Annotated in this window: 43 protein-coding genes, 3 tRNA genes and 4 pseudogenes (1 of these 50 cut by a window edge); 25 read left to right on the top strand and 25 right to left on the bottom strand. The window is 70.6% G+C overall.

Going from position 1 to position 57,671, the window contains the following annotated elements:
- The 4 genes from PBV52_RS14255 to PBV52_RS14240 all read right to left on the bottom strand — a co-directional run.
- Window positions 1–242 carry the 5' end (the start) of an ABC transporter ATP-binding protein gene (locus PBV52_RS14255; protein ID WP_274238719.1) on the bottom strand. It extends 1,687 nt beyond the left edge of the window, so 242 of the gene's 1,929 nt are visible here — the first part of the coding sequence; it begins with the start codon at window positions 240–242; the stop codon falls past the left edge of the window.
- Window positions 242–1,975, bottom strand: a complete 1,734-nt coding sequence (locus PBV52_RS14250; protein ID WP_274238718.1) for an ABC transporter ATP-binding protein — start codon at window positions 1,973–1,975, stop codon at window positions 242–244. The genes PBV52_RS14255 and PBV52_RS14250 overlap by 1 nt, the downstream gene beginning before the upstream one ends.
- Before the next feature lie 161 nt (window positions 1,976–2,136).
- Complete coding sequence (locus PBV52_RS14245) at window positions 2,137–3,594, bottom strand: FGGY-family carbohydrate kinase (RefSeq protein WP_274238717.1); 1,458 nt, start codon at window positions 3,592–3,594, stop codon at window positions 2,137–2,139.
- A gap of 176 nt (window positions 3,595–3,770) precedes the next feature.
- Window positions 3,771–4,079, bottom strand: a complete 309-nt coding sequence (locus tag PBV52_RS14240; protein WP_274238716.1) for a YtxH domain-containing protein — start codon at window positions 4,077–4,079, stop codon at window positions 3,771–3,773.
- Window positions 4,080–4,239: 160 nt separating this feature from the next.
- Here PBV52_RS14240 and PBV52_RS14235 point away from each other — a divergent pair.
- The 5 genes from PBV52_RS14235 (at window position 4,240) to PBV52_RS14215 (ending at window position 7,109) form a co-directional block, all read left to right on the top strand.
- Window positions 4,240–4,312, top strand: a tRNA-Asn gene (locus PBV52_RS14235).
- 5 nt (window positions 4,313–4,317) lie between these two features.
- Window positions 4,318–4,390: transfer RNA gene (locus tag PBV52_RS14230), tRNA-Asn, on the top strand.
- Between the two features lie 179 nt (window positions 4,391–4,569).
- Window positions 4,570–4,646, top strand: a tRNA-Ile gene (locus tag PBV52_RS14225).
- A gap of 949 nt (window positions 4,647–5,595) precedes the next feature.
- The gene (locus PBV52_RS14220) at window positions 5,596–6,219 is read left to right on the top strand and encodes an ISL3 family transposase (RefSeq protein ID WP_306801489.1); all 624 of its coding nucleotides are present in this window, start codon (window positions 5,596–5,598) and stop codon (window positions 6,217–6,219) included.
- A 521-nt stretch (window positions 6,220–6,740) separates the two neighbouring features.
- Window positions 6,741–7,109 (top strand): transposase, encoded by a 369-nt coding sequence (locus PBV52_RS14215; protein ID WP_274238715.1) that lies wholly within the window; start codon window positions 6,741–6,743, stop codon window positions 7,107–7,109.
- A gap of 14 nt (window positions 7,110–7,123) precedes the next feature.
- Here the strand turns inward: PBV52_RS14215 and PBV52_RS14210 are convergent, their stop codons facing one another.
- The 3 genes and pseudogenes from PBV52_RS14210 to PBV52_RS14200 all read right to left on the bottom strand — a co-directional run.
- A complete protein-coding gene (locus tag PBV52_RS14210) occupies window positions 7,124–7,618 on the bottom strand; it encodes an NUDIX hydrolase (protein ID WP_274238714.1) in 495 nt (164 codons plus the stop codon).
- Between the two features lie 608 nt (window positions 7,619–8,226).
- The gene (locus tag PBV52_RS14205) at window positions 8,227–8,727 is read right to left on the bottom strand and encodes a hypothetical protein (protein ID WP_274238713.1); all 501 of its coding nucleotides are present in this window, start codon (window positions 8,725–8,727) and stop codon (window positions 8,227–8,229) included.
- 88 nt (window positions 8,728–8,815) lie between these two features.
- Window positions 8,816–9,544 (bottom strand): annotated as a pseudogene (locus PBV52_RS14200) (adenylosuccinate synthetase); the annotation flags it as partial.
- A 22-nt stretch (window positions 9,545–9,566) separates the two neighbouring features.
- Here PBV52_RS14200 and PBV52_RS14195 point away from each other — a divergent pair.
- From PBV52_RS14195 to cas2e, 3 genes and pseudogenes are all read left to right on the top strand, one after another.
- A complete protein-coding gene (locus tag PBV52_RS14195; RefSeq protein ID WP_274238712.1) occupies window positions 9,567–10,820 on the top strand; it encodes a hypothetical protein in 1,254 nt (417 codons plus the stop codon).
- A gap of 252 nt (window positions 10,821–11,072) precedes the next feature.
- Window positions 11,073–11,351, top strand: a pseudogene (locus PBV52_RS14190) (type I-E CRISPR-associated endonuclease Cas1); the annotation flags it as partial.
- A pseudogene (gene cas2e, locus PBV52_RS14185) lies at window positions 11,348–11,694 on the top strand (type I-E CRISPR-associated endoribonuclease Cas2e). The pseudogenes PBV52_RS14190 and cas2e, both read left to right, overlap by 4 nt.
- Before the next feature lie 495 nt (window positions 11,695–12,189).
- Here the strand turns inward: cas2e and PBV52_RS14180 are convergent.
- Together PBV52_RS14180 and PBV52_RS14175 are read right to left on the bottom strand one after the other, a co-directional pair.
- The gene (locus PBV52_RS14180) at window positions 12,190–12,537 is read right to left on the bottom strand and encodes a hypothetical protein (protein ID WP_274238711.1); all 348 of its coding nucleotides are present in this window, start codon (window positions 12,535–12,537) and stop codon (window positions 12,190–12,192) included.
- Between the two features lie 1,590 nt (window positions 12,538–14,127).
- Window positions 14,128–15,123 (bottom strand): phospholipase, encoded by a 996-nt coding sequence (locus tag PBV52_RS14175; RefSeq protein ID WP_274238710.1) that lies wholly within the window; start codon window positions 15,121–15,123, stop codon window positions 14,128–14,130.
- Window positions 15,124–16,285: 1,162 nt separating this feature from the next.
- On the opposite strand from PBV52_RS14175, the gene PBV52_RS14170 reads away from it, so the two are divergent.
- On the top strand, window positions 16,286–18,163 hold the full coding sequence (locus PBV52_RS14170) for an MMPL family transporter (RefSeq protein WP_373921862.1): 1,878 nt from the start codon (window positions 16,286–16,288) through the stop codon (window positions 18,161–18,163).
- On the opposite strand, the gene PBV52_RS14165 is transcribed toward PBV52_RS14170, so the two are convergent.
- Window positions 18,157–18,684, bottom strand: coding sequence for a hypothetical protein (locus PBV52_RS14165; RefSeq protein WP_274238708.1), 528 nt, complete (start codon window positions 18,682–18,684; stop codon window positions 18,157–18,159). The genes PBV52_RS14170 and PBV52_RS14165 overlap by 7 nt on opposite strands.
- A gap of 317 nt (window positions 18,685–19,001) precedes the next feature.
- Here PBV52_RS14165 and PBV52_RS14160 point away from each other — a divergent pair, with 317 nt between their 5' ends.
- From PBV52_RS14160 to PBV52_RS14135, 6 genes are read left to right on the top strand one after another with little or no spacing between them, the layout of a single operon-like run.
- The gene (locus tag PBV52_RS14160) at window positions 19,002–20,222 is read left to right on the top strand and encodes a pyridoxal phosphate-dependent aminotransferase family protein (protein ID WP_274238707.1); all 1,221 of its coding nucleotides are present in this window, start codon (window positions 19,002–19,004) and stop codon (window positions 20,220–20,222) included.
- Complete coding sequence (locus PBV52_RS14155; protein ID WP_274238706.1) at window positions 20,210–21,433, top strand: hypothetical protein; 1,224 nt, start codon at window positions 20,210–20,212, stop codon at window positions 21,431–21,433. The genes PBV52_RS14160 and PBV52_RS14155 overlap by 13 nt, the downstream gene beginning before the upstream one ends.
- A complete protein-coding gene (locus PBV52_RS14150; protein ID WP_274238705.1) occupies window positions 21,417–21,686 on the top strand; it encodes an acyl carrier protein in 270 nt (89 codons plus the stop codon). Before PBV52_RS14155 ends, PBV52_RS14150 begins: the two co-directional genes overlap by 17 nt.
- A complete protein-coding gene (locus PBV52_RS14145; protein WP_274238704.1) occupies window positions 21,683–22,909 on the top strand; it encodes a beta-ketoacyl synthase in 1,227 nt (408 codons plus the stop codon). The genes PBV52_RS14150 and PBV52_RS14145 overlap by 4 nt, the downstream gene beginning before the upstream one ends.
- Window positions 22,910–22,937: 28 nt before the next feature.
- On the top strand, window positions 22,938–23,954 hold the full coding sequence (locus tag PBV52_RS14140; RefSeq protein ID WP_274238703.1) for a phosphatase PAP2 family protein: 1,017 nt from the start codon (window positions 22,938–22,940) through the stop codon (window positions 23,952–23,954).
- Complete coding sequence (locus PBV52_RS14135) at window positions 23,942–25,207, top strand: glycosyltransferase (RefSeq protein WP_274238702.1); 1,266 nt, start codon at window positions 23,942–23,944, stop codon at window positions 25,205–25,207. The genes PBV52_RS14140 and PBV52_RS14135 overlap by 13 nt, the downstream gene beginning before the upstream one ends.
- 99 nt (window positions 25,208–25,306) lie before the next feature.
- Here PBV52_RS14135 and PBV52_RS14130 read toward each other — a convergent pair whose 3' ends face one another.
- Window positions 25,307–26,368, bottom strand: coding sequence for an NAD(P)-dependent oxidoreductase (locus PBV52_RS14130; protein ID WP_274238701.1), 1,062 nt, complete (start codon window positions 26,366–26,368; stop codon window positions 25,307–25,309).
- Between the two features lie 307 nt (window positions 26,369–26,675).
- Between PBV52_RS14130 and PBV52_RS14125 the strand changes: the two genes are divergently transcribed.
- Window positions 26,676–27,680 carry a triacylglycerol lipase gene (locus PBV52_RS14125; RefSeq protein WP_274238700.1) on the top strand — a complete coding sequence of 335 codons (1,005 nt, stop codon included), beginning with the start codon at window positions 26,676–26,678 and terminating at the stop codon, window positions 27,678–27,680.
- Window positions 27,681–27,786: 106 nt separating this feature from the next.
- The gene (locus PBV52_RS14120; RefSeq protein ID WP_274238699.1) at window positions 27,787–28,500 is read left to right on the top strand and encodes an SCO4225 family membrane protein; all 714 of its coding nucleotides are present in this window, start codon (window positions 27,787–27,789) and stop codon (window positions 28,498–28,500) included.
- Window positions 28,501–28,536: 36 nt separating this feature from the next.
- Here the strand turns inward: PBV52_RS14120 and PBV52_RS14115 are convergent, their stop codons facing one another.
- The 6 genes from PBV52_RS14115 to PBV52_RS14090 all read right to left on the bottom strand — a co-directional run bounded on the left by PBV52_RS14115 (window position 28,537) and on the right by PBV52_RS14090 (window position 36,061).
- Window positions 28,537–30,624: a SpoIIE family protein phosphatase gene (locus tag PBV52_RS14115; protein WP_274238698.1), complete on the bottom strand. Its 2,088-nt coding sequence runs from the start codon at window positions 30,622–30,624 to the stop codon at window positions 28,537–28,539.
- A gap of 123 nt (window positions 30,625–30,747) precedes the next feature.
- Window positions 30,748–32,490 carry a VanW family protein gene (locus tag PBV52_RS14110; RefSeq protein WP_274238697.1) on the bottom strand — a complete coding sequence of 581 codons (1,743 nt, stop codon included), beginning with the start codon at window positions 32,488–32,490 and terminating at the stop codon, window positions 30,748–30,750.
- A 128-nt stretch (window positions 32,491–32,618) separates the two neighbouring features.
- The gene (locus PBV52_RS14105; protein WP_274238696.1) at window positions 32,619–33,017 is read right to left on the bottom strand and encodes a universal stress protein; all 399 of its coding nucleotides are present in this window, start codon (window positions 33,015–33,017) and stop codon (window positions 32,619–32,621) included.
- Between the two features lie 17 nt (window positions 33,018–33,034).
- Complete coding sequence (locus tag PBV52_RS14100) at window positions 33,035–34,537, bottom strand: tripartite tricarboxylate transporter permease (protein ID WP_274249385.1); 1,503 nt, start codon at window positions 34,535–34,537, stop codon at window positions 33,035–33,037.
- A gap of 13 nt (window positions 34,538–34,550) precedes the next feature.
- A complete protein-coding gene (locus PBV52_RS14095) occupies window positions 34,551–35,090 on the bottom strand; it encodes a tripartite tricarboxylate transporter TctB family protein (RefSeq protein WP_274238695.1) in 540 nt (179 codons plus the stop codon).
- Window positions 35,091–35,098: 8 nt separating this feature from the next.
- Window positions 35,099–36,061 carry a Bug family tripartite tricarboxylate transporter substrate binding protein gene (locus tag PBV52_RS14090; protein WP_373922008.1) on the bottom strand — a complete coding sequence of 321 codons (963 nt, stop codon included), beginning with the start codon at window positions 36,059–36,061 and terminating at the stop codon, window positions 35,099–35,101.
- Between the two features lie 145 nt (window positions 36,062–36,206).
- Between PBV52_RS14090 and PBV52_RS14085 the strand changes: the two genes are divergently transcribed.
- Together PBV52_RS14085 and PBV52_RS14080 are read left to right on the top strand one after the other, a co-directional pair.
- Window positions 36,207–37,895 (top strand): ATP-binding protein, encoded by a 1,689-nt coding sequence (locus PBV52_RS14085; RefSeq protein ID WP_274238693.1) that lies wholly within the window; start codon window positions 36,207–36,209, stop codon window positions 37,893–37,895.
- Complete coding sequence (locus PBV52_RS14080; RefSeq protein ID WP_274238692.1) at window positions 37,892–38,572, top strand: response regulator; 681 nt, start codon at window positions 37,892–37,894, stop codon at window positions 38,570–38,572. Before PBV52_RS14085 ends, PBV52_RS14080 begins: the two co-directional genes overlap by 4 nt.
- Here the strand turns inward: PBV52_RS14080 and PBV52_RS14075 are convergent.
- Window positions 38,569–38,877, bottom strand: coding sequence for a DUF1876 domain-containing protein (locus PBV52_RS14075; RefSeq protein WP_274238690.1), 309 nt, complete (start codon window positions 38,875–38,877; stop codon window positions 38,569–38,571). The genes PBV52_RS14080 and PBV52_RS14075 overlap by 4 nt on opposite strands.
- Window positions 38,878–38,989: 112 nt before the next feature.
- Here PBV52_RS14075 and PBV52_RS14070 point away from each other — a divergent pair, with 112 nt between their 5' ends.
- From PBV52_RS14070 to PBV52_RS14050, 5 genes and pseudogenes are all read left to right on the top strand, one after another.
- On the top strand, window positions 38,990–39,181 hold the full coding sequence (locus PBV52_RS14070; RefSeq protein ID WP_274249384.1) for a DUF6424 family protein: 192 nt from the start codon (window positions 38,990–38,992) through the stop codon (window positions 39,179–39,181).
- A gap of 20 nt (window positions 39,182–39,201) precedes the next feature.
- A pseudogene (locus PBV52_RS14065) lies at window positions 39,202–39,722 on the top strand (DUF6424 family protein).
- A 334-nt stretch (window positions 39,723–40,056) separates the two neighbouring features.
- The gene (locus PBV52_RS14060) at window positions 40,057–40,734 is read left to right on the top strand and encodes a response regulator transcription factor (RefSeq protein ID WP_274238689.1); all 678 of its coding nucleotides are present in this window, start codon (window positions 40,057–40,059) and stop codon (window positions 40,732–40,734) included.
- A gap of 28 nt (window positions 40,735–40,762) precedes the next feature.
- A complete protein-coding gene (locus PBV52_RS14055) occupies window positions 40,763–42,007 on the top strand; it encodes a cell wall metabolism sensor histidine kinase WalK (protein ID WP_274238688.1) in 1,245 nt (414 codons plus the stop codon).
- 121 nt (window positions 42,008–42,128) lie between these two features.
- Window positions 42,129–43,493 (top strand): hypothetical protein, encoded by a 1,365-nt coding sequence (locus tag PBV52_RS14050; protein ID WP_274238687.1) that lies wholly within the window; start codon window positions 42,129–42,131, stop codon window positions 43,491–43,493.
- 45 nt (window positions 43,494–43,538) lie between these two features.
- On the opposite strand, the gene PBV52_RS14045 is transcribed toward PBV52_RS14050, so the two are convergent.
- The 7 genes from PBV52_RS14045 to PBV52_RS14015 form a co-directional block, all read right to left on the bottom strand.
- Entirely contained in the window at window positions 43,539–44,573 is a 1,035-nt protein-coding gene (locus PBV52_RS14045; protein ID WP_274238686.1) for a rod shape-determining protein, read from the bottom strand.
- Window positions 44,574–44,785: 212 nt separating this feature from the next.
- Complete coding sequence (locus tag PBV52_RS14040; protein ID WP_274238685.1) at window positions 44,786–49,483, bottom strand: SAV_2336 N-terminal domain-related protein; 4,698 nt, start codon at window positions 49,481–49,483, stop codon at window positions 44,786–44,788.
- Window positions 49,473–50,489, bottom strand: coding sequence for a MoxR family ATPase (locus PBV52_RS14035; protein ID WP_274238684.1), 1,017 nt, complete (start codon window positions 50,487–50,489; stop codon window positions 49,473–49,475). Before PBV52_RS14035 ends, PBV52_RS14040 begins: the two co-directional genes overlap by 11 nt.
- Before the next feature lie 51 nt (window positions 50,490–50,540).
- Entirely contained in the window at window positions 50,541–52,334 is a 1,794-nt protein-coding gene (locus PBV52_RS14030) for a trypsin-like peptidase domain-containing protein (RefSeq protein WP_274238683.1), read from the bottom strand.
- A 107-nt stretch (window positions 52,335–52,441) separates the two neighbouring features.
- Window positions 52,442–53,782, bottom strand: a complete 1,341-nt coding sequence (locus tag PBV52_RS14025; protein ID WP_274238682.1) for a carboxyl transferase domain-containing protein — start codon at window positions 53,780–53,782, stop codon at window positions 52,442–52,444.
- A complete protein-coding gene (locus PBV52_RS14020) occupies window positions 53,775–55,226 on the bottom strand; it encodes an acyl-CoA synthetase (protein WP_274238681.1) in 1,452 nt (483 codons plus the stop codon). The genes PBV52_RS14025 and PBV52_RS14020 overlap by 8 nt, the downstream gene beginning before the upstream one ends.
- A gap of 89 nt (window positions 55,227–55,315) precedes the next feature.
- Entirely contained in the window at window positions 55,316–56,713 is a 1,398-nt protein-coding gene (locus tag PBV52_RS14015; protein WP_274238680.1) for an SLC13 family permease, read from the bottom strand.
- A gap of 243 nt (window positions 56,714–56,956) precedes the next feature.
- Here PBV52_RS14015 and PBV52_RS14010 point away from each other — a divergent pair, with 243 nt between their 5' ends.
- Window positions 56,957–57,643 (top strand): FadR/GntR family transcriptional regulator, encoded by a 687-nt coding sequence (locus PBV52_RS14010; RefSeq protein ID WP_274249383.1) that lies wholly within the window; start codon window positions 56,957–56,959, stop codon window positions 57,641–57,643.
- Window positions 57,644–57,671: the final 28 nt, after the last annotated feature.

Genomic DNA, 57,671 nt, shown 5'->3' with positions numbered 1-57,671 from the left:
GTCATCCCGGGCTCGAACTGCCGCCCGACGATGCCCGCGAAGACCAGGTCGGTGGCCTCGCCGAGGATCTTCGGCCCGGCGACCGACAGGCCCACGCTCACGACCACGCAGAACAGCAGCGCGTAGATGGTGAGCCGCTCGGGCTTGAACTGGGCGACCAGCCGCCTGCCCGACACCTTGAAGTCCAGCGAGTGCTGATCGGGGCCGCCGCCGGCCATCATCCGCCCCATCGGCCCGGCCATCAGGCAGCCTCCGCTTCCGTCAGCTGGGAGAGCACGATCTCCCGGTACGTCTCGTTGTCCGCCATCAGCTCGTGGTGCCGGCCCGTGCCGACGACCCGCCCCTCGTCGAGCACGACGATCCGGTCCGCGTCCCGGATGGTCGCCACGCGCTGGGCGACGATGACGACGGTGGCATCGGAGGTCTCGCGGGCGAGGGCCGCACGCAGCGCCGCGTCCGTCGCGTAGTCGAGGGCGGAGAAGGAGTCGTCGAAGAGGTAGATCTCCGGACGCTGGACGAGGGTTCGCGCGATCGCCAGCCGCTGCCGCTGACCACCGGACACATTCGTGCCGCCCTGTGCGATGGGCGCGTCGAGCCCGCCCTCCAGCCGCTCCACGAACTCCCTGGCCTGCGCCACCTGCAGCGCGTGCCACAGCTCCTCGTCCGTGGCGTCCGGATTGCCGTAGCGGAGGTTGGTCGCCACCGTCCCGGCGAACAGGTACGGCCGCTGCGGTACGAGGCTCACGGTCTTCGCCAGCAGCTGCGGATCGACGCTCGCCACGTCCTCCCCGTCCACCAGCACCCGCCCGTCGGTCGCGTCGAACAGCCGCGGGACGAGCCCCAGCAGGGTCGACTTCCCGCTGCCGGTCGACCCGATCACGGCCGTCGTCTCACCCGGCAGCGCGACCAGGTCGATCGCCTTCAGCACCGGCTCCTCGGCACCCGGGTAGCGGAACCCGGCGCCCCGGATCTCCAGATGACCGTGCCGGCGCAGCTCCCGCACGGGGGAGGCCGGCGGCACCACGCTCGACGACGTGTCCAGGACCTCCTGGATGCGCTCGGCGCACACCTCCGCGCGCGGCACCATCATGAACATGAAGGTGGCCATCATCACGGACATCACGATCTGCATGAGATAGGCGAGGAACGCGGTCAGATCACCGATCTGCATCCCGCCGCTGTCGATGCGATGCGCCCCGAACCAGACCACCGCGATCGACGACAGGTTGATCACCGTCATGACGATCGGGAACATCAGCGCGAGCAGCTTGCCGGTGCCCATCGCCATCTCGGTGAGCTCGGCGTTGGACTTCCTGAAGCGCTGCTGCTCGTACTCGTCGCGCACGAAGGCACGGATCACCCGGTTGCCGGTGATCTGCTCGCGCAGCACCCGGTTCACCGTGTCGAGGCGCTCCTGCATGGTCCGGAACAGCGGCCGCAGCCGCCGCACGATCAAGGTCACACTGATGCCGAGCACGGGCACCACGGCGACCAGCACCGCGGACAGCGGCACATCCAGGCCGAGCGCCAGCACGATGCCGCCCACGCACATGATCGGCGCCGACACCATCAGCGTGAACGTCATCAGCGCCAGCATCTGCACCTGCTGGACGTCATTGGTCGTACGGGTGATCAGCGAGGGCGCGCCGAAGTGGCCGACCTCACGCGCCGAGAACGACTGCACCCGGTCGAAGACGGCCGCCCGCACGTCCCGCCCGAGCGCGGCCGCGGTCCGGGCGCCGTAGTACACGGCACCGATGTTGCACACGACCTGCGCCAGCGAGATGCCGATCATCAGGGCGCCGTAGGACAGGATGTAGCCGGTGTCGCCGTTGACGACGCCCGTGTCGATGATGTCCGCGTTCAGCGTCGGCAGGTAGAGGGTGGCGCAGGTCTGCAGGAACTGCAGCAGCACCAGCCAGGCGATGGGTTTTCGGTAGGGCCTGAGGTAGGTGCGCAGAAGTCGTATGAGCACGCTGCTTCTCTCGGAGTCGACGACGGGGCGATTGGTTGCCCTTGGCCCCTATCGTCGAACACTCCGGTGGTGTTACCTCAACTGATTAAGCCGTCAGCGCGGCTCCGTTCGGCCTTCCGGGTGCGAGTCCTACCGGTCTCTTACCTTCCGCTACGCCGTCCCTACGACCGGAACGCCCCGGGATGGGTCTGCTCCCGCACCGACACGAACTGCTGCCGCACCGCCTGCCCCACCGCCAGCTCCTCGCCGGGCTCCAGGACCTGCGCCGCCGCGCCCTGCCAGACCGGCGGGGTGCGCGGATCGAGCGAGCCCTGCGACACACCGAGCGCCCAGGCGGCCTGCCGGGCGGCGCCGATCGCCGCGTAGTCCGCGGGCTGCGGTACGACGACCTGCACCCCGAACAGCGCGGGCGCCGCCGCCTGCACGGCGGACAGTTCGGCGGCCGCCCCGAGGAGGAAGATCCGCCGCACCTCGACGCCCCGGCCGCGCAGCACGTCGAGCGCGTCCGCGAGCCCGCACAGCATGCCCTCGAACGCGGCCCGCGCCAGATGCTCCGGCTTCATCGACTCCCGCCGCAGCCCGGCCAGCGTGCCCGCGGTGTGCGGCAGACTCGGCGTCCGCTCACCTTCCAGATAGGGCAGCAGCACGAGTCCGTGCGCCCCCGGCGTCGACTTCATCGCCAGGTCGGACAGGCTCTCCAGATCGGGCGCGCCGAGGAGTTCGGCGGCGCCGCGCAGGGTGCGTACGGCGTTGAGGGTGGTGACGACCGGGAGGTGCATGCCGGTCGCGTCGGCCAGGGAGGTGATCATCCCGGAGCTGTCGACGAGGGCCTCGGGGTGGACGGCCATCACGGACCCGGAGGCGCCGAGCGACACGACGGCATCGCCCAGCCCGATGCCGAGCCCGAAGGCGGCGGCCATGGTCTCGCCGGTCCCCGCGGAGATGAGGAGCCCCTCGGGGGTCGTACCGGCCGCATCCGCCGGCCCGATCACCTCGGGCAGCATCGCCTGGTGGCCGAGCGCCAGCTCGACGAGATCGGAACGGTAGGTGCCGGTGGCCGCCGACCAGTAGCCGGTGCCGGAAGCCCCGCCCCGGTCCGTGGTTCTTCTCACGGGCCGCCCGAGAAGCTGCCACACCAGCCAGTCGTGCGCCTGCAGCAGGACGGCGGTGCGTACGGCGTGCTCGGGCTCGGTCTTGGCGAGCCAGCGCAACTTGGTCACCGGCTGCGCGGCCTGCGGCACACACCCCACCGCCTGCGCCCACGCCTCGCGTCCGCCCAGCGCGTCGATCAGATCGGCCGCCGCGACCTGCGCCCGCTTGTCGCCGCCGACCATCGCGGGGCGCACGGTGTTGCCCTGGGCGTCGAGCGGGACCACCGCGTTCTGCTGCGCCGACACGCCGATGGCCTGCACACCTTCGAGGAGCCCGCCGCCGGCCGCCTCCCCGAGGGACAGCAGCCAGGCCTGCGGATCGACGTCGGAGGGGCGCGCGCCACCGCCGTCCGGCGACTCCACCGGATGCGGGGCGTACCCCTGCCTGAGCACGGCGCCCGTGTCCGTGTCGCAGACGACGATGCGAGTGAAATCGGGCGAACTGTCCAACCCGGCGACTATCCCCATGGCCCAAATTGTGCCGTAGCGCTGCGCTTGCTGGGGCCGTGGGCGCCGTGGGGGTGGGGGTCGTGTTTCGGGTGCGGGCTGTGTGTGGCTGGTCGCGCCCACGCGGCGGAGCCGCATGTCGGTACAGCCCCGCGCCCCTTTGGGGCGTTGCAGTCCCCTGCGCCCCAGACGTGCTGCTACGTGTTGCTGGTGCCCCAGTCGTCCTCGGCGCCGCCGTTGTGGGCGCTGCGTTCGCGCAGGCTGCGGACTCGTGCGGCCACTGTCTCGGGGACTCGGTCGCCCACCTTCTCGGTGACCGTGTGGTACGCCTTGCCCGCGAAGTGGCGGCCCTGCTGTGCCGCCGACTCCGCGGTGTTGCGGACGGCGGGGTTCTGCGCGACCTGGCGCGCGGACTTCTTCAGCTGCTCGTAGCGCTCGCGTCCGGCGCGCGTGCCGAGCACGTAACCGACGGCGACTCCGATGACGAACGTGAGCCGGTAGCGCATGGCGGCCACCCTTCCCTTTTGCGTAGGTCCCTGGTGCGGCGTCGGCGCGGAGGGGAACCGATTGGCGGAGCACCCCCCTGCTTGCGCTAATGTATGTGTCGCAGCGAGCGCACGCCCCCTGGCGAATACCCAGGTAGGTACGTTCGATGCAACGAGGCATTCCTCCGTAGCTCAATTGGCAGAGCAGCCGGCTGTTAACCGGCAGGTTACTGGTTCGAGTCCAGTCGGGGGAGCTCGGTCCTCCGTAGCTCAATTGGCAGAGCAGCCGGCTGTTAACCGGCAGGTTACTGGTTCGAGTCCAGTCGGGGGAGCATGCTGAACGAGGACCCCGTCGGGGTCCTTTTTCATGTCCGCCCTCGATTCCCGGGAACCGTGCAGGTCGCGGGGGAGTCCTTCAGGGCATGCGAAGTCGACCATACGAAGCAGGAGATCGTATGAGCGGCTATGCTGCGGCAGACGGCGCGCACACATGTACGCGACACGCCGCTATGGGGCGGTAGCTCAGCCGGTTAGAGCAGCGGACTCATAATCCGTCGGCCGTGGGTTCGAGTCCCACCCGCCCCACCAGTGGTTACCCATGCAGAAACGTTCTGACCTTCGGAAACGAGGTTGGAAGGGGGGTTCGCATGTGGCGGCTGCCCGGAATCGGTGTGGCGAAAGCGTGACTTCGTGTGTTCCCCAGACCCCTGGACCTTTGTGACCTGGGCTTTTGGGGTGGGATCGGTGGTGGACGGTCCCACGGCTGGTGAGTGATTCACCGGGCAGCCGTCGTTCAGGTAGGGGCTGCCTGCAACTCAAAGTAGGTTTAGGCGCCCTGCCCCACGGCCACGGCCTGGCTGGGACCATCCCCGCAGGCGCGGGGAGCAGGAGTGCTGCGCCATTGCATGTGAACGGTCACTGGAACCATCCCCGCGGGTGCGAGGAGCACGCGAGCAGGCCCACGCCGAGGGCATACGGCTGGGGACCGTCCCCGCGTGTGCGGGGAGCGCAACGTCGGTCAAGTCCCGCATCTCACCGGCGAGGGACCATCCCCGCGGGTGCAAGGAGCACGGAACACTCGACGCATTCATCTGCCGCCAGCTGGGACCCCCGCGGGCCCGGGGAGCACATGCCGACGTTCTCACGGGCGAGGCGCAGCAGGGGACCATCCCCGCGGGTGCGGGGAGCACACGGACAACGAGGCCGCGAAGATCAACGTGCAGGGACCATCCCCGCGGGTGCGGGGAGCACCTCCCGAGCGTCGCGGCGTAGACGTTGGCCTTGGAATCATCCCCGCGGGTGCGGGGAGTGGCGTTGTTCACGAGTAGGGGTTCTGGCTCAGCTTCTGTGAGGCCGTCATTCTGAGTGATGGCTGAGCCTCTCGTGGCGGCGCGCGAAGTCGCCTGAAATTGAGCCGTGGTCAAGGTGGTTGGGCCGGCAGTTCGGGGCCGTGGAAGAGGTCGTGCTCCGGTTGAAGGAGCTGTTGTTCCCGTCGATCGCGGGCGTTGCGGTGCTGTCGGTGACCGTGAACATCGCGATGGTGCGCGTCGATGCGTACTGCACCATGGATGGCGCGACGTGTCCGGTGTGCGGAGTCTGGTCGAACCGGGTCCATGGTTCCTACCTGCGGTTTCCCGCTGATTTGCCGAGCGCCGGGCGAAGCGTTGTTCTCCAGCTGAGGGTCCGTCGGTTCATCTGCCAGAACGCCTCGTGCGTGCGACGCACCTTCGTCGAGCAGATACCGGGTCTGACCCGCCGGCACGGTCAGCGGACCGAGTGTCAGCGTTCGGCCCTGGCCGCAGTGGGGCTTGCCCTGGCGGGCCGGGCTGGTGCCCGCTTGGCCTCCGTCCTTGGGATGTCCATCAGCCGGAGCACCGCCCTTCGCCTGATCGACGCGCTTCCCGAGCCGGAAGTGCCCGCGCCGCGGGTGGTCGGCGTCGACGAGTACGCCACCCGCAAGGGCCGCCACTACGGCACGGTCCTCGTCGACATCGAGACGCGGCGCCCCGTCGACCTGCTGCCCGATCGGGAGGCACCGACTCTGGCCGCATGGCTGGCGCAGCGGCCCGGTGCCGAGGTCGTCTGCCGCGACCGAGCCCCGTTCTTCGCCGAAGGCGCTGCTGCCAGGGCACCGCAGGCCGTCCAGGTCGCGGACAGGTAGCGCCTCTGGCACAACCTGAGCGAGGCCGCCGAGCGAACCGACGCACAACACCGCCGCTGCCTGTGCGTCCTGGTCCCCGAGGCACCTGAGCCCGAGCCTGAACAGGCCCGGGCGGAAGACGCATCCGGCTCGCCCTGGCCGACCGGGCACCGGTTCGCCGACCGCACCCGAAGCACACACGCCGCCGTCCACACGCTGCTGAAAGCGGGCCACAGCCGCCGCGCGGTCCAGCGGCAGCTCCACATGACCAGCCGCACCGTCAAGCGGTACGCCGAGGCTGCCAAGCCCGAAGACCTCTTTACCGGTCAGTGGCAGACCCGGTCGTCCGTCCTGGACGAGTACAAGACCTACCTCGACGACCGCTGGAGCGAGGGGTGCACCAACGCCTGGAAACTCTGGGAGGAAATCGTCCCGCTCGGCTACAAGTGCAGCTACCAGCGCGTTCGCGCCGACCTGCACCAGAAGCGCCCCTCACCGCGGCCCATGACCGCACGGCCGCCCTCGCCCCGGGCCGTCGCCGGATGGATCCTCTGTCGCCCGGAAACCTCGCCGAGACCGACCAGCTCCGCCTCAAGACCATCCGGGCCCACTGCCCCGAACTGGACTCCCTCACCCGCCATGTCCGCTCCTTCGCGACCATGCTCACCGAGCGCCAGGGTGAGCGCCTGCCGGACTGGCTCGACGCCGTCCGACCGGACGACCTGCCCAGCCTCCACACCCTCGCCGCAGGCATCGACCGCGACCGTGACGCCGTCATCGCGGGCCTCACCCTGCCCTGGAACTCGGGCCCCGTCGAAGGCCAGGTCAACCGGATCAAGATCCTCAAGCGCCAGATGTTCGGCCGCGCGGGCTTCGCCCTCCTGCGAAAACGAGTCCTGCTCGCGCCATGACGCGGGCTGTCTACTCAGAGGCCGAGCAGCACAGGTCCGGCTGGAACACCAGAGGTGATCAACGTCGTCAAAGGAGTCGCAAGGTCGCGGGGGGAAAACAAGTCCGGACCGTCATAACTGGCGACTTCCTGCGGGTGCCACCACTCCAGCCCGCTGATGTTCTCCGCGGCGAGCTCGTCATCGGACAGCGTCCCGCGCGGGTTGAACCCCGCAGTGCGCACGAGGAAGTAGTCATTGACGACGCCGTCGTAGCCAGCTGCGTGCCCAGGCGCCACCACTTCCTGGTGCCACACGTGCGGGGGATCGGTCCTGACAGCGAGGCCCACCTCTTCCCGCAGTTCGCGACGCAATGCGGCAAGTGGCGTCTCGTCCTGTTCGATCCCTCCGCCCGGAGTTGCCCACACCACCGTTCCCGCCGGCTCTGGAATCGTGAACCGACAGAGAAGGATGCGGTCGTCCTCGTCGAGGATGATCGCGCGTACCGAGTGACGCAGGTTCACAGATGGCATCCGGACACGCTAACCGCCTGGGCAACCGTGATGTGATTGAACAGGTGGGCCGAGCCCAGTAGCTCTCTGCCACTGGCCACAGAAGCTGAGCCAGAGCCCAAGCTTGTGAAGACAGCCAGGGGAGCACGCGCGTTCGATGGTGTGGGTGGTCTGGGAGTGGGGACCATCCCCGCGGGTGCGGGGAGCACGGCCTGCCCGCGACCGCGGCCCACCGGTGGGCCTTGCGCGAAACTGTGTACGGAACTCCTCGCGGCCTGCCGCTGCTGGGGGTCCCGTATGTGCCGCCCGTCCTTCGCGAAGTAGAAACGGATCTGCGAGTGACCTGAGGGGGGGATCGTTCACCTGATGTGAGTGTCCAGGCCCTACTTAGCGAGGCATTCCCCGAGCCGCGCCAGCGCGATGCCGACGCGGCTGCGAGGCAACGGCGTCCCCTGGCCGGCGTTCACCTGGCTGACGGCGTCGATGCCGCCGACTTGTGCATGAACTCCCGGCGGTTCATGGGACTGACGGGCATAAGGGCTCCTGAGCAGGGACACCCACTGCAGAACACCCGGCCGATACCTGGCCGGGTGCTTCTCACTCACACCTGCACGGACGCAACCCGCGGATTACGACGGGTCGATGTCATGGAAGAACCAGGTAAGGATGTCGTTGCCGGCCGGCTGCTGGACGTGCAGCACGACATTGACGAAGGTCGCCGAGACGACCTGCACCCGCCAGTTGCCGTTGGGACACACCTGACTCGCCGGAGGGTTCGGGGGCGTGTTGAGCGACACGCTGAACGTGATCTGCCCCGCACGGGGGTTGATGTTCTGGGTCGCGCCCGTCACAGGGCCGAAGAAGGCCGGGTGACCCGGGGCAGTGTTCCCGCCCCTGTTGACGCAGATGTACTGGACGCGGACCTGATCGGCCGTCACAAAGGCCGCGGCAGGACCCGTTCCCAGGCCGGCCGCCTTGCCGCTGCACGTGATGGACGCACCACTTTGCGTGATCGCCTTGGGGGTGCACGTCGGGGACCCGATGAAATGCGGGCTGTCCGCGAGGGCGGGCGAGACGCCGAGGGCGAGCGTGAGGAACGTCATGGTCAGGAGCTTGAGGACACGACGCACGAAGGTTCTCCTCTTCGACTGGGGGGTGCGATGCGAAGTGAGTCCTACCGCGCATGGGACGTAAAATCTCGATAAGTCACTCAAACGCTTATATGCATACTCCCCGCCGGAGGGCTTCCGGCGGGGAACAGGTATTCGCGGCCTGCAGGAACGAGTTGATCTCGATCGTCTCGTCCCGGCCCGGCCCCACGCCGATCGCGGAGATCGGCGCGCCGGACATCTCCTCCAGCGCCTTGACGTATGCCTGGGCGTTCTTCGGCAGGTCGGAGAAGGACTTGGCCTTGCTGATGTCCTCGCTCCAGCCCGGCAGCATCTCGTAGACCGGCTTCGCGTGGTGGAAGTCGGTCTGGGAGTACGGGAGCTCCTCGACGCGCTTGCCGTCGATCTCGTACGCCACGCAGACCGGGATCTGCTCCCAGCCGGTCAGGACGTCCAGCTTGGTGAGGAAGAAGTCGGTCAGGCCGTTCACACGGGTCGCGTACCGGGCGATCACCGCGTCGAACCAGCCGCAGCGGCGGTCACGGCCGGTCGTCACGCCCCGCTCGCCACCGATGCGGCGCAGCGCAGCGCCGTCCTCGTCGAAGAGCTCGGTCGGGAACGGGCCGGCGCCGACGCGGGTCGTGTACGCCTTGAGGATGCCGATCACGCGGCTGATCTTCGTCGGGCCCACGCCCGCACCCGTGCAGGCGCCGCCCGCGGTCGGGTTCGAGGAGGTGACGAAGGGGTACGTGCCGTGGTCGATGTCGAGGAGGGTGCCCTGGCCGCCCTCGAAGAGGACCACCTTGTCGTCCTCCAGCGCCTGGTTGAGGATCAGGACCGGCCGCTACCGGATCTCAGACATGAGGCCCAATGCGTGGAAGAACTCCCTCCTCGGCGCCGAGCCCGGACCGTGGCACGCGCGCCTGGGGACGATGTGGAAGCGAGTGGTCGCAGAGTGCGGGGCGGCTGACAAACTCGCAGCCGATCACAACATCGTGTGGAACGAGTTGCCGCACGAGACGAAGATCTGTCTCGCCGTCGGCACGCACAACGGAGAAGTCCTCGACATCGCTGCGGCCGCGCTGCGCACTCGGATCAAGGACTGGCAGCGAGAGGGCCGCTACGCACGCATCCGCCGCAGCATGCCCGAGGACTTGGTCGGCCTGGTCCCGGCCGACGTCGGCGCGCTGCGCTCCGGCCTACTCACCCCCAAGGACTTCCGCACCAGCGACTACAGCGGCAAACAGGTGCGGATCGAACGGCTGGTGCGCGCATTGACCGGGACCGCCGCCTACCTCTCCGCCGCCCACATGATCCCTGCCAGCCTCGCCCTGGACGTGGTCACCGCCTCGCCCTTGGACGCCGAGACGCTCACCGCGCTGCGATTGCCCGCGCCGTGGTCGCTCGTTGTCCACGAGCCCGTCACCCTGGCAGCCGCGGAAGCCGACGACACCGAGCTCGCCCAACTCATCGAGGCCGGCCAGTGTGCCGGACACGAGCCAGCGATCCTCGGTGGTCTGCTCGCCGCCAGCGACGACGGCTCCCTCGACACCACGGCCGGCTTCCTCCTGCTCACCGCCCTGGACGGCTCCGGCCGCCGCTTGTGGATGTTGCAGCACGCCGCCTACGGCGACCACGCTGGCGGCTGTGTTCTGTACGGCTACGCGGCTCAACTCGCCTTCGCCCGCTGGCTGCAGCCGCCCACACTTCCCGACCCTGGTCCCGGCAGCCGACCCGGCTCACGCAGTGCCCTCGCCCGTGCGGTCCGCAGCGAGGCTGGCCAGGGCGGCGGCTGGCACCACGTTCGCGTCCTCGACTTCACCCCGCCACCAGATGAGCCCCCACCCGAGCGTGCCGAGCCCACCGACACGGGCACACCGCTCACCACCGGCACCTGGCGGCGAGCTCACTGGAAGCCGGGCGTGTGCATCGGGGTCCGCGATGCGGCTGACCGGCTCGTCGGGCCCGTGTACAAGAACGGCGCGATCGAGGGTGTCACCTTCACCCGCCAGCCCCGCTTCTTCCCCCGCACCCGCATGCGTCCTGACCTCCCCCTCGCCCCCATTACCACCGTGTACCGGCCGCTGCACACTGGCTCACCCACCACCGCCTGAACCGGTGTCGGCCATCCCGAACACACAACGGCCTCGCGCCGCCAAGCGATGACTTCTCCAGACCTGTGCCACTGCGGGGATACACGTTCCCAGGTTGCGCCCACCGCGTTCTCGAGGGCGCTCCGCAACACGTGCTGACCTGCGGCGCCATACTTCCGCGCAAGCCCCCCACCGGTCGCTGGGACCATCCCCGCGGGTGCGGGGAGCACACCGACCCCATCGCCCACGGCGTCAGCCCCCGGGGACCATCCCGAGATCGGAATCCCCCTCGCCTTCGACATCGCTGCGGAAGACGAACAGGACGTCGGCGCCCGCACCCGCCGCGCCCTGCGCGACCGCATCAACGCAACATCCTTGCTGGACCGCTGCGTCGACGACATCAAAGACCTCGTCATGCCCGGCGCCACGGGCCCGGGCGACCACCCGGCAGACGAACGGGACCGCGTCACGCTCCACAGCGACCGAGGCCAACACGTCGCCTCCGGACACAACTACGCGGACGGAGACGACGAGGAAGCGGTGCTCTGGTGACCGTAATCGTCCTCACCAACTGCCCGCCCGGACTACGCGGGTTCCTCACCCGCTGGCTCCTCGAAATCTCCGCGGGCGTCTTCATCGGCAACCCCTCAGCCCGCATCCGAGACGCCCTCTGGAACGAAGTCCAGCAATACGCGGGACAGGGCCGCGCCCTCCTCGCCCACACCACGAACAATGAACAGGGCTTCACCTTTCGCACGCACGACCACAGCTGGCACCCGGTCGACCACGAGGGACTGACCCTCATCCGCCGCCCGAACGCCAACACCCAGCCCACCAACACCGCTCCCAAAACCGGCTGGAGCACGCCGCCAAACGCCGCCGCTTCAGGGGCTGAGGTCCGAGATGGCGGATCTGTGTGAAATGCCGGAACCTGTACAAGTGCCAGAGGATCTGGCCTGCCACCCTTAAAGCAGCAGGTCGCGAAGTGTGCTCCCCGCACCCGCGGGGATGGTCCCGCCCCCCCCGAACGCCGGGGGCATCTCCGGGTCCCTGCTCCCTGCGCGCCTGCGGGGGATGGTCCCGCCGCCGTACGGCTGTCCGCCCAGGTCGCCCGGTGCTCCCCGTGTCCGCAGGGATGATCCCCGGGGGCGAAGCGGGACCATCCCTCGTTTTGATACTCGATGGTCTTCAAGTCACAGCTGCACGATGCCCGCCGGGCCCTGGCCGGTCTGATGGCCGACGACTACGGAACTAAGGAGGCATGAGTGGACGGCAACGAAAGTGACGAGCTCGCTCGTCGCCTCCAGGAAGCCGGACGGGACATCTCCTGATTCCCCGTCTGGAGCAAGTCAAGGTACGGGCGGGCCGTTCCTCCCAGCGTTCGGCTGCCTCATCCGGGCGGCCCGGCGTGGACGAGCCGGGCGCCGTAAGGGCGTTCGGGCGCAGGCCGCTGCAGACGGTAGATGCCAAGGGTTACGGCGGAGTCGACGCGGAAACGCAGCGGCAGTTCCAGGAAGTGATTGTGGCGTTGCTGGATTCGGCGGCCGCCACGGCCGGACTGGACCGCGAGGCATGGGTGACGCAGGAGGGTGGTGACTCGCTGTTCGCTGTTCTGCCCGCGGACGCCTCCGAGCCCGCCTTGGTCGACGACTTCATGCGCGCCCTGGACGCCGGCCTGCGCGCCTTCAACGTCGGCCAGGGCCAGCGGCCTTGGCTCCGTCTGCGCGCGGCCGTCCACTCGGCTCGGCCGCGCTGGGCGCCAACGGCTTCGTCGAGCGGGCCCCGGTCGAGACCAGCCGCATCCTCGACTGCGTACCCCTGCGCACCGCCCTGGCCCGGGCGCCGTACGCCTGTCTGGCCGTCGCGGTGTCGGCGACCGTCTTCCACAAGGTCGTACAGGAGGCATACACCGGCATCCCGGCGGAGGAATTTCCGGCGCGTGAGCGTCGAGGAGAAGGAACGCCGGGGGGAGGCCTGGGTCTGGGACCAGGGCGCGGACACACGGCAGCTGGACCTGGAGCCGGATCCGGAGGAGACCGCGCCGGGCCACACACCGGGGACCGGGCCCTCCGCTGGCAACCTGCGCAGTGGGGACGAGAGTGCGATCGTCGTGGGGCACGGGGGTAGTGCGAGTGTCACGAACGGGACCGATGGTGTGCCCTTCCTAGGTCCCCGAAACTCGGGTGACCGGCCATGACCGAGAACCTCTCCGGGAGGTCCGGGCGGACGGCGTGGCGCAGGGACCGGGCCCGAGCGTCAACTACCTGCGCAGCGGCGAGGGCAACGCGATCGTCATGCGGGACGGCGGCAGCGGTGGCCCGTAGCGACCTCACCAGTTACGGAACGTAATCGCGGCGGCGGGGTGTATTTGTGCGCCATAGGCCGCGACGCCTCGTCGCAGAGCAAGGGCGTTCCAGTAGCCCTGGGACAGTCGCGAGGGTCACCGCGTGCCTCCCGGTCCCGTAGGGGCGGCAAGGAAGCGGTGTGGCGAACGCCTAACGGTGCCCGATCGAGCAGGATCGAGGAGGATGCAGCCGAATGGAAACAGACGGATATATCCGTTCCTGCTGCAGCGTCGCAGGTGAGACGCATCACCAAAATAGGTTCGAGTCCCACCCGCCCCACCACTCGCTACGCGAGCAGAAACCTTCTGGCCTGCGAAAACGCCGTTTCGTGGGTGCGTGGCGTGCAGCGAGGGTTGCGCGGTGGTGCAGCGAACTCCGCTTCGTGTGCGTCCAGCATGATGCTCGCGCGGCTGTGACCTGCGGTTTCGTCCCTACGTGCCGTGGGAGCGTAGAAGCGCGGTCCCATGTGCCGTCCACCGACCGCCGCCGGTGCTGCTTGCCCTCGTCTTGGGCGATCCTGGACCACCAGGTCCGGCAAGGCATCGGTGTCCGCTCTTGCTGTCGGCCGTGTTCCTGTTGACGAGTTCGTCCTCGGTGCGGGCCCGCGTCAGGTCACCCAGCAGCCCGTCCCCTCCGCCAGCCTGGGAGCGCATGCGAACGGCACTCAGGATGCAATCCACCAGTTGGCTTCGGGTGCGAAGGACGTTGCCGTAGGAGCTGCCCGGAAGGCGCCGGGTCCAGGGGTTCAGTGGAAGGGGGTTGCTCGCTGCCTGTCAGAGTGTCCCGGTGAGTACCGAGGCGCGAGCGGCCAAGAGGTCCGGGTTCGGTCCGAAAACGGCACGGATCACCAGGTCAAGGACCAGTTCACGGATGAGCGCCCACATGAGGACGGGACGGCCGCGAGGCCTACGCCATGTGGTGTACGGGTCGCGACGAAGTTCTGCTCGGAGGCATGCCTCAGCCGACCGCCACGGGAGGAGTGGTCAGTATCCGAAGGGAATGTCGCCGTTGGTGGCGAGATGCTGGGTGGTGCTGTGGGCCTGTACCCAGTCGGTGATGTAGCGCAGGGACCTCTCCGCGGCAGAGTCGTCCTTCCCGCACCCCTCTGGAGCGGGAACACCGTCGGGATAGCAACGGGTTGAGTGCCCGTAGATCAAGCCGTCTGCGCCAGAGCCGCGGGAGCCGAGATAGGCATCTACCTGTGCGGCCCCTGTGTGGCCCACTGAACCGCTGATGGTCCACCCGAAGACGCCGGCGAGTTCGCCGCGCTCGCGTGCCTGAGCCCCGAGACGGAGCTGCCGGCCGATCGACGCGAAGTTCAGATTGGGGTCGAACAGGCCGTTGTCCATGACGCGCTGGCTGCGCGGGATGTTGGTGCCGAGTCTGGCGAAGGCCGTCCGCACGTCGTCATAGTTGCCGCTGATGGCAACGCCTTCCTTGGCTTTCAGCCCGTCGTTCACGGCCTTCCAGCCGACACCTCCCACGCTCGACGTGGAGAAGCCGTACAAGACGCGAACCCCTCGGTTCTCAAGTTTCCTGCGTGCCAGGTCCCTTAGACCCGCCACCGAACAGTGGGTCCGTTGCGGGGAACTGCCGCCGCAGAAGTCGGGGTTCTTGATGTCCAGCCACACGAAGTTGATGCGTGCGCCCCGGGCTCGCTCTGTCGTGACCTGGTCGAATACCTCTTCCAGCGTGTCGCCGCGGCTGGTGATGGTCCCGTCGTGATCGGCGTACCAGCCGCCGTCGGTCCACGCGGTTGCGTCCACTTCGAGAGCGTTCGCACCGTGCGCCAGCGCGTTGACCACCCCTTCTGAGGTGAGCACGCGGTGGGCGACGGCGTATACCGGCTGGCTTCCACTGTCGTACGACGGTGCGTCCGCGCTCGCACCTGGTGCCTGGAACACGCCCGATAGTGCGGCGGTGATCGCTGTGCATGCGCCGATCACGGCCGTCGCCTTCCTGGGCCGATGGCTGACCATGTCGCCAACTCCTATGAGAAATGGGTCGCGGAACAACTCAGGGGCTTCCCCGGATGTCAGGCGGCCAGGATGCGCATGATCACGTGCCGTGCGACAAGGGCATCTACGACGGGTCACCTTGAAGAGGTAAACCGTCGATCATGTTGTCGGCCTGCCCATGGGTTCTGCTGCCGAGTGTGCTGTGCAGCCCCAGTGGCGTGGCAATCGCGCAGTCGTTGGGCAGCGGGTGACGATGATCAGTAGATCGGTGCACCTGGCCGGACCAGATCTGGGGCTGACAAGACGACGCTGCGCATCATCTGCGGGCAACTCGCGCCCGACAGCGAAGCCACGTCCACACTCGGGCTGCGCCAGGTACTCGCACTGGACACCGGAACCGGAATCGCCGCTCATGCTTCGGCAGCATTGGTTCGATCAGAGCCCAGAGCTCGTCGCTGACCTTCTACGGCTTCCACGGTCATGCTGGTGGAACCCTCCCTGCCGATCATGTGATTTGCCGCCCGGGAGGGTGAGTGCACGGCCAAACCTCGTACGGGCGGAGACGGTGCCCGATACGAAGATCGCCGACTTGTCCGTGATCTTCGAGAGGAATCCCGCTCGTGTGTCTCCCTCGCGCCGTTGGCGATGCGGCCGCCGTTTTGATCACTCCGATTGCCGCTCGTGCCGCCCCCGGAAGTACGACCGATCTGTCTGTTTCGGTGCATGGCCTTGTGTGCGGCGCGGGGGGACTTCTGTGACCTTCAGTTCTGGGTGTGATGACCGTGATGCCAGCGGGCCGCGGGACGGTTGTGTGCCGAGTCGCAGCGGAGCGATGCCGGGCCGACCGGAGGTGGGCGTGGGTGCAGACGGGTGCGGATGGCTGTACTGGCTGGCCTGTCGCAGTGTCAGGAATCCCGGGTGCACAGTGTGGGCGGCGGTGCTCTGCGCTGCGGCTGTGGTGTGCGTGGCGGTGCTCGGTACCACGGCTTCCCTGTCGATGGGGGGATACAACTCCGTGGGAACGGAGTCCGCGCATGCTGATGGACTGTTGCGGAAGTTCATGGGCGCTGACCCGGGGCTGGTGCTACGGGTCAGGTCGAAGGACTCGGTCGACTCGGCACGGGCGCGTTCGGACGGGGTGGCGCTGGCACGGCGGGTTGCTGCTCAACCGGGAGTGGCCGCGGTGGAGGCGTACTGGACGTCGCGTTCGCCTGCCCTGCGGGCGAACGATGGGCGGTCGGCGCTCATCGGTGTCGCACTGGAGGGGGATGAGGCGGCGCAGGCGGGGGCCGCGTCGCGGATTGTGCCTCGGGTGACGGGTCGGCAGGGCGCGCTGCGGGTGTCGCCCGGCGGTCGGGTGTGGGTCGACATCAAGGCAGCCGAGCAGGGCGAACGGGACCTTGTGTGGGCCGAATTGGCGGCCGCCCCGGTGGTGTTCGTGTGCTTGGCCTTCGCTTTCGGGTCACTGCTGGCGGCACTGTTTCCACTGCTGGTGGGGGCGTTGGCGGTGGCGGGAGCATGGGCGTTCCTGCGCCTGCTGGGTGGTGTGATGGAAGTGTCGGCGCTCTCGCTGAACATCGCGACTGCCCTGGGCTTCGGGCTGGCAGTGGACTATGCCCTGCTGGTGGTGACTCGCTTCCGTGAGGAAGGCGCGCGAGGGCTGGCTGTGCCGGATGCCGCGGTCAAGGCGGCCCGGACCGCGGGTCGCAGCGTGCTCGTCTCGGCCGGCGTCGTGGCCCTGGCGTTCTCCGCGCTGTGGGTGTTCCCGTTCCCGTGGCTGCGGTCGACGGCCGTGGCGGGGATCGCGGTGGTGCTGCTGGCGGCGACGGCGAGCGTCGTCCTGCTGCCGGCGCTGCTGACGATGCTGGGGTCCCGGATCGGGCACCGCCGGGCGGCGTCGAGTCCGGCCTGGCGGCGGCTCGCCCGGTGGGTGACCCGGGCGCCGTGGCCGTGGGCGGCCTGTTGCGCGGTGCTGATGGCCGCGCTGGTGTGGCCGTTCGGCCAAACCCAGTGGGGGTTCGCTGACGAACGTGCGCTCCCCGCCGGTTCGCAGGCCCGGGAGTTCGCCGAACGCCTCCGCGCTGATTTCCCTGCCCAGCCCGACCGCGATCTCATCGTCGTACTGACCCCGGTGCCCGGCGACCGGGAGGTCGACCAGTACGCGCGGCGTATCAGTGCGCTGCCGGGCGTTGTTCAGGTCAGCGCCCCGAAGGGCCGCTACCACGACCGTCATCGCACCGCGGTCGTCAAAGCGGTTTCGGATAGGACGACGGCAGTGTGGTTGAAGGCATCCACGGGGCTGGATCCGCGGTCCGTGGCGGCCGCACGCCTGGTGGAGCGGGTGCGGGAGCTTCCTGCGCCCGGACCGCGCTGGGTGGGGGGTTCGCCCGCCCGTCATGTTGATTCGAAGGCGGCTCTCGCTGATGGGGTGCCGTGGGCCGTACTGCTGATGTCGGCCACGACACTCGCCGCGCTGCTGCTGTACACCAGGTCGGTGCTGATTCCGCTGAAGGCCGTCGCCATGGCCGCGCTGAGCCTGACGGCCAGCCTGGGGAGCATGGTCTACATCTTCCAGGAGGGCCATCTGCGGTGGCTGGTAGGCGACTTCACGGCCACGGGCTTCCTGGACATGACGATTCCGCCGCTGCTGTGTGCGATCGCGTTCGCGCTGTCGCTGGACTACGAGGTCTTTCTGCTTGCCCGGATCAAGGAGCACTACGACGCCTGTGGTGATCACCAGGAGGCGATCGTCGAGGGCATCGCCCGCACGGGCCGGCTCATCACCGTGGCCGCCGGGGTCTTCGCCATCAGCATGGCCGCACTGGCGAGTTCCGCCATCACGACACTGAAGATGATGGGCATGGGGCTCGGAGTGGCGGTCCTTGTCGATGCCACGCTCGTGCGCGGCATCCTGGTGCCGGCCTTCATGCAGCTGACCGGGCGGGCCAACTGGTGGGCCCCGGCATGCCTCAAACGACCTGCCACGCCCGAAGCGCGTGATCCGAACCGCGAACCGGACGCGGTTGCCGAGAACTCCGCAGAGGCGTCCGCGGCTCACTGACCACCGCGACGGCGGTCGGCCGATGCCGCGGTGTCGGTGAACCGGCTGGTGAGGGCGAGGGCCAGCGCGGCGGTGGCCATTCCCGCGGGTGCCGCTGCCCAGGCGCCTGCGACATGAGAGGGGAAAACAGGTGCCGGGCGGGGTCGGAACTCGCCATCAGCTGCGCCTTGAGGGGCTGGACCTTCGGCGAGGAAGTAGGCCGGGGGCAGCACGAAGTACAGGTAGGAGGAGCTGTAGCTGAGGCTCAGCACCTCGGTGAGGGGCCTGGAGGCGAGGCCGCCGAGCAGGAGGTTGGGATGGGCGCCGAACAGTTGTTGTTCCCAGGCCGGCATGACGTCGTCGAGCAGGCGGCCATGCAGGGCCGGCGGTGCCCGGCGGCGGTGTGCCACGGCGCAGGCGAGGACGAAGCCGGCCACGGCCGCGCAGGCCCTCGTCAGCCCCGCGGCGTGCGGTACGGCCTCGCGGCCCCAGACCACCGCCGTGGCAGCGAAGACGAGGTACCCGCGGGTCACTTTCTGCACAGCCCTCAGAAGAGGTCGGGCCGCCACATGGGTGTGAGATCGGCGGGCGACCAGCGATGTGGCCCGAACGGGTGATAGCTGTGCGGGGAAAGAGGGCCCTCCGCGCAGCGTCCGGGCAGGGGCCGGTGCAAGGTACGGCCCTCGGTACCGGGGCGGTTTCCGCTGATCAGATGCGGTCAAGGGACCTCGTGCACCCTTGCGTTGAGTGTCGGATCTCCGGATAGGAGACACTCACAATTACAGCTTGTCATCACATGACTCCAATGGGCTACGGTTGCCGCGATCTTGGAGTCATGCTGTGACAGGGCAGGTAAGCGATGTCAGATGTGAGTGGAGCGGCCGCTACCTGGGCCGCCATCAACAGGGCCCGGGAAACCGGCAGTTATCCGTTCTACCGCCGGATCACCGGGCAGCCGGCTCCGGGAGAAGTCTTCGTCGAGGGCATGCGGGCGGTCAACGCGGCCTCCGGTGACTATCTGGGCCTGGCGGCGGATCCGCGGGTACGCGAGGCGGCAGCGGGCGCAGCGCGCGAGCTGGGCGCCTCCTGCTCCGGCTCACCCGTGGTGATCGGAACCTGGTCGGTGCACGCGCAACTTGCGGAGGAACTCGCCGACTTCCTGCACCGGCCGGCAGTGCTGCTGGCCACGACGGGATTCCAGGCCAATCTCACCTTGGCCTGTCTGTTCAGCGAGGACCGTGCGGTCATCTCCGACCGGCACATCCATGCCTCTCTCGTCGATGCGGTGCGGCTGGGAGCCGCCAAGAACCGCCGGTTCCGGCACAACACGCCCCGCCACCTGGCCCGGCTGCTGGAAGAAGCGTCGGGACAGGGCCTGTTGCCGGTGGTTCTGACCGAGGGAGCGTTCTCGCTGGGCGGGGAGCTGGCCGTACTGCCGGAGATCGCCGATCTTGCCGGACGTCATGCGGCCACGCTCATCGTCGACGGGGCGCACGACATCGGGATCCTGGGCCCATCGGGGCGCGGAGCCGGTGAGCACCTCGGCTGCGAGCAGGACATCGACGTACTGTCCGGGACCTTCTCCAAGGCGTTCGGTGCCGGTGGCGGATTCATCGCCGGAAGCACCGAACTCATCGAGCACTGCCGCGCGTTCGGGCAGGCCACCATCTATTCGGCGTCCATGCCGCCACCGACCGCCGCAGCGGCGCTCACCGCGCTGCGCATCATCCGGGACGAGCCCGAACGGCGCGCCGTACTGGCCCAACTGGCGGACCGTCTGCACGACGGACTGGCCGAGCTGGGGTACGCCCGTCCCACCTGGGCCAGCCCCATCGTCACACTCCCGGCTGGCGACGCCGACCAATGCCTGCACACATGGCGGGCGATGCTGGAGGCCGGTGTGTTCGCTGCGCCGTTCATGCCGCCGGCTGTGCCGCCGGGAACGTCCCTGCTGCGCCTGGCCGTCACCGCCGCCCACACCGAAGCGCATATCGACCGCATTCTGGAGGTCGTGGGCCAACTTTTGCCGGCCGGCGACACGACTGGCGTGGCAGCGGAACCGATCCCGTGTCCCGCCTGATGAGCGCGCCCCGGCCGCCGCAAGGCGCTGCCGACATCGTGATGGTCCGCAGCCGCGCCGACCTGGATGACTTCATCAGGCTGCCCTACCAGCTGTACCAGGCGCATCCGCACTGGGTTGCCCCGCTGGAAGTGGAGCGGCGTCAGTTCCTCAACCCGCGGCGTAACCCCTACCTGCGCCAGAGCGGCATCGGCTACTTCCTGGCCCGCCGCGGCCGGACGCCCGTGGGGCGGGTCGCGGCCATCATCGGCCCTGACGGGTCGGCCGGCCAGGGCCAGGTCGGCTTCTTCGAGTGCATCGACGATGCCGGCGCAGCATGCGCCCTGTGGGAACAGGCAGTGGACTGGCTGCGGCAGCGGGGAATGTGCACGGTGCTGGGCCCGATGAACCCCAATATGCATCACGAGTGCGGACTGCTCGTCGACGGCTTCGACGACGCCCCCCGCGTCGGTATGCCCTACAACCCTCCCTACTACGCGGACCTGTTCACAGCGGGCGGCTTCACCCCGGTCAAGGAACTGCTGTCTTGGCGGCTGTCGCCGACCAGCCACAGGGTCGCCCAGTTGGCTGCTCATGGTGACGCGCTGCGGCGCAAGCACGGTCTGACGGTGCGGCCGGCCAACTGGCATCGCTTCCGCAGCGAAGTTGCTCTTGTGCGGAAGCTGTATCACGACTGTTGGCAGGACAACTGGGGCTTCGCACCAGCCACCGACGCGGAGTTCACCTACCTGGCCAGGCAGATCCGGCGGCTCGCTCCCACCAGTGTCCGCATCGTCGAGCATGAGGGAACCCCCCTCGGCTTCAGCATCATGCTGCCCGACTTCAACCAGGCACTGGCCCCCGCTCAAGGCCACCTGACCCGCTATGGCTGGCCGATCGGGGCCTGGCGCGTGTGGCAGAGCCGGCGCTCCATCAACCGCGGCCGTCTGATGGCCATGGGCGCCTCCGAAGACAGCCGCGCCAGAGGAGCCTCTCTCGCCCTGGTCGCCGACGCCCTGGCCGGCGCCCGCATGCGCAGCTGGAGCGAGGTCGACGTGTCCTGGGTCCTGGAAGACAACAAGGCTGCCAACCGGCCGCTGGCCTTCGCGGGAGCCACAGTCCACAAACGCCACCGCCTGTACGCACGCTGTGTACGCCACAGCGAGCCATGCTCATGCCTCGCCGCCCATGCCCGACCCGCCCCGGAGAACACCCATGCCGCTCACGCATGACAACGTCGTCTCGATTCTCGCTGAAATCACGGGAATTGACGAGGACGAAATCACCCCGCAGACCACCCTGCTGGACGTAGAAATGGACTCCCTGCTCCTGGTCGAATTCGCCGTCGTCCTCGCTGAGCGCCACCAAGTCGACGTGGCAGACAACCTGAACCTCACGCCGGAGAGCACGATCGCCGACTTCGTAGCCGTAGTGGCCGAGCAGTCCTCGACCGCCGCTGCCGTCCCTTCGGTGGCGGTGCAGTGACCTGCGATATCGCCGTCACTGGAATCGGACTGGTCACCCCGGCGGGCACCGGCACCGACTCGACCTGGCAGGGCCTGTGTTCAGGACAGTCCTTCGCCACGGCCCACGATCCGCTGCTGACGGGGCTGCCTGTGGACCTCTCCTGCCCCGTTCTGGAATTCGACGCCTGCGATCACCTACCGCGGCGAACGGTGCGGCGCACCGACGCCTTCATCCACTTCGCGCTCGCCGCCGCTCAGGAGGCCGCTCAGGACGCCGGCCTCGCACCCGGATCCGCCGAACCCACCCGCATCGGTGTCGTCCTCGGCGTCGGCTCCAACAGCCTTATTGGATACGGAAGGGTCTTCGAGCTCCTTCAGGCCGGTGAACACCACCTGGTGTCCCCACTGGCTCTGCCACGCAGCGTGCCCAGCATGGCAGCCGGAGAAGTAGCAGCCCACCTCGACTACCGGGGTCCCAACTTCACTGTCGCCAGCGCCTGTGCCTCAGGCGCTCACGCCATCGGCATCGCCCGCGACCTCATCCGCTCCGGGACCTGCGACATCGTGCTGGCCGGCGGTGCGGAATCCGGCCGCTCCCCCCTCGGCGCCATCAGCTTCGCCCGCCTGGGTGCCCTGTCCACCCGCCGGCACGATCCGTCCGGGGCCTCCCGCCCCTTCGATCGCGACCGCGACGGCTTCGTCCTGGGTGAAGGCGCGGCCGTCCTGGTCCTCGAACGCGGTGACCACGCCCGCGCCCGCGGTGCAACCCTCCACGGCGTCGTCGCCGGATACGGCGCCTCTGCCGACGCCCACCACCCTGTCAACCCTCACCCCGAGGGGCGCGGCCTGCGGCAGGCCGTCAAGTCAGCCCTGACCGATGCGGACATGACACCTGCCGACATCGATCATGTCAGTGCCCATGCAACCTCCACCCCAGCCGGAGACGTCGCCGAAGCCCACGCGCTGAACCGCATCTTCTCCGCCGCACCCCCGCCCGTCACAGCCCTGAAAGGATCGCTCGGACACGCCCTGGGGGCAGCAGCCGCCATCCAGGCCGCCGGCGCCCTGCTGACCCTCAGGCATCAGGCCATCCCACCCACAGCCAACCTCGACAACCAGGACGACGCCATCGACCTCGACATCGTCCGCAAGGCCGCCAGACCGGCGCGCCTGCACACCGTGCTGACCACAGCGAGCGGCTTCGGCGGAGCCAACGCCGCACTCATCCTTCGGGCCACCTGATCGCGGCGCGGGACTCACAAGGAGGAGAATGCAGCTGGCCATGGCCAAACTGGGCAACGGGGCTAAGTCCTTGGTGTCTCTGCTGGACGCCAAAGAAGCTCTCACGGTGCCGGTCGTGGTCTTCCTGGGCGGGCTTGCCGCAGCGAATCCTTCTACGGTTGAGCATCCGGACTCCCGGCGCGCGCTCATTGGATCCGCCGCGCTGATCGCGGTGTGGTGCGGGGCCGCCGCAGGTTGTCCGTCGTGGTTCGGCACAAGTTCGCGACTGGCCCGACTCGGGCGCGATCTGCTCGTCCTGGCGCTGTGCATGGTCGTATATCCGAGTACGCGCTGGGCTGTGCCACTGATACATGACAGTCACTACGACGGCGCTCTGGCGGCTGCAGACCGATGGATGTTCGGTGGCAGGGATCCTCTGCCCCTGCTCGATCCGCTGGTTCACCCGTTGTCGACCGCGGCCCTGGGGCTCGCCTATTCGTGCGCGTGGGTGCCGGGGGTCGCTCTCGGCTTCCTCTTGTACGCACGGGGCCGCGACCGTGAACTGTCCGATCTGCTGCTCGGGCTTGTCCTCGTGCAATACGCCGGATATATCGGCTACTTCCTGGTACCTGCGGTGGGTCCCTGGTATGGGCTGGCCGATCGGTTCAGCGTCTCGCTCGGCGACAGTTGGTGGATTGCGAGTTATCGCTCGCACTCCACAGGTTCCGACGCATTCCCAAGTCTGCACATTGCGACCACTGTGCTGGTCGGCTGTTTCGCCTGGCGCGACTGTCGTCGGCTGTGGTTGCTGATGTGCCCGCTCATCGGTGCCATCGGTCTTTCCACCATGTATCTGCGCTGGCACTACGTGACCGACGTAATCGCCGGCCTGGTCCTGGCTGCAGCGGGACGCCTGCTGGCGCCTCGCCTGAACGACGCGTGGGCACAGGTCCGGTCGGGTTGGAGCTCCCCGTCCCACCGGCCTGTGGCAGCCGGCGCCTCAACGCATACCGATTCCTGCTGCACGCAGGAGAGCGCCAACCAGGAGAAACCATGCGCGTCTTGATCGTCACCTCCGGAACAACAGGGGACGTAGCCCCGTTCACTGGTGTGGGATGCCAATTACGTGAAGCGGGTCACCAGGTGACCGTCGCGACGCATGAGGACTACCGAGCCCTGATCAGCGAATGTGGTCTGGGCTTTCGGCCGTTGCCGGGAGATCCGCAGGCTCTCATCCCCACTCATGGAGCCGGCCTGCCCAGGCGTTCGGACGGGCTGCGTGGATCAGTCGCTGCTGCTCGCGCCTATGTTCCGGCCCTGACACAGATGGCCGACGCAACCCTGGAGGCGGCCCGGGAAGGCACCGACGTCATGGTGCTGTCCAGTCCAACGGCCGTCCTGGGCCTGGCGGTGGCAGACGGGCTTCGTATTCCTGCGCTCCTGGCACTGTTGCAGCCGCACACGCCGACCCGGTCCTTCGCCCCGGTGGGCCTGGGGCGCCACTCACTGGGACGTACCGGAAACCTGCTGGCCGGCCGTGCGCAAGTCACCTTGATGCGCCTGGCCGCAGGACCAAACGTTCAGCGATTGCGCGCAGAGATGGGCCTGTCACCGCTCACCAGCGGCCAGCGCCGGCGGATGGGCGACAGCCGGCCAGTCGCGTACGGCTTCAGCCCCCTGGTGATCGCGCGCCCGCCGGAATGGCCATCGCACGTTGCCATCACCGGATACTGGTGGCCTGCCACACCTCGAACGTGGCAGCCGGATCGAACCCTGAAGGATTTCCTGTCGGCAGGACCGCCACCGGTGTTCATCGGGTTTGGCAGCATGATTCCAGGCCAACGGGAGCAGATGAGTCAGCTCGCTGTGGAGGCCCTGCGCAAGGCGGGCACCCGGGGAGTGGTGCAAAGCGGCTGGGCAGGCGTCGCAGCCCACAGCGATGATGTCCTCACGGTGGGCCAGGTCGCACACGAGTGGCTGTTCCCTCGCACCGCTGCGGTGGTTCATCACGCCGGAGCCGGCACCACGGCTGCGGGGTTGCGGGCAGGAGTGCCGGCCGTCCCGACACCGGTCTACGGAGACCAGTCGTTCTGGTCAGCGCGACTGCGTGCGCTGGGCGTCAGCCCCCGCGCGGTGCCCTTCTCGCGGCTGACCAGCGACACGCTCGCAGACGCCATCCGCGCAGCCGTCCACAACCCCGTCTACCGCAGACGCGCGCGTCTCATCGCCGGTGGAATCGCAGCTGAGGATGGCACCGGCGGGTTCGTCCGCTACCTGGACCAGTTCGTCCCCGGAACGACCACTGGTTCGATGTGGTAGATCATCCTCATGTCCCGCGGGGCTTTTGCACTGTGAGCACGCCGCGTCATGCGTTAAGGGCCAAGACCGAGATCACCACCGCGTACCCGACCGCTGGTCTCAGCCATGCAGCATCTCTTTGAAAGCCTCTCGCAGGCCGTCTTCGAGCCCGACCCTGGCGCGGAACCCGAAATCCCTGTTCGCGCGGTCCGCAGTGGCGGTCCATGGCCCGGCTGCCGCCTCGCGCGCCTTGTCCCGGTTGAACACCGGCACGCCACCCCGCAACCGTCCGAACGCCTCACTCACCACACCGGCCGCCCGCACCACAGCCGACGGCACGGGCAGCACCAGTGGCCTGCCGCAGCCCAGCAGCGCACCAGCCGTCCGCACCAGATCAGCAAGGGTGTACTCAACCCCGTCACACAGGTGATAGACGCCACTGTGGGACTCGCTCGGACCAGCGGTACGCCCCTGCAAGCCCGCGGCGATCAGCCCGTCGCACAGATCGTCCACGTGCAGCACCGAGTAGAGGCGAGTCGCCGGGCCGGGCCGCACCGCCACTCTTGTACGGGCCATCGCGGCGAGGTTCGGTACGAACGCCACATCGGACGGCCCGTACACGATCGGGGGGCGCACGATCACGGTCGGAACCTGCCCGGCGAACCGCCGTGCCGCCTGCTCCCCGGCCAGCTTGCTGGCTCCGTACCACGACACCGGACCGGCCCGGTCCTCCTCCCGCCGTGCCCGCCCCGGCACGGGCGCGGGACCAGCCGCAGCCAGCGACGAACACACGACCAGCCGCGGCGGCGCATCCGAGGAAGCCAACACACCCGCCAGCACGCCAGTCGCCACGGTGTTGGCCAGTCGAAACTCGGCCCGTGACGCGGCCCGTACCGCAGCCGCCAGATGAATCACCACATCCGCGCCCGAGACAGCCTCCACAACCCCCGAACCGGTGAGCAGATCCACTACGGCGACGTCGACCGGACAGCCGTCCAGTACTCCGCGATCGGACTGCGGCCGCACCAGCGCCGTCACCCGGCCACCGCTCTCAACAATCCGGCGACACAGCCGACGGCCCACGAACCCCGTTGCCCCCGTGACAACCACACGTAGCCCGCTCACATCCGGGCACACAAACGGCTGCTCTGCCTCACGAGGGGCATCGATGGAGTTCGTCACGCCCGCACGCTAAAGGGCGCGTCCCCCATTCAGCGCAACGAAAGCCGCTCAGGGACCAATCACCACCCAGACGAATGACCATTACCCCCGAGGCCCGGGCGTCCTCTCCGTCCGGGCAGAGGCGAGCCGGGCGGTCTGTACCTCGATCGGCTCCGCCTTCCCGAGCCCCGGTACGCCGTGGTCTGGACGGATGAAAACGATCTGCTCCATCAGAGGTGCCGCGAGCGGCTGTTGAACGCTGCGGGGATCCGCTCCTCGATCATCTTCGGGTCGGCGCTCGGCCGGCTCTGAGGCGAGGAGTGGCCTGATGTCGTACCGGAATGTTTCCCGGGGACGGTCCAGCCGGCGGTACGGCAAGTGGGCCGCGGTCTGTGCGGGTCTCGGCCTGTCGATGACCATGGCGCTGCAGGGCGTGGCCGCCGCATCCGGCCCACCCGCGCCTGTACGACCGCAGGGGCGGATCCTCGACACCCCCGCCGCGTTGACCGGAGGGCTCCTGCACCCGGACGCGCCGCCGGCCGGGGCCGACGACTGGAGTTGCCGGCCCACGCGCAAGCATCCGCGCCCGGTCGTGCTGCTGCACGGGTCCGCAGCCAACGCCTACATCAACTGGAGCATGCTGTCGCCGTGGCTGAAGCGGCAGGGGTACTGCGTGTTCGCCCCCAACTACGGCGGGGCGCCGGGTAGTCCGTTCAAGGCCACCGGGCCCATCGCGGACTCCGCCCGGCAGATCGCCGCTTACGTCGACCGCGTACGCAAGGCCACCGGCGCCCGCCAGGTCGACCTCGTCGGGCACTCCCAGGGCGGCGGTCCGGCGCCCCGCTGGTATCTGCGGTTCGAGGGCGGCACGAACCCCGCGCATCCGGAACGGAACAAGGTACGCAGTCTCATCGCCCTGGCTCCGTCCAACCACGGCGGGAACATCTCCGGCATCGGCACCCTGACCACCAAGCTGGGTCTCAACCCGACCGTGTCCGCCGCCGTCGGCCAGGCGTGGTCGGACCAGATGGTCGGCTCCGAGATGAACAAGAAGCTGGACCGGGACGGGGACACGCAGCCCGGGGTCCACTACACCGTCATCGCCACCCGGTACGACGAGTTCGCCACCCCGTACCCGAACAACTTCCTGACCGCCGGGCCGGGCGCGACCGTCCGGAACATCCTGATCCAGGAGATCTGCCCGCAGGACGTCTCCGACCACCTGTCGCTCGCGTACGACACCAACGCCGCCCAACTCGTGAGCAACGCCCTCGACCCCGCTCACGCACAGCCCGTCCGGTGCGGCCTGTCCCTGCCCCTGCTCGGCGGCTGAAGTAGGTCCTGTGCCGCCCTGCCCTTGAGTACCCGTACTCATGCCCGAGTGCGCCCTCCGGTCCACCGTGGAGAACACCGATCCGGACCGACCCGAGGGAACCCCGATGCCGAACGCGTCGCCGAATGCGTCCCGTCCGCGCCGCTTCCCGCGGCTGCGCCGGCTCCTCGCGCTCGCCACGGACAACTGGCTCGCCCGGGGCTATCTGGCTGTCGTCGCCGTCTGCGTCCTGGTCATGGTCCTCTTCCCGGACAGCGGCCTCGCCCAGAGCCCGATGATGCTCACGGCGCCGCTCTCCTTCGCGGGTGTGGTCCTCCCCTTCGGTCCCGGTACCGAGGGCGGCGGGGCGGCCGAGGTGTTCGCCGTCGGCTTCTGGGCCGTATGGCTGCTCGTGTGCGCTCTCGTGAACGCCGCCGCGCTCGGTGCCCTCGTCACGAGGTCCGCGTCCGCCGCGACGGACGGGGCGAGTTCCGCGCGGCCCCGCCCGGGGCGGGTTCGGGATCTGCTGGCGCCCGCGGTGGACAACTGGCTCGCGCGTGGATACCTCGCCCTGGTCGCGGCGTCGCTGGGGTTCTTCCTGTGGGCCGTGTACCTGTCGCCGGACCCGGGGTTCGCGGGGATCTGGCCGCTCATGGCCACGGCGCCGCTCAGCATCCTCGCCCTGCTGGTGACGACACCCGTCGAGTGGGCCTCCTCGCTCGCCTGGCTGAGCCCGGTGCTGTTCTCCGCCGTTGCGGGCCTGGCCGGGCTGTTCAACGCCGTGCTGCTCGGCCGGCTCGCGCACCGGCTGCGGGCGCGGGAAGCGCGCCCGGCCCTCTGACGGGGCGAAGGCGCGTCGGCACTCGCCGAGCAGCGGTCATTCGGCCACCGTCACGGGCTGGATGCGGGTGAGGCGGGTCACGAACAGGGTGGCGTCGTCCGCCGAGTTGGTGGGGCGTGCGGTCAGCAGAGCGTCGCAGACCTCGTCCAGGGAGGTCTCGGTGCGGTGAACCGCCCGGCGGAGCAGGCCGATTCCCTGCTCGAGGTCGAGGAACGTGCTGCGGTCCTCGATCATGCCGTCGGTGTAGAGGACGAGCAGGCTCCCCGGTGGGACGAGGTGGTGGGCGTGCTCGTACACGTGGTCGAGGCCCATGCCGACGGGCGGGCCGGGGTCGGCCGCCAGTATGTCCGCCGATCCGTTCGGGTGGATCAGCAGGGGCGGCGGGTGGCCGGCCAGCGCGAGGCGGAGGTCTCCGGTGACCGCGTCGTATACGACGCAGGCGCAGGTCGCGGGGAGGTCGTTGTCGGTCCCGTCGTCCAGCCCGTCCAGGCGGGTGAGGAGCTGGCCGGGTTCCAGGCCCACGGCCAGCAGAGCGCGCGCGGAGGAGCGATAGCGGCCCATGGCCGCGGCCGCGCCCAGCCCGTGCCCCATGACGTCACCGACCGTCAGCCCGACGCGGCCCCCGGGGAGTCGCACGCAGTCGTACCAGTCGCCGCCGGCCAAAGTGCCGTTCTCGGCGGGGAGGTAGCGGTGTGCCGATCTGGCCCAGGGGAGGTCGGGCAGGCGGGCGGGCAGCAGATGGCGTTGGAGGGCCAGGGTGGCCAGCCTTTCGCGCCGGTAGAGCAGGGCGTTGTCGAGGGCCATCGCGGTGCGGGCGGCGATGTCACGCGCGGTGAGTACGTCGTCGGGATCGAAGCCGCCGGGTCTGCAGAAGGTGATCGCTCCCAGGACCTGACCGGCGGCCAGGAGCGGTACGGCGAGGGCGTGGTGCGGTGGTTCCCGGGCCTCGTCCGCATCCCCCTCCCCGAGCACACGCACGCGAGAGGCCACTGTCTCGGCCGAGAGGATGCACTCGCTCACGGGGATCGATGCCGCGAGGGGGCGTGGCAGATCCCGTTCCGGCTGCGCGGGGGCGCTGTCGGTGGAGGCGCTCAGCCGATGGACCCGCGGGGCGGCAGGTGCGTCCGAGCCGATGGCGTCGGCCTGCTCGGCCTGCTCGACCTGCTCGGCCAGTGAGTGCGGTGGGGCGTCCGGGGACCGTGGCACCGCGCTGGCGAGGAGGTCGACGGTGACGGTCCGGGCGAATGCGGGGGCGCAGGCCGCCGACAGCTTCGTCGCGACGCTTGCCACGTCCAGCCCCTGGCTGAGGGCGGCGCTGATCCGGCTGAGCAGTTCCAGGCGGCGCTGGCTGCGCGCGGTGTCCAGCAGCTCCGCTCTCGTGCCGCCCAGGTCGTGCACCACGCCGGCCTGGCCCACGATGCGGCCATCGGCGTCGCGGAGCGGGAAGAGAGTGCCTACGGCCGCGTACGCGGTGCCGTCGGGTCTGATCGCGGCCACGTGCAGGTTGTCGATCGTCTCGCCGCCGTCGGTCACCCGTCGCAGCATGTCCTCGTACGCCTGGGGGTCGGGCAGATCGAGGACGTCCAGGATGCTGCGGCCCAGGTGTGCGGTGACGGGCAGGCCGTTGAGGCGGGCGAGGGCGTCGTTGATGAAGCGGTACCGCAGGTCGTTGTCGAGGACGGCCAGGCCGATCGGCGAGGAGTGCAGGAGAAGGTCGGCCGCGGCGGGATCGCATCGCTGGATCCGCTGCTCGCCAGGGCCGGCCACGGCGAGCATTCCCGTACCGAGCGCTTCCGTACCGAGCGCTTCCGTACCAGGCACTCTCGTACCGGCGGCGAGTGGGAGCGGCAGGGCGCGCCACCGGACACTGCGGCAGGTGCCGTCACCGCACCGCAGCCAGTCCGTGCGGACACCCCCACCGGCCCCCACCAGCCGAGCGACGAGCTCGCTGCCGTGCGCGGCGGGGCGGTCGGCGAGTACCGACAGATCACGGCCGATGATTTCGGACGGCGGGTGGCCGGTCAGGGCATGCGCCCCGGGAGTCCACAGAGCGATACGGCCTGACGGGTCGACGAGTGCGATGGCCAGGTCGTCGTCGAGGGCTCGCTTGTGCGGTACGGGCACCGAGATCACCTACCGCGCGTCATCGTCCCGGCACGACATGTGCTCCACAGGTTATGAGGGCCGCGTTCCATTGTTCCGGGGACGGCGGGATGCGCCACTCGGAGGAGTGATGCGGACCGTGCGTCACTCGCAGACGATCTCGTCACGCGGCGTGTAGTGGGTGCGGAACGGCTCCCGCTTCACTTCCCGGCCGTCGGCGTAGAAGACTCGCTCCACCTTGACGTCGAAGCCCTCGAGCGGGGTCTGCGGCACGCACTTCTTGTCGGTGCTCACCTTCTTCTCCGGCTGCTTGACGTTCTCGCGCGGCCCGGTGACCGACTCGATCTCGTCGTACTTCCGGGTGCCGAGGAAGGTGATGGTCACCGAGGTGTCGGTGGCCTCGGCCTGGATGTAGAGGGCGTTGCCGGAGTCGTTCCTGAACCGCAGGTCCAGGCTGCCCCACGCGACCGTCGCCTCGCGGCCCTCCGGGTAGCGCTCGATGTAGAAGGAGTGGGCGCCGTACTCCACGGGCTTGACCCCGGCGAAGAACATCGCGTTGAACATGGTCGTGGCCACGGCGGAGACACCGCCGCCGGGCGCCTTGGTGAACTCGTCGTTGAGGATCATGATGCCCTCGGTGAAGCCGTTGGCCTCGGTGCGTTCGCCGACGGTGCGGTTGAAGCTCCAGGTCTTGTCCGGCATCACCACGGAACCGTTGATCAGTTCCGCGGCCCGGCCGATGTTCTTCGTGCGGTACGGCGCCGGTTCGAAGTTGACCGTGAAGGAGGACATCTTCTCCGTCAGGCCCAGCCGTGCGGCGTTCTCGGAGGTCACCTGTGGCTGGGTCACGCGCGCGGCCACCTCGCCGGTGCGGGCGGAGATGCCCGACTTGGTGAGCAGCGGCAGCACGGCCTTGCCCAGTGCCTCGTCGGTGACCTGTACACCGGGCCTGGCGTCGTCGGCCGCCACGACCTCGTCGCCGTCGAGGTCCAGCGTGGCGTTGTGGGGCTCGGCAGGCAGGTCGGACAGGGGCTCGGCCACCTCGGGGGCGGCGCGCAGGCCCTTGGCGTCCAGCTTCGGGGTCAGCCTGCCGGTGTCGTCCGGCCGCATCGTCAGGTACGCGCCGAGGACGGCCGGGTCGATCGTGAACCGCTCGCCGGCCGCGGCGAGCCTGACCGGCGCCGACATGGCAGGCTGCGCGAACTCGCGCACCGCCTGCCGCACCTGCGCCGCCGTGACCTCGGGTTTCGTCTCGCGGGCGGGCAGGGCCGTGACGGAGTCGGCCTTGCCGCTGAGGAAGGCGGTGCGCAGGGGGTCGACCGCGGCGTCCGTGTCCAGCGCGTAGCCGTTGTGCGGGGCGACCTGGCGGACCTCGCCGTCGGCGAACGTGACGGCGCCGTCGCGGACCTTCTGGTCGAGTGACTTCGCCAGCTTTCCGAGGGCGGCGTGGGCCTGGTCCTCGTCGACGCTCACCACCGGCTCGACGGCGCCGCCCGAGCGGAAGAGGCCGCCGATCACGGTGAACGGGTTGGCGTCGTCGGTGCGGGCCGCGCGGTCCACCGTCTTGTCGTAGTCGAAGGTGATGCCGACCTGCCGCGGATCGACCGTGCCCTTGCGGTCACCGACCGTCACGGCCAGCTCTCGCGACCCGGCCGGGCCCAGCCGGTCCTCCAGCTTCCGGACCGCCTCCGCACGGCTCAGGCCCCCGATGTCGACACCCCGCACCGCCGTGCCGGCGTCTATGTCGCCGCCCGCGAGCATCAGCCCGGCGACGTACAGGCCGCCGATGCCGACGGTCAGCGCGCCGCCGGCCAGGGCGAGGGGCGGAAGGGAGGCGATACGGGGAGCTGAGGGATGTCGCGGGACGGAGGGTACGCGCAGGCGCATGGGTCTCCCGGGCGGATGGTCGGCTGGGACGGCGCGTTGGGTGACGCACCGCTGTGCGCGAGGCAAGCACATCCAGCTAGCCATAATCGGGCGAAAACGCCTATGTCGCAGACCACGTATGTTTCAGGTCACGCGCCCGGCGCCTTCACCGCCAGTACCGGGCAGCCCACCCCCAGCAGGATCTGCTGCGCCGCCGAGCCCATGATCAGCTTGCCCACCGCGCTGCGCCGGCGCAGGCCGATCACCACCAGGGACGCCTCCGTCTTCTCCGCCAGGTCGATGATCTCCTCGGCGGCGTCGCGGGCGCCGAGGACCTGGCGGAGGTCGAAGTCGACGCCCAGTGCCGCGAGGTCCTCGCGTACGTGGCTCAGGTCGGGATCCTGGGCGAAATGGGGGTCGGCGTAGGCGTCGCCCCGGGTGGTGTTCACCACCAGCAGCTTCTCGCCGCGCCGACGGGCCTCGTCGATGCCCGCACGCAGCGCCGCCTCGCCTTCGGGGGAGGGGACGTAGCCGACCAGGATGGTCATCTCGATCTCCAGATCTCTCAGGCTGCGCTTCGCGCGCGCAGGGGACGTACGACGAACCGGCCGATCAGCGGCCACACCAGGACCAGCGCGATCACCCCGTAGACCGTGTACGACACCGGTCCGCCCACCAGGCCTGACAGCTCGCCGCCGGAGAGCTGGAGGGAGCGTCGGCCCTGCAACTCCGCGCGCGGGCCCAGGATCACACCGACGATCAGCGGCAGGATCGGCAGTCCGAAGCGTCGCATGGCGAAGCCCAGCAGGCCCAGGGTGAGGAGGAGGAACAGGTCCAGGGGCTGGGCGTTGACGGCGTAGGCGCCCATCGAGGCGAAGAAGAGGATGCCCGCGTAGAGGTACGGGCGCGGGATCTGGAGCAGCTTCGCCCACGCCGGGGCCAGGGGGAGGTTGAGGAGCAACAGCAGCAGGTTGCCGATGAAGAGGCTCGCTATCAGGACCCAGACCAGGCTCGCCTCGCGCTCGAAGAGCAGCGGGCCGGGCTGGATGCCGTACGACTGGAAGGCCGCCAGCATCACCGCCGCCGTGGCGTTCGTCGGGAGGCCGATCGCCAGCATCGGGACGAGTGTGCCCGCCGCGGACGCGTTGTTCGCGGCCTCCGGGCCCGCCACGCCCTCGATCGCGCCCTTGCCGAAGTCCTCGGGGTGCTTGGTCAGCCGCTTCTCCGTGGCGTACGACAGGAAGGTCGGGATCTCCGCGCCGCCGGCCGGCAGTGCGCCGAAGGGGAAGCCGAACGCCGTGCCGCGCAGCCAGGGCTTCCAGGACCGCCGCCAGTCCTTCTTGCCCATCCACGGGCGGCCGACCGGGATCACCTCGGCGGGTTTGCGCCGCAGATGGGCGGCCACCCACAGCGCCTCGCCGACGGCGAAGATGCCGACCGCCACCACGACGACGTCGATCCCGTCGGCCAGCTGCGGTACGCCCAGGGTCAGGCGCTGCTGGCCGGACACCGAGTCGATGCCGACCAGGCCGATCGTCAGGCCGAGGAGCAGGGAGATGAAGCCCCGGATGCGGGACGAGCCCAGGACCGACGTCACCGCGATGAACGACAGCAGCATCAGCGCGAAGTAGTCGGGGGCGCCCAGGCTGACCGCGAAGTCGACCACGAACGGGGTGATCAGGACCAGCAGCAGCGTGCCGATCGTGCCCGCCACGAAGGAGCCGATCGCCGCCGTGGCCAGGGCCTGGGCCGCCCGGCCTGCCTTCGCCATCTTGTTGCCCTCGATGGCCGTGACCACGGACGAGGACTCGCCGGGGGTGTTGAGGAGGATCGACGTCGTCGAGCCGCCGTACATGCCGCCGTAGAAGATGCCGGCGAACATGATGAACGCCTGCACCGGCTCCATGCCGTACGTCACCGGCAGCAGCAGCGCCACCGTCATCGCCGGGCCGATGCCCGGCAGGACGCCCACCGCGGTGCCGATGACGACGCCGACCAGGGCGAGCAGCAGGTTCAGCGGGGCCATGACGTCCGCGAAGCCCTGCATGAGGTTGTTCAGGTTGTCCATCACGGGCCAGGCCTCACAGGATTCCTTGCAGGACACCGGCGGGGAGGTTCACGCCGAGGCCGATCGCGAACGCGTAGAACGTCGTCAGGGAGAGCGTCACCGCGATCAGGAGGTTGCGTATGTAGTGGCGGTTGCCGAGCGCGAACGCCGTGCCCCAGAAGAGCAGGGAGCCGCTGATCACCCAGCCGAGCCGTTCGATGAGCAGGGCGTTCGCCAGGAACACCGCGATCAGCAGCAGGACGGTGCGCCAGTCGCTGCCGCTCGACAGGTCGACGTCCTCGCCCGCCTCCGGCTCACCGCGGCCGCCGCGGGCCACGTCGACGGCGTACAGCACGGCCATCAGCACGAGCAGGGCGCCCAGGATCAGCGGGACCGCGCGCGGGCCGACCGGGTCGGTGCCGCTGGTGATGTGCGGGATGCCGAGGGCGTCCACGATCACCGCGATGCCCAGCAGGGCGAGGAACACGCACACGCCGTACTGTGCGCGGTCCCCGCCCTCCCGGGGCGGAGGGGAGTCCTCCACGGTCCGTTCGTCCTTCACTTCTTCGTTCACTTCGGCGCTCATGCCAGCCCGAGCTCGGCCAGCAGGTCGGCGACCGCCTTGTCCTGCTCGGTCAGGTAGGTGCCGAACTCGTCACCGGTGGCGAAGGCGTCCACCCAGCCGTTCTTCTCCAGCTGCGCCTTCCAGTCGGCCGAGTCGTGCATCGTCGTCAGCGCGTCGATCCAGGTCTTCTTCTGCTCGTCGGTGATGCCCGGAGGGGCGACGATGCCGCGCCAGTTGGTGAAGACCAGGTCGATGCCGGAGTCCTTGAGGGTGGGGGCGTCCTTCAGCGCGTCGACCGGCTTCTCGCTGCTGACCGCGAGGACCCGCACCTGGCCCGCCTCGACCTGGTCGAGGAACTCACCGAAGCCGCTGGCCCCGAAGGCGATCTTGTTGCCGAGGATGGCGGGGAGCAGTTCGCCGCCGCCGTCGTACGAGACGTAGTTGACGTCCTTCGGCTTGATACCGACGGCCTTCGCCAGCTGCATCGGCAGGAGGTGGTCGGGGCCGCCCGGCGACGAGCCGCCGCCCACGGCGAACTTCTTGGGGTTCTTCTTCCAGGCGGTGACGAGGTCGTCCATCGTCTTGTACGGCGAGTCCTTCGGCACGACGATCGCGCCGGCCTCCTCGATCAGCTTGGCGATCGGCGTGGTGTCGGTCAGCGTCGCCTTGGACTTCGAGGTGTACGAGGCTCCGACGACACCCAGGCCCATCTGCATGGCCATCTTGCCGTTGCCCTTCTCGTTCACCAGGCGCTGCAGGCCCACGGTGCCGCTGGCGCCGGGCAGGTTGAACACCTGGACGCCGGAGGCGACCTTGGTGTCCTGCATGACCTGGGTGACGGTGCGGGCGGTGAGGTCGTAACCGCTGCCCGGGGTGTTGGGGACCATCAGGCGCAGGCCCGTCACGGGCTTCCCGTCCCCGCCTCCGCTCCCGGACTCGTCCTTGTCGGCGGTGGCACCACATGCGCTGACCGCGAGCATGGACGCCGCGGCAAGAGCTCCGACAAGTGCGGCTCGTCGAGTTCTCATGGCTCATCTCTTTCGCTTGGGCCGATCCGGCGCCATGATTGTGCGGTTCCTGAGACACCCCGTCTCCCTTGTGTGACCATTGAAGGTTGAGTTCATAGTGGTCATAACGTCACGACGTCACACGCTCGCCGGTGAGCTGCTGAGATGGCAGCTCGCCATCGTCGTGATCGTGCTGGCCGCCGTCGCCGCGGTCTCGCTGGCCCAGTCGAAGGCGACCTTCGACCGGGTCGAGGGGCGCCGGGTGACCGCGCTCGCCGAGGAGATGGCGGGCAACCCCCTCGTGCGCACCCAGCTGGTCCGGCCCGCTCCGGCCGAGATGCTCGCGCCGCTGCTGCAGTCCACGCTGACCAGGTCCGGGGTCACCTCGGCCACGGTCGCCGACTCCGACGGGAAGATCGTCGCCTCGACCAACCCCACCCTCCTCGGGACGCGGCTGCCGAGCTCCGGCCAGGACGCCGCCGATGGCCGCGGCTGGTCCGGCGAGCTGCCGGTGAACGGCGTCACCGAGCTGGTGGCGCAGGCGCCGGTGCTCCAGGCGGAGGACGACAAGGCCCGCCGCCTCAAGGCCGGGGACCACCTCGGCACCGTGATGATCGGGCGGGCCTCGCCGTCGGTCGGGCAGCGCCTGGTGGGCGCCTCGTCCTATCTGCTCGTCTACCTCGGCGTCGCCAGCGTCCTCGGGGTGGCCGGATCCTGGCTGCTGGCCCGGCGGATCAAACGCCAGACCTTCGGCATGGAGCCGCGCGAGATCGCCGGGCTCGCCGAACACCGGGAGGCGATGCTGTTCGGGATTGCCGAGGGCGTGGTGGCCCTCGACCCGCAGCAGCGGCTCACCCTCGTGAACGCCGTCGGCCGCAAACTGCTGGACCTGCCCGAGAACTGTGTCGGGATGAGCCTGGCCGACCTGGGGATCGAGGGGCGGCTCTACGACGTCCTGGCCGGGGATGTGACACAGGATCTCGCGCGGCGCGACGAGGTCGTCGTACGCCGGGGCCGGGTCCTGGTGATGAACCGGATGGACGTCACCAAGGACGGCCGCCGCCTCGGCTCGGTGACGACCCTGCGGGACCGCACCGAACTCGCCCAGCTGGAACGGGAGTTGGGCTCCTTCCGCAGCACCACCGAGCTGCTGCGCGCCCAGGCCCACGAGTTCTCCAACCAGCTGCACACCATCTCCGGGCTCATCCAGATCGGCGAGCACGACGAGGTCGTACGGTACGTCCGCGCCCTGCGCAAACACCGAGAGTCGCTCGACCTGAACCTCACCAGCCGGGTCCGCGACCGGGCCGTCGCCGCGCTGCTCATGGCCAAGTCGGCGCTCGCCGCGGAACGCAAGGTACGGCTGAAGATCTCCGAGCGCACCGCCCTGGAACGGCTGGAGCCGACCGACTCGGCGGACGTGGCGACCGTGCTGGGCAACCTCGTGGACAACGCGGTGGACGCGGCCGCGAGCGGGTCGCGAGCCGTGTCACCGTCGGCGGGGGACGACGAACACGACGCCTGGGTCGAGGTCGAGCTGCGTCAGGACGCCTCCAGCGTGGAGATCGTCGTACGCGACTCGGGGCCGGGGGTGGCGCCCGAGCTCGCGCAGGAGGTGTTCTCGCACGGGTTCACCACCAAGGCCGCGCAGGGCGGTGACCGGGGGATCGGCCTGGCGCTCACCCGGCTGGTGTGCAAACGCCGGGGCGGTGAGGTGTCGGTGACCAACACGCAGGAGGGCGCCATGTTCACCGCCCGGATGTCCGTCGGCCGTCCGGCCGACCTAGCGACGGAGGGAGTCCGATGATCGACGTACTGATCGTGGAGGACGACTTCATGGTGGCGCGGATCCACCGCGGGTTCGTCAATGACGTCGACGGGTTCCGGGTGATCGGCACGGCGAACTGCGGGGAGCAGGCGCTCACCGCCGTCGCCGAGCTGCAACCCGACCTGGTGCTGCTCGACCTCTATCTGCCCGACATGTTCGGCCTGGAGATCATTCCCCGGCTGCGGGCCGCCGGGCACGACTGCGACGTCATGGTGATCAGTGCCGCGCGTGAGTCGGACGCGGTGCGGGGCGCCGTACGGCAGGGCGTCGTCGACTATCTGCTCAAGCCGTTCGACGCCGGGGATCTGAGAACGCGCCTCGAGCAGTACGCGGCGCGGCGGAGCAACCTCTACGCGGCGGTGGTCAGCGGGCAGTCCGACGTGGACCGGGCGCTGGCGCGGGGCGCGGCGCCCCTCGCCACGGCGGCCACCCTGCCCAAGGGCATGAGCGTGGAGACCGCCGAGCTGATCGAACGGGAGCTGCGCGCGGCCGACGGCAGCCTCTCCGCCGCCGAGTGCGCGGCCCGGCTCGGGGTGTCACGGGTCAGCGCCCGGCGGTACCTGGAGCACTTCAGCGTCACCGGGCAGGCGGAGGTGTCGCTGCGGTACGGGCACGCGGGGCGGCCGGAGCGGCGGTACAGCTGGCTGGACGGTTAGGGCGTCTCCCACGCCCGGCTGCCCCCCTGGTCGACCGGGCCGGCCAACTCCACGATGTCGTCGGACGCGATGTCGTGCAGTCTGATGGCCAGGTCCTCCAGGGCGCGGCTGGCGGCGAGTTCGTCGCCGATCTCGGGGATGGGCCGGTCGATCGGATTGCGGTGGGCCACGCCCCGGCCGGTGACGGCCGGCGTGTCCTGAGATGCGTTCTGAGATGCGTCCTGCGTGGTCAGCACGGCCTCGGCGCGGGTGTCGTCGCCGTCCTCGGTGATGTGGATCCGGACGGTCCAGTTCTTGTCTTCCATCGAGATCACTTCCGTACGGGGTCGGGAACCCTACTGATGAGCGTGCGCCTGTTCCCGGGCCGGGTCCAGCGCGAGTCGACGCCCTCGGGGCCAGGAAGACCACCCCTGGGAGATACGGGTCGTCAAGCACCCGCCGCGCACCAGGTCCGCCCACTTCGTCGCCGCACGGAAGACGGCGATCAAGATCCTTGAGGAGATGGAGGCCGACGGGGGCGAGCCGCCGTACGGGCCGGGCCCCTGGGAGATGCTCCCCCACTGCCTTAAGGGCGTGGGGGGACCCCCATCGGCGGCAGCCTGTGGGTGAAGGCGGCCGACGGCTGGCGGATGTACCGGGCCCGGGTCGGCATCGAGTGGAGTGCGCAGTTCTGCGCCGACCCCGCGAAGGTCGACCGGCTGCGGCGGGAGGCCGCCGACCTGATCACGGCCTTTCCGGACACGCTGGACGCCCTGGACGACCTGGGCTACAAGCGGGCCCGCAAGCTGCTCGACACGCCGATCGAGGACGCCGACGGCGTCGAGGCGTGGACCGACTCCCTCTTCAACGCGTGCGTGCCGCTCAGCACCCCCGACCACTCGGGAGTCCTGCCCAAGGCGGCGGGTGAGCACCACTACCCCTGGCCGGTCAAGGCCGCGGACTACTTCCGGTTCGACGACTTCGAGCTGTGGGTGAGGCTGCCCGACGGCACCAACGCCGCCGCATGATGGCCGTCGTGCCGCCGGACAGCGACATAGCCCTGGCCGCGTTCAAGCAGCAGATACCGCGCGGGGCGAAGACCGCGTCCGGGCCCCTGCGCCCCCGGAGGCGCCGGTCGCCCGACGGCGCACGGCGATCCACCCCGAGCTGACCCGGGGCGCGCCCTCCTCCCCGGGAAGCAGCCCGGCACACATCCGCTCCTGCCGCGGAGGCATGACAAGTGTCTCCGTGGGCACGATGTGCCGAAAGGTTGCGCAGAGAAGGCTGGTCGCAACGGACCCGAGGTACGAGGAGGGCGCCATGAACCGCCAGACCCACGTCCGCGTTCGCGTCACCCGTCGGCCGGCCGCTCCCCGCGACACCAGGGGCGAGATCGACCGCCGCACGCCCTCGGGGCGGATCCTGCCGTACTGACACCGGCCCGCGGCCCAGCCCGTCCGCACCGACATCGAGCCCGTCCGCCCTCACCGACGTAGCGTGAGGGCATGCGGGTGCTGGTCGTCGAGGACGAGGAGCGGTTCGCGGCGGGGCTCCGGGACGGGCTGGAGGCCGAGGGCTTCGCCGTCGACGTCGCGCTCGACGGGGTGGACGGGCTGTGGCTGGCCCGCGAGAACACGTACGACGCGATCGTCCTCGACGTCATGCTGCCGAAGCTCAACGGCTACCGCGTCTGCCGGGCGCTGCGCGCCGAGTGCGACTGGACGCCGATCCTCATGCTCACCGCCAAGGAGGGCGAGTGGGACGAGATCGAGGGCCTCGACACCGGCGCCGACGACTATCTGACCAAGCCCGTCTCCTATGCCGTACTCCTGGCCCGGCTGCGGGCGCTGCTGCGGCGCGAGGCGCGGGAGCGGCCCGTCGTGCTCGCCGCGGGTGATCTGCGGCTCGACCCGGCGGCCCGGACGGTCAGCCGGGCCGGACGCGACATCGAGGTCACCGCGCGGGAGTTCGCGTTGCTGGAGTTCCTGCTGCGGCGGGCCGGGGAGGCGGTGTCCAAGCGGACCATCCTCGACCACGTGTGGGGCGACGACTTCGAGGGCGATCCGAACATCGTCGAGGTGTATGTACGGCGGCTGCGCAACAAGGTCGACCGGCCCTTCGGGCGGCAGTCGCTGCTGACCCTGCGGGGGCACGGGTATCGGCTGGTGCCCGATGACCGGTGAGGTGGACGGGTGAGGTGACTGACGCCCGATGACTGGTGAGCGGTACGAGCGTCGGCTGCGGGTCGTACGGGTCCGGGCCACGGTCGTCGTCGTGCTCGCCGTCGCGCTCGCCCTGGTCGCCGCCGGTGTCGGGCTCGTCGTGGGGCTGCGCACCGAACTCAGCGGCGATGTGCGGGACGCCGCCCGGGCGCGGGCCTCGGACGTCGCCCGGGTCATCGAGGCGGGACGCGGGGTGCCCGCGCCGACCGTGTCCGCGCCCGACGAGGAGTTCCTCCAGGTCGTCGCCGCGGACGGCACGGTCGTCGCGGCCAGCGAGAACGTCGAGGGACAGCCCGCGCTGGCCCGGCTGGACCCCGGCGAGAGCACCTCCGTCGACACCCCGCTCGACGACGACCCCTTCCTGGTGGTGGCGGTCGGCGCCAAGGAGCCCGGCCGCGAACTGGTCGTCCTCGACGGACGGGACGCCTCCAAAGTCGCCGAGGCCACGGACACGGTCACCTGGCTGCTGCTCATCGGCCTGCCCGTGCTGCTCGTCCTCGCGGCCGCCGCGACCTGGGCGGCCGTCGGCCGCGCCCTGCGCCGCGTGGCGCGCTCCGAGGCCGCGCAGCGCCGCTTCGTCTCCGACGCCTCGCACGAACTGCGCTCACCCGTCGCCACCGTCCGCCAGCACGCCGAGGTCGCTCTCGCCCACCCCGAGCGGGCCGACGCCGGTTCCCTGGCCGGGACGGTGCTCGACGAGGCCGTACGCATGCAGCGCCTCGTCGACGACCTGCTGCTGCTCGCCCGCGCCGACGAGAGCGCCCTGCTGCGGGGCGGGCCGCGTCCCGTCGACCTCGACGACCTGGTCCTGGCGGAGGTACGGCGGCTGCGCTCGGCCTCGCCCGGCCTGCGCGTCGACAGCACGGCGGTGGGCGCGGCCCGGGTGACCGGCGACGCGGAGGCGCTACGGCGCCTGGTGCGCAACCTCGGCGAGAACGCCGCGCGGCACGCCCGCACGCGGGTGGCGTTCGCGCTGACGGACGCGGGGGACGGGTGGGTGCGGCTGGTGGTGCAGGACGACGGCCCTGGCATTCCGGCCGCCGAACGGGGGCGGGTCTTCGACCGCTTCGTACGGCTGGACGAGTCCCGTGCGCGCGGGGCGGGCGGCGCCGGGCTGGGCCTCGCGATCGTCGCGGAGGTGGCGGGGGCGCACCGGGGGAGGGTGGAGGCGGGGGTGGCCGAGGGGCTGGGCGGGGCGCGGTTCACGGTGACGTTGCCGTCGGCGGGGGAGTGACTCGGTTCTCGTACGATCCCGCCCCGCCTCGCTTTCTGACACGGAGTTCAGCTGCGTTCAGGGGACGTTCAGCGGCTGAGAGGGACCCTCGGTGCATCGGACCCGCATCGAGGAGGCCGCCATGAACACCCATCGCAGGATGCTGTGGCCGGGGGCCGTCGTGGGTGCCGCCGTGCTGATGGCCGGCGCCTGCTCCGGGAGCGCCGGCGGATCGGAGCGGACGGGCGCCGGCGACTGTGTGCACGTCGTCGACGAGGAGACCGGCAGGACGGGCAAGGACTGTCTGCCGCTCGCGCCCGAGAGCCAGCGCGTCGACCTGGCCGAACCGACGTTCACGCACCCGACCCGGATCACCAACCCCCTGCACCCCACCAGCGAGGTCGACCAGGTCGTCATGGGCGGCCAGGTGGACGACGAGGCCTTCCGCACCGAGGTCAGCCTGCTGCCCGGCACCAAGACCATCGAGTTCGACGGCAGGACCGTCCAGGCCCTGACCCAGCAGTACGTCGCCTTCGCCGACGGCCGCATCCAGGAGGTCGCCCTCGACTGGTACGCCCAGGCCGACGACGGTTCCGTCTGGTACCTCGGCGAGGACGTCTTCAACTACGAGGACGGCGTGGTCGCGGACACGGAGGGCACCTGGCAGGCGGGCCGCGACGACGCGCCCGCCGCGATGATCATGCCCGCGCAGCCGGAGAAGGGAGACGTCTACCGGCCGGAGAACCTTCCCGGCGTCGTCTTCGAGGAGGTCACGGTGCAGGAGGTCGACCGGACCGTCGACGGGCCGTACGGGAAGGTCAAGGGCGCGATCACCGTGCGCGAACTGCACATGGACGGCTCGACCGAGGACAAGACCTTCGCTCCCGGCTACGGCGAGTTCTCCACCGGAAACGACGGCGGTGACCTGGAGGCGGTGTCGCTCGCCGTGCCCACCGACGCCCAACAGGGGCCGCTGCCAGGGGAGTTGGGTGAACTCGACCGGGCGGCGCAGGCCGCGCAGGACGGCCAGGTCACCGAGGCCGACCTGGGCGCGGTGCAGGACGCGTGGACGGCGTACCGCGACTCCGACGCCGTACCCGAGCTGCTTCACGCGCAGATGACGCGCGACCTCGACACGCTCGACGAGGCCGCGAGCGCGAAGGACGAGGAGAAGATGCAGGGCGCCGCCCTGCGGGTGGCGCAGAACACGTCGGACCTGCGGCTGCGTCATGAGCCGGTGCGCACGGTGGACCTGGACCGGTTCGACCTGTGGGCGCGGCAGCTGGGGATCGACGCGAGGGCCGGCGACGAGGGAGCTGTCGCGGGTGACGTCACCAGCCTCGAACTCGTCTGGGAGCGGCTGAAGGGCGAAGCGCCCCGGGCCGAGGCGGCCGCGGTCACGGCCGACCTGCGCGCGGCCCGCGAGGCCGCAGACCGCAAGGACATGACGGCGGCCGGACAGCTGGCGCCGAGCCTGGTGGAGGAGATCGCCGCGCTGACGCGCTGACGCGCTGACACCGGCCGCAGTGGCGCTGTAGGCGTGCCCGGCGCCTCAGGCGGCCGGGTCCAGCTCCATCGGCTCGATCCTGCCCTCCAGCATGGTGCCCAGGCCCTGCACGGCGCAGATGTCGGGCCGCTCGGCGATGTGCACGGGCATACGCGTGGCCTGCCGCAGCATCTGGTCGAACCCGGGCAGCAGCGCACTGCCGCCGACCATCATGATCCCGCGGTCGGCGAGGTCGGCGACCAGATCGGGCGGGCAGTCGCGCAGCACCTTGCCGATGCTGTCGAGGACGACGGTGAGCGGGGTCTGGATGGCGTGCCGTACGGCGGCGGTGTCGACCTGGACGCTGCGGGCGAGGCCGGTGCAGACGTCGCGGCCGTGGATCTCGGTGGAGGCCGGGCCGTGGGGCGTGAGCCCGTTCCCGGACAGGGCCAGCTGCAGGGGCCGTACGCTCTGGCTGGGCAGCATGAGCTCGTGCTCGTGCCGCAGGTGCTGCACGATGGCGTGGTCGACGGCCTCGCCGCCGACCCGGACGCGTTCGGCGGTGACGATGTTGCCGAGGGAGAGCACGGCGACCTCGGTCGCGGCCGCCCCGCACACCATGATCATGCTGGCCTCGGGCTGCTCCACGGGCAGTCCGCAGCCCACGGCGGCGGCGATGAGCGTGTCCACGAGCTCCACACGCCGTGTGCCGAGCCCGACGAGGGTCTCGATGGCGGCGCGCTGGGCGAGCGGATCGGCGTTGTGCGGAGTGCAGACCGCGGCGCGCAGGAACGGCTTGCGGCGCAGGGTGCGGCGCATCTTGTCGCCGAGGAGCTGCCGCAGCATGCGCTGTGCCATCTCGATGTCGACGACGGTGCCACCGGAGACGGGCCGTACGACGCGGATGTAGTCCGGGGTGCGGCCGGTCATCCGCTCCGCGAACTCACCGACCGCGATGAGGGCACCGGTCCGGGTGTTGACGGCGGCGGCGGAGGGCTGGTCGACGACGAGTCCGGCGCCCTTCACATAGACGCGGGTCCTGGCCGCCCCCAGGTCGACGGCGAAGTGGCAGCGGCGCAGCTGCTCCAGAGTGGCGGTCATGGGGGTCCTCCCGAGAGCGCAGACCATGGGTCCGCCGGGTGGGTGGCGGGCCTCGCTTGGGGTGTCGGTCGTTGTGTGCGGGGCCGGCGTGTGTGGCGGCCTCCCTCGCATCGTGCGGGCGGCCGGGAGGGGGGCGCCCTTTGGAGGGGGCCGGGTGGGGTGCCGCTGAATGGGGGTTTTGTTTCTGATGGGGAGTCAGGCGGCGTGTCGGATCACAAGGGCAGGGTGGCTTCGAGTATGGGCTGGAGGGAGTCGACGATCACGTCGCAGCCGGCCTTGCGGAGGCGTCGTTCGGTGGCGGGGGAGTCGGCGTAGCCGATGACGGGGAGGCCCAACTGCCGGGCGGCGGTGACCTCGGCGGCGGTGGAGGAGATCAGCAGGCCGGTGGCGGACCGGCTGAAGTGGTTCAGCGCGAGGCGAAGGCACTCCGGATCGGGCATCAGCGGTCGGCCGCGGCGGCCGAAGACCGCCGTCAGGGGGAGTTCCCGGAAGCCGGGATGGCGGTGAACGGCCTGCTGGCTGAAGTCCGTGACGACGGCCACGCGGCGACCGGAGTCGCGCAGGGCAAGGACGAGGTCACCGGCGTGCGGGGTCGGGCGGGCCGTCGTGACCGCCCGGAGCTCGAGGTGGTCGAGGCGGTCGCGGAGGAGGGGGGCGATGCTGCTGTCGGCGAAGGCGCGCAGTACGTCCAAGGGGTGCACGAGCTCCTCCTGGAGCGGGACGGGGCCCCCGCCGTCGCCGGTGAGCGGGCGGCCCGCCAGTGCGTCCTCCGGGTCGCGGTGGTCGACGACCAGGGAAAGCAGGTCGAGGGCGGCGCTGCGGGCGGCCTTGGTGGAGAACGGCCTGGTCAGGGGGCCTTCGAAGCCGAGCAGGACGTACTGGGACAGGCGCAGGAGGTCGGCCGGGGCCGGTGAGGTGCCGGCGGATGGCCGCTGCGGGGCGGGGCCGGGCTGTCCCTCGCCCACCAGCTGGACCGCACACGTCACCGACAGCCCCGGCACCGGCCAGTTGTGCAGCCCGGCACGTACGGCGTGCTGGGCCGCGCCCGCCCGGCGCAGCGGATAGCGGCGGGTGATACGGCTCGCCTCCGTGGCGAGGTGCCGGAGGAGGCGGTCGGCGATGTCGGTGGTCTCGCTGCGTACCAGGGCGGCCGGGTCCTCGACGTGCCAGAACAGTTCGGCCGTGGCGAGGAAAGTGCCGCCACCGGAACCGGGGAGGGAGACGGTGGTGCCGGCCCGGTGGACGGTGAGGTCGACCTCGTAGTACGGCGTGCGCGGCGGCGGATCTGTTGCGAGGGGGTGGGCTGGGTGCAGGGTGATCATCCGGTCGTCGCTCAACGCGAGGACGATGGCCGTACGGCCCGGGTCGGGAGTGCCGAGCCGCCCGGAATCGGGCGTGGTGAACGGGCCGCGCACGAGGCTGTGCGCCTGCTCCGGCTCACGGTTCGGCAGGTGCAGGGCGCTGTACCAGGCGATGGGCGCGCTGGGCCCTCGGCCCGTGCGCAACGGTTCGAATCGGGCCGGGCCCAGCGTCGCGGTGCTGTCCGCGAACTCCTCGTACAGGATGGGCGAGAGCACGACCAGGATGTCCGCGTCGGCGGCGTCGAGCACGGCCTGGACCTCGTGCGGCACGACGGGCCGGGTGGAGTCGCCGAACCAGGGAGCGTGCCAGAACGTCACGCGGAACCGTGGCGGGTCCTCGACTCCCGCGAGGGCCTGCGGCAGGCTGCGCAGGAGCGCGACCAGCACGGGCAGGACGTAGGCGTCCGGCTCGGTCAGGACCACGTAGCCGTTGTCGCGCGTCAGCACTTCGTACTGGTGCGAGGCCAGATCCCCGCGGGACAGCAGCTGGGTCACCGCGCGTCCCAGGGCGTCCCGGGCGTCGGGCCGCTCGTCCAGGCCGGCCGCCTCGAAGACGATCGTCGGCCGCTCCCGCCCGGGTGCGGCCCGCAGTTCGAGGTACAGCTCCTGGAGGGCGGGGTCGACCGGATCGGCGTGTTGTCGCTGGCGGAACTCCGCGTAGGACTCGTACGCCTCCATGGCCTCCGCTACCCGCCCTATCCCCTTCAGCGCCAGGATGTGCAGCCGACGGAAGTCCTCTCGGTCAGGATGGTCCCGGATGAGGGCGGTGAGGGCGGTCGCGGCCTCTTCGAAGTCGCGCAGCTCAAGGTCGAGTTCGGCACGGGTGGTGTACAGGCTCAGGCGCAGGGCGCGCAGGCGGGCACGTGTGGCCTTCGCGGCCGGACCGGGGACGCCGTCCAGTGGGTCGCCGTAGAAGAGGCTCAAGGCGTCCTGGACGAGGGAGCGTTGGGCTTCTGGAGCCAGGTCGTCGGTACGGTCGGCGACGAGTTCCTCGCAGTGGTGTATGTCGAGGTAGTCGCTGCGGCGGCCGCCGGGCAGGTGGAGGGCGTAGCCGTCGGAGAGTTCGGCGAGGGTGCCGGGGCCGAGGCATTGCCGCAGCTCTGTCGTCACCTCGCGAAGGCGGCGTGCCGCCTCCGATCCCGAAGGAGGCTGCTCCCACAGGCCCTTGGCCAGTATGTCGAGACTGACGCGGCGGCCCTGTTGGAGAAGGAGCATGCACAGCAGGGCCTGGGCATCAGGGGGCGGGAGGGTGAGGAAGCGTCCTGCACGCCTGATGTTCAACGGGCCGAGCAGGGTGATGCGCAGTCGGTCGGCCTCCATCCCGCTCAGTGACCAGTCGAAGGCGGTCGAGCGCGGTAGTCGCCGTACGGCGTCGACCGGGTTCTCGCCCCGGGCCAGTTCCGCCAGCATCCGCTGGAATCTCAGGCTGTTTGGACTGTTCGAGGCCAAATCCCTCAGCAGCGAGCCGAACATGAGGAAGTCCGACCGCTCGTCATGTCCCTCGGACTGCTCCCCCAGCGCGAACCTGCTGATCACCACCGACCCGTCCGGCCGCAGCAGCAGACCGTCCCAGCCCTCCTGTCCGCGCACCAGGCCGCACTGGTGCAGGGCCTCCAGCGCGGGCACGACATCCGCCACCAGCTGGGCGAACACCCGGAAGGAGACCCCCGGCCCACTGCCCAGCTGCAGTTCGGCCAGGGTGACGCCGTCCACGAACTCGGCAACCAGATAAGGACGTTCGCCCTCCACACCGAAGTCCAGCACGCGCACCACGTTCGGATGCCGCAGCTCCGCCAGCGCCCGCGCCTCCCGCAAGAACCGCTCCTGCGGGGCCGCCTGGACCGGATAGCGGTGCACGACCACCGGCAGGTCGGTCCATACGTCGACGGCCGCCCACATGCGCTGACTGGGCCCCCGCTGCCCCAGCAGCAGGTACCGCCCGGCGAACAAGTCCCCTCCCGCACCTCCACCGAGCCGCCGTACCGTCTCTCCCCTGACCGTCGCGAAGGCGGCACCCCCACCGCCCGAACCGTCGCCTCCTCTCGCCTGCGCCCGGAACTCGCCCGGCCTGATGGCCGCCTCTTCGTCGATCAACCCGCCGACCCGGGCGAGGAATTCGCGGGTCCGCGTCCGCGCCGTACGCGGCAGCGACCGCAGCAGCAGCTGCCGCACACCCGGACGGAACTCGTACGACCCCGGCGGCCCCGGAGTCGCCGTCAGCATGCCGCTCAGGATGATCTCGGCCAGGTGCTGGGGGCGGGGACCGCGGTCCAGGGCGCGCTGGACGAGGCGCATCACCGGCAGGGACGGGTTGGCCAGGGCGAGATGGCCGGCGATGCGGAAGGCTTCCGGGGACGCGGTCGCTCGGAAGCGCAGCACCAGGTCCTGCGCGGGCAACGAGGCGATGTCGGGGGCCGGTCCGGTCGGCGGCAGTGGCGCGGGCGGCAGCCAGGCCAGGGCGCCGGGTGCGTGGCCGCCACCCGGCGCGGCGATCAGGGCGGCCCAGTTGGCGAGCCAGGCCGGGGCCGGTTCCAGGACGGGGAGGGGGACGGCACGGTCGTAGGAGTCGTGTGTGTCGTACGGCGTGAAGGTGAGCGCGGCCGAGGGTGCTGCTGCGGTCGGGGCCGTGAGCAGGCCCGGGGCGGCGGGCAGGGCCGTGGTGTGCCAGAGGTGTTCGGGCAGCGGCTGTACGACGGCCAGGGGCATGCGGGACGCCCAGTGGCGCAGGGTCCGGTACCAACGGTCGCCGGCCGGGCCCGGCCGCCATTGCGGGCCCATGCAGTCGCTGACGATCAGGGTGATCGTGCGGCCGTCGGCCAGTGCCGGGACCTGGTGGGCGCGGCCGTCGGGGGTGGCGCGGTGCGCGGTGACCGTGCGGAAGATGCCCGACTGGGCGAGCACGGTGTGCAGTTCTCGCACCAGGGGGCGCCAGACGGGCATCGTGGGGCCCGCGTCGTGGACCAGGTTCAGGCGCAGCCAGCGGTCCGGCGCCGGGCGCAGCACCGGGAACCAGACGTCGGGGTGCGCACCGAGCCGGGCGATCCGGTCGGCGGTGGCGTGCTCGTCGAGGAGCCGGGCGCGGGGTGAGGGGACTTTGCGCTTGAGCGGGCGCAGGGCGCGTTGCAGGGCGAGCGGGTGGGGCAGCATCGGGGGCGCGGGGGCGAGCAGCGGGGTGCCGCCGCGTGGGCCCGGCGCGTCGGGGTGCGAGGGCTCCGGGAGGTGGAGGGGGATTCGGCCGTCGGGGGGTGGGGCGGGGGATGGGGGCCGGTGGGGGTGCTCGGGGTCCTGGGGGCCGGAGTGCGGTGGCGGGGCGGTGGGGGTGGGGTCCACAGGTGCACCGGATGTGCCTTTGGGGCGGCCATCGTTGGCGGGCGCTGCCCGACCGGGCGTCCTGTTCTCCCGCTCCCCTCTCAACTGCTCGGCCAGCCAAAGGAGTTCGGCCAGTTCACGGGACGTGGGCCCGGCATCCGGGGAAGCCTCCGCTCCCGTGGCGGCGGCCAGTACGGTGGCCAGCCGGGCAACGGCGGACCTCCACCCGTCAGACCCCATCGCCGTCAGCCGCCGCGCTCAGATACGGCATCAGCTGCTCGGCCAACTTCTCGCGGGAGCCGGCCTGCAGGCCCGCGATGCCGGTGAGGTAGATGGCGTTGAGGAGCTGGTCCGTGGCCAGTTCGCCGGTGCCGGCGCGGGTCAGGAACTCGGTGATCAGGGTTTCCGCCTCCGGGTCGGGCTCGCCGAGGTGGGCGCGGACGATGTCCGTGAGCTGGGCCCGTTCGGGGCGGCGCAGGCGCAGACGGACGCAGCGGCGGAGGAAGGCGGGCGGGAACTCGCGTTCGCCGTTGCTGGTCAAAACGACGAAGGGGAAGGCGCGGCAACGGACCCGGCCCCGTAGGACCGGCACGGGGGTGTCCGTACCGTCGGTCAGGACCTGGGCACTGCCGTCGGTGGTGTGGCGGGCCGCGCGGACCAGTTCGGGGATCTCGTACTGGCCCTCCTCCAGGATGTTCAGCAGATCGTTCGGGAGGTCGAGGTCGCTCTTGTCGATCTCGTCGACGAGGAGGGCGCGTGGACGGTCGTAGGGGAGCAGGGCCGTGCCCAGGGGACCCAGGCGCAGATGGTCCTCGATGCCGTCAGGGGCGGGGCCGGGGCGGTCGTCCCGCCGCGCCGCATACAGGCGGGACAGCGGGTCGTACTGGTAGAGGCCGTCGGCGAGGGTACTGCGGCTGGTGATGTTCCAGCGCAGAACGGGGCCCAAGCGCAGCTCCCGGGCCACCGCGTAGGCCAGGGAGGACTTGCCCGTGCCGGGCGGGCCGGTGACCAGCAGCGGACGGCGCAGACACAGCGCGGCGTTGACCAGTTGGACGCTCTCCGGCGTCGGCACGTAGGTCCTCGCCCGGTGCACGCGGTCCGGCGAGACCGCCGCGTCGTCGTCGGCGTCGCCGGGCGCAGGCAGCGCGGGGCCGCCGTCGAACGCCCGCCAGGGCGGTGGGGCGGGCAGTTCGGCGATGCCGTCGTGCGGCGGGTTGGTGCCGGTGTAGACGGACCAGTGCGGCATGGGGCGCTCTCTCCGGTTGCTCTCCGTGGACGGGGCCGGGCTCTGGGTGGGTCAGGCGACGGGTGACCGTGTGTGTACGGCCGTGGCGTGCGGGTCGGTGAAGCGGCGTGGGTCGTCCCACAGGAGCTGGATGTCACGCGCCCAGTGGTCGTCCTCCGCGTCGGCGTGCTGGCGCAGGCTCAGGACGCGGCGCGGGAGTTGGGCGGGCGGCACCCGGGAGACGAGTCTGTCCAGGGCGTTCAGGAACGCGGTACCAGGGCAGTCGTGGCTACCCGCGCAGTCGGCCTCGTCCGGGTCGCAGCCCCGTCGGGACCACACGATCACCGGCGCCGGCGCGGTGAGCGACGCCTCGAAGTGCGGCCGGGTACGGGCCGAACGGGCCGTCGCGCCGAAACCCGCCAGGCAGACCTCGGACTGGAGCAAGGCCAGCCGGAGCTTCCTCGGGTCCTCGGCGCCGCCACATGCGACGCGGTGCACGCGTGCGCCGGTGCGGGAGTCCAGGCGCTGCCAGACGCTGGTGAGAACGTGCCGGGTGCTGGTTCTGCGGCGGGCGTGGTCGGTAACCACCACCGGGTGGACGCAGCCGAGAGGTGTGGCGTCGTCGGGTCCCTTCTCCCAGCGGTCGACCGGCCAGTCCAGCCAGTCGCGGGGCAGCGCGAAGGCGATCAACTCATCGGCGCCGGGTGTCAGATGACAGAAGGCGTCCTCGATACGGTCCTGGACGTACGCGCACAGCCGGGCCTTCGGGACCGTCTCCGCGGGAACCGGATGCCGACGCCCCGCGCTGTACGCCGACACCTCGACCCGCACCAGGTCGTCACCGGCGCCGCTGTGGCCCAGCTCGACGAGGATGGCGCCGGTCTCGGCCGGGGGCGGGGCGGTGAGCAGGGCGTCGAGCCGGTCGGCGAACCGCGTCACGGTGTCCGGGTCGTCCACCTCGCACAGCACGAACCACGCCGCCGACCACAACGACCCGAAGCCCTCCGCAGGCGGCAACGGATCGAACGGCCCGGCCGCGCCGGCGTAGAGCCGGACGGGGTCACAGTCGAGGCCGGCCCGGGCGGCCTTCTCCACGAGGGCGCGCAGTCGGGGGCCGTCGGGGTGGCTGGGGGTCGGGGTGGGAGCGCACGGGGTCGGCCTGCCGTACGGAGGCGCCAGGCCCCGCCCCGGCACCCCGCCGACGTGCGCGGGCCCCTGACCCGGTGTCCCCCACACCTGCCCGGAACCCGGCACCGGCACGAGGGCGCTGAGGCCGGGCCAGTAGCGGGCCAGGACGTGTGTGGGCATCATCCGGCCGGTGCGTACGCCGTGGGCGCCGGCCGCTGCCGTGACCATGCCGATGACCTGGCCGGTGTCGAGCAGGGTGACCGCGGCGCCGCTGAAACCGACGGCCAGTGGCTGGCCGTGCCCGCTCCAGGCCTCCAGCTGGATCCACTCACCGCTGATCAGCAACTGCGCCGCGACGGTACGGAACTCGGCGATCGTGCCGTCGTCGTCGTACCCGGCCGGGAACCCGTAGGCCACCAGCTTGCGGTCGCCGTGCGCCACGTCGGCCGGTGCGAGCGACGCGGGGGCGATGGCCATCTCGCGGTCCAGCTCCAGCACAGCCAGATCGCCCAGTTCGTGGACACGGCCGTCCCAGCCGCCGTGCGCCACGACCCGTGCGGCCACCGGAGCGGCCCCGGGGCGCTGCGGGAAGGTCACGGTCACCGGGTCCACGTCGCTGTTCTCGACGACATGCGCACAGGTCAGCACCTTGTCCGGGGCCACCAGGAAGCCCGCACCGGACACCCTGCCCCCGCACTCGATCCGGGCGTGCCACTCGGCATCCTCCAGGCCTGTCATGACGCCCCCGTCACCGTCGTCCGTCGAGCAGGTCCATTGTTCCGGACGGCCGTTGAGATTGTCCCGGTTTCCGTTCCGCTGCGCCCAACGGCGGCCAGGGAGGTCTCTTACCCCTCGACGACTCCCCGGATCACCCCCAGCTCCACCAGGTCCTGCGGCCGGATCCGCAGCTGATCCGCCGTCGCCTCCACCTCCTCCGGTCCCCGCTTCAGGATCGCCGCCGCCAACTCCGGTGCGATGACGGAGAAGTAGCTGTCCGGCGTGGCCCAGGTGTTGCCGGGCGCCGCCAAGGCCAGTGCCCCGCCTGAGCCGCCCTCGCCGATGACCAGCGTGGTGATCGGGACGCGGGCACCGGCCACCGCCCCGAACAGGTCCGCGATCGCGGCGCCCACCCCCTGCCGCTCCGCCTCCGCGTCATTGGCGGCGCCCGGCGTGTCCACCAGCGTCAGCACCGGTACGCCGAGCCGGTCCGCGAAGCGGATCAGCCGGGCGGCGGTGCGGTAGCCGGCCGGGCGGGTCGCGGTGCCGGTCTGGGCGGCGTAGGCGACCGTACGGCCCTCGTACGCGCCGAAGCCGCAGAGCATGCCCTCGGTGTCGGCTCCGCCGCAGCGGTCGCCGCTGATCGGGGCGCGGTGGGTGAAGTAGGCGTCCAAGTAGGTCTCGGCGCGCGGGCGTTGCGGCGCCCGGGCCCGCTGGACCGCGTCCCAGCCCGTGGCGGGCAGGTCGGGCACGCCCAGAGCGCGGGGCACCGTGGCCTCCTGGGCGGGCGGTCCCGCCAGCAGCCGCAGCCAGCGCCCCAACACCTCCCGCAGCTCCTGCGGCCGGACCACCGCGTCCGCCGCCCCCGCCGCCACCTGCGCCTGAGCCGTGTACGCCGCCGGATCCGCGTCCGGTGGGCGCACCCGGGAACCCGCGAAGCCGACCTGGGCGCCGGGCAGGGCGAGGATGACGTCGGCGCCCGCGCCCAGGGTGGCCCAGCCGCCGCCCGTCGTCGGGTCGCGGAGGACCGCGATCTGGGGCAGGCCTGCCTCTCGTGTGAGCGCCGACTGCCGTGCCACGCACTGGAGTTGGGTCAGCGCGAGCATGCCTTCCTGCATCCGGCTGCCGCCCGTGGCGACCAGCGGGACGACGGGGAGCCGGTGGGCGCGGGCGTAGGCGTACGCCGACTCCAGCCGGTCCCCGGTGCGTTCGCCGAGCGAGCCGCCCAGGAAGCCGAACTCGAAGGCCAGCAGCACGGCCCGCGTGCCCGCCACGCTCGCGGTGCCGCAGACGACCGACTCCTCCTCGCCGGTGCGCTCGGCGGCACGCGCGCGGGAGGCGTCGTAGCCCTGCCAGGAGAGGGGGCCGTCCGGCCCGGACTGCCGTTCCGGGTGGGGGAGTTCCGTGAACGTGGAGTCGTCGGCGAGTCGCGCGATGACCTCGCGTGCCGACAGGCGCCGCTCAGTCATGGGTCAGGGCCCGCTTCATGATCTTCCCCATGTCGTTGCGGGGGAGGGCGTCGAGGTAGTGGACCTTGCGCGGGCGCTTGTGCGGGGCCAGGCGCGCGGCGACGTGGTTCGCCAACTCCTCGGCGGGGGGCGGTGATTGGGGATCCGCCGGGACGATCCACGCCACGATCCGCTCGCCCAGGTCGGCGTCCGGTTCGCCGGTGACGGCGGCCTCCCGCACACCCGCGTGTTCGAGGAGCGCGTTCTCGATCTCGCCCGCCCCGATCTTGTACCCCCCGCTCTTGATCAGGTCGGTGGCCTTGCGGCCGACGATCCGGACGTACCCGTCGGGATCCCGTACCGCCATGTCGCCGGTGCGGAACCAGCCGTCCTGCGTGAAGGCGGCGGTCGTCGCGTCGGGGCGGTTCAGGTACTCGGTGAACAGGTTCGGGCCGCGCACCTGGATCTCGCCCACGGTCTCGCCGTCGTACACCGTGATCGGCGTCCCGTCCTCCTCCACCAGCCGCAGCTCCACGCCCGGCAGCGGCACGCCGACCGTCCCGGCCCTCGGCTCGCCGTCCGCGCGGACGCTGGTGTTCATCAGCGTCTCCGTCATGCCGTACCGCTCGACGACCCGCTGCCCGGTCGCGGCCGTGATCCGCTCGTGGTCGTGCACGGGGAGCGCGGCCGAGCCCGAGACCAGGAGGCGGGCCTTGCCCAGCGCCTGTGCCAGCCCCGGGTCCTCGGGGAGGGCCTGGGCGATGCGGTGGTACATCGTCGGCACGCCGAACACCATGGTCGCGCCCTCGTTCAGCTCGCTCGCCACACCCTCCGTGCTGAACCGGCCCAGGTGGCGTACGGATCCGCCGCGGCGCAGCGGGCCGAGGATGCCGAGGACCAGGCCGTGGACGTGGAACAGGGGCAGGCCGTGGACGAGTACGTCCTCGCCGGTCCACTGCCAGGCGTCGGCGAGCGCGTCCAGGGTGTGAGTGACGGCGCGGCGGGGGATGACGGCGCCCTTGGGCGGGCCGGTGGTGCCGGAGGTGTAGACGATCAGGGCGGGGTCCTCGTCGGACACCTGCGGGTCGGGGAGGGGGCGGGGGCCCCTGGCCCGCACGTCGACGTCGATGCGCGTCAAGTCGCCGAGAGGGGCCGGGAGTTCGTCTCCGGCGGCGGCCAGCACCACCTGCGGCGCGCAGTCGGACAGGATGTGCCCGAGCTCCTTCTCCCCGGACTTCGGGTTGAGCGGAACGGCGGCGACACCGGCCTCCAGTGCCGCCAGTACCGCCACCGCGGTCTCCAGCGCCGGGGTCGCCCACACGGCCACTCTGCCCGCCCCGCCGATCCGCGCCGCGAGGGCACCGGAGGCGGCGCCGAGCTCGCCGTACGTCAGGGAACGGTCGCCGAACCGCAGGGCGGCTCGCTCCGCCGGAGCGCCCGTCAGGGCCGGGAAGAGAGAGGACACGCGTCGTACTCCTTAAGAGCTTGAGAAGTGCTTGAATTCACTTGAATTCAACTGTGTGACGGACACTGACTGTTGCCGTCGTCCCCGGCCTACCCCCAGCCCGGCACGACCAGCACCAGCCACACCACCGCGGGCACCGCCGCCACCACGATCCCTCCGTACACCATCAGCTGCCGGAAGAAACGCTCACGGTCGACGTCCGGTGCCGCGGCCAGCACCAGCGCGCCGTTCGTCGAGAAGGGGCTCACGTCCACCACTGTCGCCGACACCGCGAGCGCCGCCACCATGCCGACTGCCCCGATCTCGCCCTGTGCCAGGAACGGCACGGCCAGCGGGATGAGCGCGCCCATGATGCCGACGGACGAGGCGAACGCCGAGACGATCGCGCCGATGTAGCAGAGCAGTACGGCGGCCAGCAGCGGTACGCCGATGCCGCCGACGCCCTCACCGGCCCAGGTGATGGTGCCCATCTCGTCCAGGACGCCGACGTACGTCAGCACACCGCAGATCAGCAGCACCGTAGGCCAGGCGATCTCGCCGACCGCCTTGCGGCTGTCCTGCGGCCAGGCGGTGCTCAGGAAGACGGCGAGGGTGATCGCGGTCAGACCGGCGTCCAGGTCGAAGGCGAGGACGGCGACGACGAGGGCGACCAGGGAGAGGAGGGTGGCGATGCGGGCGGGGGTGAGGCGGGTGGTGGTGACCGGGGTGGCGGTGGGGGCGGGGCGGGTGACGGTGGTGCCGCCGCCCTCGTGGGGAGCGGTGCGGGTGCCGGTGCCGGTGCCGGTGCCGGTGCCGGTGCCGGTGCCGCCGTCGGCCGGCAAGGAGTCGTCACCGGAGCCGTCGGAGGCCTCTTGCCGGTCGTCCGTGTCCACCGCCCCCTGCGCCCACAGCTTCAGCCCGCCGAAGAGGACGAACACGACCCCCGCGATGACGATGTTGACGATCAGGGAGGCCAGGAAGAGCGCAACCTCGTTGCCGGGCAGCTTCTCGCGTTCGACGATGCCGTTGACGATCGAGCCGTAGATGCTGATCGGCGAGAAGCCGCCGGCCTGGGCGCCGTGCACGACCATCGCGCCCATCAGCAGCGGGCTGATCCCGTAGCGGGCGGCGAAGCTCAGCGCGATCGGCGCGACGATCGCCACGGCGGCGGGGCTCACGGCTCCGATCGCGGTGAGCGCGCCGGTGAGCGCGAACATCACCCAGGGGATGAGCGCCACCCGGCCCCGTACGAGCCGGATGGAGGCGTGCACCAGCCAGTCGGTGGTGCCGTTGGACCGGGCGATGGCGAAGAGATACGTGACACCGACGAGGACGACGAACAGGTCGCCGGGGAAGCCGGCGAAGATGCCGTCCGCGTCGAGGTCGGCGACCAGGGTGCCGACTGCGAAGGCGGCGGCGAAGGCGAGCGCGCCCATGTTGATCGAGCGGGTGGTGGCGATGACGAACACCACGGCGAGGACGAGGATCGAGATGAGTTCGGGGGACATACGGGCTCCCGTCTTTGGGTCCCGGAGCGGTTGCGGGTTCCACACCGCGTAGTGGCAGTGGCCAAGTGGCTGAGCCAATTCGGGGTGATGGCTGGATAGCGTGGGCGCGCGGCGACGGGACGTCAAGAGGTAGCGCTGAATTGGCTCAGCCACTCGACCACTCGGCCGCCCGGCCACTCATCCGCCCCGGTGCTACGCTCCCGGCGAGAGGGGGACCCCGTGACCGACGACGCCCTGCGCCCCATGACCAAGCAGCGCCTCTACGAGCAGGTGCTCGACCGGCTGCGCGCCTACGTCGCCGAGGGCGGCCTCGGTGCCGGGGACCGGCTGCCGACCGAGCGCGACCTGGCCCAGCGGCTGGGGGTCAGCCGGGCCTCCGTGAAGCAGGCGATCGTGGTCCTGGAGGTGCAGGGCCTGGTGGAGGTGCGGCACGGGGGCGGCACGTACCTCGTGCGGGACAGCCTCGACGCGGAGCCGGTGGAGCGGATGGTCGAGCGCCGCCGGCGCCTCCCCGATGTCCTGGAGGCTCGCGAGGCGCTGGAGACCAAGCTCGCCGAACTGGCCGCCGAGCGCCGCACGGAGCAGGACCTCGCGGCGATGAGGTCGGCCCTCGCGCACATGGCGAAGGAGATCGAGGACAACGGTCACGGGGTGGAGGGTGACCGCCTCTTCCACGCCGCGGTCACCGCCGCCGCGCACAGCAGCATCCTCGCCGAGTTCATGCGCTCCATCGCCGACCAGATCGCCGAGAGCCGCACCGAGTCCCTCCGCCAGCCCCACCGCCCGGTCCGCTCCCTCGCCCAGCACCAGGCCATCCTGGACGCGATCGAGGAAGGCCGCCCCGCACAGGCGGCCGCCGCCATGCGCCGGCATGTCCGTACGGTGGCGAAAGTGCGGTTGCTGGACTGGGAGCCGGACGGGGAAAGCTAGCCGCCGGTTCCACGTTGCGCGGTGCCCT

Origin of the sequence: Streptomyces sp. T12 (assembly GCF_028736035.1) — a bacterium.
Classification (GTDB): domain Bacteria; phylum Actinomycetota; class Actinomycetes; order Streptomycetales; family Streptomycetaceae; genus Streptomyces.
This window is presented reverse-complemented; position numbering and strand designations above follow the sequence as displayed.

Excerpts from the sequence above, each read along its gene's own strand:
- PBV52_RS14245 (WP_274238717.1), bottom strand. The coding sequence starts at position 3,594 with ATGGGGATAGTCGCCGGGTTGGACAGTTCGCCCGATTTCACTCGCATC.
- PBV52_RS14240 (WP_274238716.1), bottom strand. The coding sequence starts at position 4,079 with ATGCGCTACCGGCTCACGTTCGTCATCGGAGTCGCCGTCGGTTACGTG.
- PBV52_RS14220 (WP_306801489.1), top strand. The coding sequence starts at position 5,596 with ATGGTGCGCGTCGATGCGTACTGCACCATGGATGGCGCGACGTGTCCG.
- PBV52_RS14215 (WP_274238715.1), top strand. The coding sequence starts at position 6,741 with ATGGATCCTCTGTCGCCCGGAAACCTCGCCGAGACCGACCAGCTCCGC.
- PBV52_RS14210 (WP_274238714.1), bottom strand. The coding sequence starts at position 7,618 with ATGCCATCTGTGAACCTGCGTCACTCGGTACGCGCGATCATCCTCGAC.
- PBV52_RS14195 (WP_274238712.1), top strand. The coding sequence starts at position 9,567 with ATGAGGCCCAATGCGTGGAAGAACTCCCTCCTCGGCGCCGAGCCCGGA.
- PBV52_RS14175 (WP_274238710.1), bottom strand. The coding sequence starts at position 15,123 with ATGGTCAGCCATCGGCCCAGGAAGGCGACGGCCGTGATCGGCGCATGC.
- PBV52_RS14160 (WP_274238707.1), top strand. The coding sequence starts at position 19,002 with ATGTCAGATGTGAGTGGAGCGGCCGCTACCTGGGCCGCCATCAACAGG.
- PBV52_RS14150 (WP_274238705.1), top strand. The coding sequence starts at position 21,417 with ATGCCGCTCACGCATGACAACGTCGTCTCGATTCTCGCTGAAATCACG.
- PBV52_RS14140 (WP_274238703.1), top strand. The coding sequence starts at position 22,938 with ATGCAGCTGGCCATGGCCAAACTGGGCAACGGGGCTAAGTCCTTGGTG.
- PBV52_RS14135 (WP_274238702.1), top strand. The coding sequence starts at position 23,942 with ATGCGCGTCTTGATCGTCACCTCCGGAACAACAGGGGACGTAGCCCCG.
- PBV52_RS14125 (WP_274238700.1), top strand. The coding sequence starts at position 26,676 with ATGTCGTACCGGAATGTTTCCCGGGGACGGTCCAGCCGGCGGTACGGC.
- PBV52_RS14120 (WP_274238699.1), top strand. The coding sequence starts at position 27,787 with ATGCCGAACGCGTCGCCGAATGCGTCCCGTCCGCGCCGCTTCCCGCGG.
- PBV52_RS14110 (WP_274238697.1), bottom strand. The coding sequence starts at position 32,490 with ATGCGCCTGCGCGTACCCTCCGTCCCGCGACATCCCTCAGCTCCCCGT.
- PBV52_RS14105 (WP_274238696.1), bottom strand. The coding sequence starts at position 33,017 with ATGACCATCCTGGTCGGCTACGTCCCCTCCCCCGAAGGCGAGGCGGCG.
- PBV52_RS14100 (WP_274249385.1), bottom strand. The coding sequence starts at position 34,537 with ATGGACAACCTGAACAACCTCATGCAGGGCTTCGCGGACGTCATGGCC.
- PBV52_RS14090 (WP_373922008.1), bottom strand. The coding sequence starts at position 36,061 with ATGCTCGCGGTCAGCGCATGTGGTGCCACCGCCGACAAGGACGAGTCC.
- PBV52_RS14080 (WP_274238692.1), top strand. The coding sequence starts at position 37,892 with ATGATCGACGTACTGATCGTGGAGGACGACTTCATGGTGGCGCGGATC.
- PBV52_RS14075 (WP_274238690.1), bottom strand. The coding sequence starts at position 38,877 with ATGGAAGACAAGAACTGGACCGTCCGGATCCACATCACCGAGGACGGC.
- PBV52_RS14060 (WP_274238689.1), top strand. The coding sequence starts at position 40,057 with ATGCGGGTGCTGGTCGTCGAGGACGAGGAGCGGTTCGCGGCGGGGCTC.
- PBV52_RS14055 (WP_274238688.1), top strand. The coding sequence starts at position 40,763 with ATGACTGGTGAGCGGTACGAGCGTCGGCTGCGGGTCGTACGGGTCCGG.
- PBV52_RS14050 (WP_274238687.1), top strand. The coding sequence starts at position 42,129 with ATGAACACCCATCGCAGGATGCTGTGGCCGGGGGCCGTCGTGGGTGCC.
- PBV52_RS14045 (WP_274238686.1), bottom strand. The coding sequence starts at position 44,573 with ATGACCGCCACTCTGGAGCAGCTGCGCCGCTGCCACTTCGCCGTCGAC.
- PBV52_RS14040 (WP_274238685.1), bottom strand. The coding sequence starts at position 49,483 with ATGGGGTCTGACGGGTGGAGGTCCGCCGTTGCCCGGCTGGCCACCGTA.
- PBV52_RS14035 (WP_274238684.1), bottom strand. The coding sequence starts at position 50,489 with ATGCCGCACTGGTCCGTCTACACCGGCACCAACCCGCCGCACGACGGC.
- PBV52_RS14030 (WP_274238683.1), bottom strand. The coding sequence starts at position 52,334 with ATGACAGGCCTGGAGGATGCCGAGTGGCACGCCCGGATCGAGTGCGGG.
- PBV52_RS14025 (WP_274238682.1), bottom strand. The coding sequence starts at position 53,782 with ATGACTGAGCGGCGCCTGTCGGCACGCGAGGTCATCGCGCGACTCGCC.
- PBV52_RS14015 (WP_274238680.1), bottom strand. The coding sequence starts at position 56,713 with ATGTCCCCCGAACTCATCTCGATCCTCGTCCTCGCCGTGGTGTTCGTC.
- PBV52_RS14010 (WP_274249383.1), top strand. The coding sequence starts at position 56,957 with ATGACCAAGCAGCGCCTCTACGAGCAGGTGCTCGACCGGCTGCGCGCC.